General features: G+C 41.1%; 50 protein-coding genes (2 of these 50 cut by a window edge). 10 read left to right on the top strand and 40 right to left on the bottom strand.

The features are described from left to right. On the top strand, nucleotides 1-872 hold the 3' portion of the coding sequence (locus FTV43_RS06390) for a maleylacetate reductase (RefSeq protein WP_179995136.1). 196 nt of this gene lie to the left of the window's left edge; 872 of the gene's 1,068 nt are visible here — the last part of the coding sequence; its start codon lies beyond the left edge, outside the window; its stop codon occupies nucleotides 870-872. A 74-nt stretch (nucleotides 873-946) separates the two neighbouring features. On the opposite strand, the gene FTV43_RS06385 is transcribed toward FTV43_RS06390, so the two are convergent. The 16 genes from FTV43_RS06385 to FTV43_RS06310 all read right to left on the bottom strand — a co-directional run bounded on the left by FTV43_RS06385 (nucleotide 947) and on the right by FTV43_RS06310 (nucleotide 21,243). Then, entirely contained in the window at nucleotides 947-2,941 is a 1,995-nt protein-coding gene (locus FTV43_RS06385; protein WP_004973116.1) for a triacylglycerol lipase, read from the bottom strand. Nucleotides 2,942-3,069: 128 nt separating this feature from the next. Then, nucleotides 3,070-3,972 carry an ABUW_2363 family tetratricopeptide repeat lipoprotein gene (locus tag FTV43_RS06380; protein ID WP_154320674.1) on the bottom strand — a complete coding sequence of 301 codons (903 nt, stop codon included), beginning with the start codon at nucleotides 3,970-3,972 and terminating at the stop codon, nucleotides 3,070-3,072. A gap of 174 nt (nucleotides 3,973-4,146) precedes the next feature. Then, nucleotides 4,147-4,944 (bottom strand): serine O-acetyltransferase, encoded by a 798-nt coding sequence (gene cysE / locus FTV43_RS06375; protein ID WP_004973118.1) that lies wholly within the window; start codon nucleotides 4,942-4,944, stop codon nucleotides 4,147-4,149. Next, on the bottom strand, nucleotides 4,937-5,785 hold the full coding sequence (locus FTV43_RS06370; RefSeq protein ID WP_004973119.1) for an RNA methyltransferase: 849 nt from the start codon (nucleotides 5,783-5,785) through the stop codon (nucleotides 4,937-4,939). Before FTV43_RS06370 ends, cysE begins: the two co-directional genes overlap by 8 nt. Nucleotides 5,786-5,813: 28 nt before the next feature. Further along, nucleotides 5,814-9,377, bottom strand: coding sequence for a DNA polymerase III subunit alpha (dnaE, locus tag FTV43_RS06365; protein WP_179995135.1), 3,564 nt, complete (start codon nucleotides 9,375-9,377; stop codon nucleotides 5,814-5,816). Nucleotides 9,378-9,621: 244 nt separating this feature from the next. After that, nucleotides 9,622-10,317, bottom strand: a complete 696-nt coding sequence (locus FTV43_RS06360; RefSeq protein ID WP_004973122.1) for a methionine ABC transporter permease — start codon at nucleotides 10,315-10,317, stop codon at nucleotides 9,622-9,624. Continuing rightward, nucleotides 10,314-11,339, bottom strand: coding sequence for a methionine ABC transporter ATP-binding protein (locus tag FTV43_RS06355; protein ID WP_004973123.1), 1,026 nt, complete (start codon nucleotides 11,337-11,339; stop codon nucleotides 10,314-10,316). Before FTV43_RS06355 ends, FTV43_RS06360 begins: the two co-directional genes overlap by 4 nt. A 74-nt stretch (nucleotides 11,340-11,413) precedes the next feature. Then, complete coding sequence (locus tag FTV43_RS06350; protein WP_179995134.1) at nucleotides 11,414-12,286, bottom strand: MetQ/NlpA family ABC transporter substrate-binding protein; 873 nt, start codon at nucleotides 12,284-12,286, stop codon at nucleotides 11,414-11,416. Nucleotides 12,287-13,071: 785 nt separating this feature from the next. Further along, nucleotides 13,072-14,355, bottom strand: a complete 1,284-nt coding sequence (purD, locus tag FTV43_RS06345; protein ID WP_179995133.1) for a phosphoribosylamine--glycine ligase — start codon at nucleotides 14,353-14,355, stop codon at nucleotides 13,072-13,074. 117 nt (nucleotides 14,356-14,472) lie between these two features. Then, nucleotides 14,473-16,047, bottom strand: a complete 1,575-nt coding sequence (gene purH / locus FTV43_RS06340; protein ID WP_179995132.1) for a bifunctional phosphoribosylaminoimidazolecarboxamide formyltransferase/IMP cyclohydrolase — start codon at nucleotides 16,045-16,047, stop codon at nucleotides 14,473-14,475. A 92-nt stretch (nucleotides 16,048-16,139) separates the two neighbouring features. Continuing rightward, on the bottom strand, nucleotides 16,140-16,409 hold the full coding sequence (fis, locus tag FTV43_RS06335; RefSeq protein ID WP_001086304.1) for a DNA-binding transcriptional regulator Fis: 270 nt from the start codon (nucleotides 16,407-16,409) through the stop codon (nucleotides 16,140-16,142). Between the two features lie 388 nt (nucleotides 16,410-16,797). Then, the gene (locus FTV43_RS06330; protein WP_004973129.1) at nucleotides 16,798-17,652 is read right to left on the bottom strand and encodes a DUF3426 domain-containing protein; all 855 of its coding nucleotides are present in this window, start codon (nucleotides 17,650-17,652) and stop codon (nucleotides 16,798-16,800) included. Nucleotides 17,653-17,668: 16 nt separating this feature from the next. After that, on the bottom strand, nucleotides 17,669-18,571 hold the full coding sequence (gene prmA, locus FTV43_RS06325; protein WP_179995131.1) for a 50S ribosomal protein L11 methyltransferase: 903 nt from the start codon (nucleotides 18,569-18,571) through the stop codon (nucleotides 17,669-17,671). Nucleotides 18,572-18,825: 254 nt separating this feature from the next. Then, nucleotides 18,826-19,707, bottom strand: coding sequence for a bile acid:sodium symporter family protein (locus FTV43_RS06320; protein ID WP_179995130.1), 882 nt, complete (start codon nucleotides 19,705-19,707; stop codon nucleotides 18,826-18,828). Between the two features lie 83 nt (nucleotides 19,708-19,790). Then, a complete protein-coding gene (locus tag FTV43_RS06315; RefSeq protein ID WP_004973134.1) occupies nucleotides 19,791-20,702 on the bottom strand; it encodes a bile acid:sodium symporter family protein in 912 nt (303 codons plus the stop codon). A gap of 184 nt (nucleotides 20,703-20,886) precedes the next feature. Then, nucleotides 20,887-21,243: a hypothetical protein gene (locus tag FTV43_RS06310; protein WP_004973135.1), complete on the bottom strand. Its 357-nt coding sequence runs from the start codon at nucleotides 21,241-21,243 to the stop codon at nucleotides 20,887-20,889. Between the two features lie 242 nt (nucleotides 21,244-21,485). Here FTV43_RS06310 and mnmG point away from each other — a divergent pair, with 242 nt between their 5' ends. Further along, complete coding sequence (gene mnmG / locus FTV43_RS06305) at nucleotides 21,486-23,366, top strand: tRNA uridine-5-carboxymethylaminomethyl(34) synthesis enzyme MnmG (RefSeq protein ID WP_179995129.1); 1,881 nt, start codon at nucleotides 21,486-21,488, stop codon at nucleotides 23,364-23,366. A gap of 347 nt (nucleotides 23,367-23,713) precedes the next feature. Here mnmG and FTV43_RS15900 read toward each other — a convergent pair whose 3' ends face one another. After that, nucleotides 23,714-24,712, bottom strand: coding sequence for a YafY family protein (locus FTV43_RS15900; protein ID WP_004973137.1), 999 nt, complete (start codon nucleotides 24,710-24,712; stop codon nucleotides 23,714-23,716). A gap of 398 nt (nucleotides 24,713-25,110) precedes the next feature. On the opposite strand from FTV43_RS15900, the gene FTV43_RS06295 reads away from it, so the two are divergent. Continuing rightward, entirely contained in the window at nucleotides 25,111-25,710 is a 600-nt protein-coding gene (locus FTV43_RS06295) for a hypothetical protein (RefSeq protein ID WP_004973138.1), read from the top strand. A 167-nt stretch (nucleotides 25,711-25,877) separates the two neighbouring features. Here FTV43_RS06295 and FTV43_RS06290 read toward each other — a convergent pair whose 3' ends face one another. The 5 genes from FTV43_RS06290 to alr form a co-directional block, all read right to left on the bottom strand. Next, complete coding sequence (locus FTV43_RS06290) at nucleotides 25,878-27,056, bottom strand: acetyl-CoA C-acetyltransferase (RefSeq protein ID WP_004973139.1); 1,179 nt, start codon at nucleotides 27,054-27,056, stop codon at nucleotides 25,878-25,880. 82 nt (nucleotides 27,057-27,138) lie between these two features. Further along, nucleotides 27,139-28,911 carry a class I poly(R)-hydroxyalkanoic acid synthase gene (locus FTV43_RS06285; RefSeq protein ID WP_179995128.1) on the bottom strand — a complete coding sequence of 591 codons (1,773 nt, stop codon included), beginning with the start codon at nucleotides 28,909-28,911 and terminating at the stop codon, nucleotides 27,139-27,141. A 125-nt stretch (nucleotides 28,912-29,036) separates the two neighbouring features. Then, the gene (locus FTV43_RS06280) at nucleotides 29,037-29,381 is read right to left on the bottom strand and encodes a phasin family protein (RefSeq protein ID WP_131260811.1); all 345 of its coding nucleotides are present in this window, start codon (nucleotides 29,379-29,381) and stop codon (nucleotides 29,037-29,039) included. Between the two features lie 51 nt (nucleotides 29,382-29,432). Then, a complete protein-coding gene (locus FTV43_RS06275) occupies nucleotides 29,433-30,179 on the bottom strand; it encodes a beta-ketoacyl-ACP reductase (protein WP_179995127.1) in 747 nt (248 codons plus the stop codon). 530 nt (nucleotides 30,180-30,709) lie between these two features. Continuing rightward, nucleotides 30,710-31,786, bottom strand: coding sequence for an alanine racemase (gene alr / locus FTV43_RS06270; RefSeq protein ID WP_179995126.1), 1,077 nt, complete (start codon nucleotides 31,784-31,786; stop codon nucleotides 30,710-30,712). A gap of 466 nt (nucleotides 31,787-32,252) precedes the next feature. Here alr and FTV43_RS06265 point away from each other — a divergent pair, with 466 nt between their 5' ends. Then, entirely contained in the window at nucleotides 32,253-32,819 is a 567-nt protein-coding gene (locus FTV43_RS06265) for a hypothetical protein (protein ID WP_026438364.1), read from the top strand. A gap of 21 nt (nucleotides 32,820-32,840) precedes the next feature. On the opposite strand, the gene dnaB is transcribed toward FTV43_RS06265, so the two are convergent. From dnaB to ppsA, 11 genes are all read right to left on the bottom strand, one after another. Beyond that, entirely contained in the window at nucleotides 32,841-34,286 is a 1,446-nt protein-coding gene (gene dnaB, locus FTV43_RS06260) for a replicative DNA helicase (RefSeq protein ID WP_004973149.1), read from the bottom strand. A 232-nt stretch (nucleotides 34,287-34,518) separates the two neighbouring features. Continuing rightward, entirely contained in the window at nucleotides 34,519-34,965 is a 447-nt protein-coding gene (rplI, locus tag FTV43_RS06255; RefSeq protein WP_004973150.1) for a 50S ribosomal protein L9, read from the bottom strand. A gap of 9 nt (nucleotides 34,966-34,974) precedes the next feature. Beyond that, nucleotides 34,975-35,202, bottom strand: coding sequence for a 30S ribosomal protein S18 (gene rpsR / locus FTV43_RS06250; RefSeq protein WP_004719336.1), 228 nt, complete (start codon nucleotides 35,200-35,202; stop codon nucleotides 34,975-34,977). Nucleotides 35,203-35,213: 11 nt separating this feature from the next. Further along, on the bottom strand, nucleotides 35,214-35,603 hold the full coding sequence (gene rpsF / locus FTV43_RS06245) for a 30S ribosomal protein S6 (protein WP_004973153.1): 390 nt from the start codon (nucleotides 35,601-35,603) through the stop codon (nucleotides 35,214-35,216). A 354-nt stretch (nucleotides 35,604-35,957) separates the two neighbouring features. Continuing rightward, nucleotides 35,958-36,836, bottom strand: a complete 879-nt coding sequence (gene cyoE, locus FTV43_RS06240; RefSeq protein ID WP_004973155.1) for a heme o synthase — start codon at nucleotides 36,834-36,836, stop codon at nucleotides 35,958-35,960. Between the two features lie 10 nt (nucleotides 36,837-36,846). After that, the gene (locus tag FTV43_RS06235; RefSeq protein ID WP_004973158.1) at nucleotides 36,847-37,173 is read right to left on the bottom strand and encodes a cytochrome o ubiquinol oxidase subunit IV; all 327 of its coding nucleotides are present in this window, start codon (nucleotides 37,171-37,173) and stop codon (nucleotides 36,847-36,849) included. Next, on the bottom strand, nucleotides 37,173-37,790 hold the full coding sequence (cyoC, locus tag FTV43_RS06230) for a cytochrome o ubiquinol oxidase subunit III (protein WP_179995125.1): 618 nt from the start codon (nucleotides 37,788-37,790) through the stop codon (nucleotides 37,173-37,175). The genes FTV43_RS06235 and cyoC overlap by 1 nt, the downstream gene beginning before the upstream one ends. A gap of 3 nt (nucleotides 37,791-37,793) precedes the next feature. Further along, the gene (gene cyoB / locus FTV43_RS06225) at nucleotides 37,794-39,782 is read right to left on the bottom strand and encodes a cytochrome o ubiquinol oxidase subunit I (RefSeq protein WP_179995124.1); all 1,989 of its coding nucleotides are present in this window, start codon (nucleotides 39,780-39,782) and stop codon (nucleotides 37,794-37,796) included. A 3-nt stretch (nucleotides 39,783-39,785) separates the two neighbouring features. Then, nucleotides 39,786-40,859 (bottom strand): ubiquinol oxidase subunit II, encoded by a 1,074-nt coding sequence (gene cyoA, locus FTV43_RS06220; protein ID WP_004973169.1) that lies wholly within the window; start codon nucleotides 40,857-40,859, stop codon nucleotides 39,786-39,788. Nucleotides 40,860-41,161: 302 nt separating this feature from the next. Further along, entirely contained in the window at nucleotides 41,162-41,959 is a 798-nt protein-coding gene (locus tag FTV43_RS06215) for an RDD family protein (protein WP_004973172.1), read from the bottom strand. Nucleotides 41,960-42,033: 74 nt separating this feature from the next. Then, nucleotides 42,034-44,412, bottom strand: a complete 2,379-nt coding sequence (ppsA, locus tag FTV43_RS06210) for a phosphoenolpyruvate synthase (protein ID WP_004973175.1) — start codon at nucleotides 44,410-44,412, stop codon at nucleotides 42,034-42,036. A 155-nt stretch (nucleotides 44,413-44,567) separates the two neighbouring features. Between ppsA and FTV43_RS06205 the strand changes: the two genes are divergently transcribed. Next, nucleotides 44,568-45,404, top strand: a complete 837-nt coding sequence (locus FTV43_RS06205) for a pyruvate, water dikinase regulatory protein (protein WP_004973178.1) — start codon at nucleotides 44,568-44,570, stop codon at nucleotides 45,402-45,404. A 114-nt stretch (nucleotides 45,405-45,518) separates the two neighbouring features. Here FTV43_RS06205 and FTV43_RS06200 read toward each other — a convergent pair whose 3' ends face one another. The 4 genes from FTV43_RS06200 to FTV43_RS06185 form a co-directional block, all read right to left on the bottom strand. Then, complete coding sequence (locus FTV43_RS06200; RefSeq protein ID WP_004973179.1) at nucleotides 45,519-46,073, bottom strand: hypothetical protein; 555 nt, start codon at nucleotides 46,071-46,073, stop codon at nucleotides 45,519-45,521. Between the two features lie 244 nt (nucleotides 46,074-46,317). Beyond that, nucleotides 46,318-47,322 (bottom strand): LLM class flavin-dependent oxidoreductase, encoded by a 1,005-nt coding sequence (locus FTV43_RS06195; protein ID WP_004973182.1) that lies wholly within the window; start codon nucleotides 47,320-47,322, stop codon nucleotides 46,318-46,320. A 223-nt stretch (nucleotides 47,323-47,545) separates the two neighbouring features. Further along, entirely contained in the window at nucleotides 47,546-48,070 is a 525-nt protein-coding gene (locus FTV43_RS06190; protein ID WP_104852121.1) for a hypothetical protein, read from the bottom strand. Between the two features lie 245 nt (nucleotides 48,071-48,315). Beyond that, on the bottom strand, nucleotides 48,316-48,741 hold the full coding sequence (locus FTV43_RS06185; protein ID WP_004973189.1) for a glycine zipper 2TM domain-containing protein: 426 nt from the start codon (nucleotides 48,739-48,741) through the stop codon (nucleotides 48,316-48,318). 386 nt (nucleotides 48,742-49,127) lie between these two features. Here FTV43_RS06185 and prfA point away from each other — a divergent pair, with 386 nt between their 5' ends. Then, on the top strand, nucleotides 49,128-50,216 hold the full coding sequence (gene prfA / locus FTV43_RS06180) for a peptide chain release factor 1 (RefSeq protein WP_004973192.1): 1,089 nt from the start codon (nucleotides 49,128-49,130) through the stop codon (nucleotides 50,214-50,216). After that, nucleotides 50,216-51,046 (top strand): peptide chain release factor N(5)-glutamine methyltransferase, encoded by an 831-nt coding sequence (prmC, locus tag FTV43_RS06175; protein ID WP_131260809.1) that lies wholly within the window; start codon nucleotides 50,216-50,218, stop codon nucleotides 51,044-51,046. Before prfA ends, prmC begins: the two co-directional genes overlap by 1 nt. 114 nt (nucleotides 51,047-51,160) lie before the next feature. On the opposite strand, the gene FTV43_RS06170 is transcribed toward prmC, so the two are convergent. The 3 genes from FTV43_RS06170 to FTV43_RS06160 all read right to left on the bottom strand — a co-directional run bounded on the left by FTV43_RS06170 (nucleotide 51,161) and on the right by FTV43_RS06160 (nucleotide 53,912). Continuing rightward, nucleotides 51,161-52,072, bottom strand: coding sequence for a bestrophin family protein (locus tag FTV43_RS06170; protein ID WP_004973196.1), 912 nt, complete (start codon nucleotides 52,070-52,072; stop codon nucleotides 51,161-51,163). A 203-nt stretch (nucleotides 52,073-52,275) separates the two neighbouring features. Then, nucleotides 52,276-52,626 (bottom strand): hypothetical protein, encoded by a 351-nt coding sequence (locus FTV43_RS06165; RefSeq protein ID WP_004973198.1) that lies wholly within the window; start codon nucleotides 52,624-52,626, stop codon nucleotides 52,276-52,278. Nucleotides 52,627-52,886: 260 nt separating this feature from the next. Beyond that, nucleotides 52,887-53,912, bottom strand: coding sequence for an AraC family transcriptional regulator (locus tag FTV43_RS06160; protein ID WP_179995123.1), 1,026 nt, complete (start codon nucleotides 53,910-53,912; stop codon nucleotides 52,887-52,889). Between the two features lie 142 nt (nucleotides 53,913-54,054). On the opposite strand from FTV43_RS06160, the gene FTV43_RS06155 reads away from it, so the two are divergent. The 3 genes from FTV43_RS06155 to FTV43_RS06145 all read left to right on the top strand — a co-directional run. Further along, complete coding sequence (locus tag FTV43_RS06155) at nucleotides 54,055-54,825, top strand: 3-hydroxyacyl-CoA dehydrogenase (RefSeq protein WP_179995122.1); 771 nt, start codon at nucleotides 54,055-54,057, stop codon at nucleotides 54,823-54,825. 148 nt (nucleotides 54,826-54,973) lie between these two features. Further along, nucleotides 54,974-56,110, top strand: coding sequence for an acyl-CoA dehydrogenase family protein (locus FTV43_RS06150; protein ID WP_178318659.1), 1,137 nt, complete (start codon nucleotides 54,974-54,976; stop codon nucleotides 56,108-56,110). A gap of 276 nt (nucleotides 56,111-56,386) precedes the next feature. Further along, nucleotides 56,387-57,671 carry the 5' portion of an AMP-binding protein gene (locus FTV43_RS06145; RefSeq protein WP_004973204.1) on the top strand. 362 nt of this gene lie beyond the right edge of the window, so only the first 1,285 of its 1,647 coding nucleotides appear in the window; it begins with the start codon at nucleotides 56,387-56,389; the stop codon falls past the right edge of the window.

Raw genomic sequence — 57,671 nt, 5'->3', positions numbered from 1 at the left:
TGATGCATGTGCCAAAAGAGGTTGCAGATCAGGCCATTCAAGATGTGCAGCGTTTAGGAGTAGATTGCTGTTTGGCATTAGGCGGTGGCTCTGCGATTGGTTTAGCCAAAGCGATTGCCTTAGAAACTCATTTGCCGATTATTGCAATTCCGACCACTTATGCAGGTAGTGAAATGACAGCGGTGTATGGCATCACCGAAAACCAGCTGAAAACCACAGGCAAAGCAGCTCAAGTTTTGCCTAAAGTAGTGATTTATGATCCTGAATTGACACTCAACTTACCCACTGAAATTTCGGCATGTTCGGGCATGAATGCGATGGCACATGCAGTTGAGGCATTATATGCACAGGATAAAAATCCCATTGTAAGTTTAATGGCGCTAGAGGCGATTACTCAACTGGCACAGGCTTTACCTGAAATTGTGCAAGCGCCTCATAATATGCAGGCACGTGAACACGCTTTATATGGTGCATGGTTGGCTGGTGTGTGTTTGGGTTCGGTGGGGATGGCAATTCATCATAAAATTTGCCATAGCTTAGGTGGACGTTATCAGTTGCCACATGCGCAAACCCACGCCATTGTGTTGGCGTATTCAGTGTATTACAACCGACATGCAGATATTGCTGCAATGAATCAACTGGCAGCGGCTTTAAATGTGTCAGATCGGGAACAGTTGGGCTTGGCGATTTATCAGCTTAACCAAGGATTGAATATTCCAATGGCACTTAAAGATTTAGGATTACCCGAAACAGCACCTGCCCAAGTGGCACGTATTATCTGCGATAGTCCATATTATAATCCACGCGAATATGACTATGCCGAATTAGAGGCCTTATTGACCAAAGCTTATTGGGGACAAGCATCAATCTAATACTGCTGAGAAATAGCATGATAGATAAAAAACCGAAGCCACTTAGACTTCGGTTTTTTATTTGCCGTGACGGATTACGGTTTATACAAGCCTAAATCTTGCAAATGTAATCTAAGAATACGTCGCAGTTCCAATACAGCTTCTGGCGTTTCCTGAATGGAATGTCCGCCTTTAATAATTTTTTCTGAAACAGCGCCATCTAAGTGGGCACTGTTGTAATGCACCACATCGTCATTCATTAACAGATGCTCAGTGCTGTCGGTATTATTGCCAATAATACTGTGATATTTAAATCCTTTGACAGGCAAAATATCTTCAGTTAATTCCGTAAATTTGGAATTTTTACTTAAATCACTCGGTCCATTTTGAATGACGCCATGCCCAATTTCTTTGGTTAGATTTTTTAAATCGACTTCATGTTGCTGCAAGGTATCCGCAAACGCGCTTAAAAATGCAGTCGGTAAGCGAATGACTTTACGTGCTGCAAGGGTGAACCAGCGGTCTGCAAACTCTGTACCTTTATGCGGTGCAGCCAAGAATATTGCACGGTTAAAATTGGTGATGGGTTTAAGGCGCAAACGTGCTTGCAACAAAGGATCAGATTTAAAGCGTTCCAGACGTCGGTTTTTAAGCATTTGCATGGCAGGTTGAGTTAAATCAGTATCGCTGACCAACAAACGTGCCAAAATACCACCCATGCTGTGTCCAATTACTACAGCATCTTTTTTGGCTGCAGCAGAAGGACTGACCTGTTTAAAGCCTTGTTGAAGCAAGGCATAAATTTGGAAACGGCTTTCTAAAATTGGCATATTGGTCGAGTAAAACACTTGCCAGACTTGAAAGTTTTCCCGCAATACAGGATCGCCCATAATATCGTTGGTTAAGCGAATCCACGCTTCGGGGCTACTGGCCAAACCATGAATGAGTACAATGACTTTTTTATTCGGATTATACGGCTCAAGTAAGTACAAATGCGGCATACTGAGTCGTTCTTCACGATCAATTAAGGATAAATAAGCCGATTTACCTAAATTATTTTGCGCTAGCCACAAGCCATAAGGTGCAGAAAAGTTAGCTGCAAGCGGGTAGTTCTTTTGTGCAATTTGGGCAGATTCATATTTATACGGATCATAAGCCTTGAGCTTAAAATGCGGCCGATTCAAAATATCTTCAATGGAATTGGCGCTATGTGGTTCTGCAGTGATTGTCGCGGCTAAATAGCGAGCTTGGTGAATATTTGGATTTTTTCCTGCAGGATAATCATATTTTAGCGGATCAATAATATATTTGCTTTTGCTCAGATCATCGTTTGGATTTTCAGGCAATACCACCAGAAATTCAGACCCAAAACCATCACGGCGCGTGACCGAGCGCAAACCCGAAAAGTTCAGGTTATAGGTTGACATCAACTGCTGAATTTTTTGTTGTTTCAGCTGCGGGTAGTACTCAAAATCAATGTCATAAATGCTGTTGCCAACACGAATTTGTTGTTGCAATTCATCGTGTTTATAGCGCAGCGCATAGCTGCTGACCAATTTGGCAATCGCCTGATTATAAAAATCCCGAATTTGGACTTGTCTGTTATCAAAAAGACGGTCTTGCGGCGCACGTTTGGTTTTAAACATGTAGGCGTAACTATAACGAATACTTTGATCGAGCATGTGCAATTGCTGATCTAAACATTGTTCATAATTGGCCTGATGAATTTTTTGTTGTTCTTCCGATCTTTTACTGTTCAGAATACTGATTTTACAGGACGATGAATTTTCCAGTTCAATCGCTTTCGCTAAATATAATTCACTGGCGGTTGAGAGCAGTTGTTCATCCTGAATTTGTGGGATTTGCTTGAGTGCACTCACACATTCTTCAGGTTTTTCGGCACAAATATTGGCTTCACGTCCTGTCATCGACAAGACATTTAAACTGGCTTCACTCAGTTTTTTGCGCGATAAAATACTATCACGTTCATTGGCAATACTAACTTTTAACGCCTGATTTTTAACACTGACCACCTGACAACCAGACAGCAGTGTTGTACTGAGCAATGCAGCAATCACAATTTTATTCATGGAAAGTCTGGCTTAATTTTTAAGATTTTTTTCCATCATACGTTTTTTTAAAGCTTTTTCAATTGCGTAGAAAGCAAAATAGACCGTCGAAACGGTCTATTTTTAGGTATTTTTGTATCGATTTTTTATTAAGTGCGTGGTGCGATCACTTGCCACACATTCCAGCGACCTTGCTTTTCAATTTCAGCAATCAAACGGTCAGCCACTTCGGCTTCTTGCGGGTATTTGATTTTATAGTTTTTCAAAGTTTGTACTGCATTTTTCTTTTGTTCCATGGCAATATAATTGTTTGCCGCAGACAAATAAGCTTCCTGCACACCTGCTTTCATGGCTTTGTCTAAATAAGGAATGGCTTCACGATGACCGCCACCTTCAGACAGACCGAAACCAAACCAGAAATTCGCTTCGGCATCTTCCTGATTAATTTTTAAGATACGCTGCGCATAGTTAAGTGAGCGTGTGGTGTAAACAGAGCCTAAGTCTAGATTACGTGCCATAACACTGGCTTTAAATGCACGCATCAAAATATCAAAAGAGGCATTTTCATTGGCTGCCAAAGTGTCTAATTGTTGAGTCAATTCTTTGAGCTTTGCCTCGAAACCACGACGTTCCTGACGTTCGCTAAAACGTGGTGGATAGTGACGTGCTTTGCCTTCGACCAATTGTAAGAAGTCATCAATTTCGGTGATGTCAATTTCGTTTTCACCTGCCAAAACTGCAAACTTCAAGCTACGGGCATTGTTATTGACCGTAGGTACAATCAATTTGTTTTGATCTAAGGTAATGCTTTTGCTTGGATCATTTGGGTTAGTAACCACCATTTTAGTCACAGGCTGTGCTGCTGCTTTTTGTAGGTTAATTTCAAATGGTGGTGGGGCATCATAATTAAATGGATTTAAGGCATAGAATGGTGCACTTAATTCAGGTTCGGTAAATACGATAGGTGGTTTTACTTCTTGTTTTGGTGGTGCAACACAGGCGCTAACGAGCGTTGCGGCTAGAATACTGAGTGCCAAAGGCTTAAGGGTCATGGTGTTCTTCCGTTCAATTTATTTTAAAAGTGAGAGGTGATTGTGTCGGATTAAAATATTGCATGTCGGTCAGTCTAAGAAATCTGTTCCGAACATGCAATACAATTGAGGGGGCTTAGTTACACAGTGATACGAAGTTTTTTTAAGTATGTAGGATTGATCAAATAAACAGCCCTATTTACTTTGTGCTTCACACTCACGTCTAACATCTTCAATTATTTTTAATTCTTCTGCACTATAAGGTTGTTCATTTTGCTGTGGGTTTTTAAAGCTTGGGTCAAGTAAAGAGAGACGCTGACATAATAAATTCATACGTTTTTCATTTTGTTCCAAGCGATCTAGTAATACTCGCATGCCGTCCAATACTGGGTCAGATTGGTCCTGCGTTGCTGCATAAGGTTGGAAACCAATACTGGCAGCATAATCACGACGACGTGCTTCCTGATCATCGGCAGGTTTATTTTTCATAATAAAGCGCGCAGGGTTACCCACAGCAGTTGCGCCTTCAGGTACTTCTTTGGTCACAACCGCATTAGAGCCAACTTTGGCATTTTTATGTACGGTGAATGGGCCTAGAATTTTCGCGCCTGCACCGACTACTACGCCATCTTCCAAAGTTGGATGACGTTTGCCTTTATTCCACGTTGTGCCGCCTAAAGTCACGCCATGATATAAGGTGACATCATCACCAATTTCAGCAGTTTCACCAATCACCACGCCCATGCCATGGTCAATAAAAAAGCGACGACCAATTTTTGCACCGGGATGAATTTCAATTCCTGTAGCAAAACGGCTAAATGACGAGAGTAGACGTGCCGACCCCTTGCAGTCTTTGTTCCATAATTCATGCGCCACACGATGCATAATTAAAGCGTGAATTCCTGGATAAGTGGTCAAGACTTCAAGTGTATTTCGAGCAGCAGGATCGCGCGCGAAGACAGCTTGAATGTCTTCTTTGAGCTGTTTAAGCATTAGTTTGATCCTCGTCCTGTGTTGATGTAGATTTTTTCCATGAACCGTTATTCATTGCTTGTACGCGGCTAAAAATACCGCGAAGTAAATGGTATTCCATACGATCTAATTGTATACGTCCGAAAAGCCGACGCAAGCGCAAAGGCAATAATCGTGGATTTTTTGGATCCATAAATTCAATTTCTGCCAGCATTTTTTCTAAATGTGGATAGAACTGTTGCATTTGTTCATGGTTGACCAAAGGTTCATCCCATTGCATCGCTTCAGAATCTGTCACTTGCATCGTCGCTGCAGGATCGGCAATTTTTCCGACAATATCGATGGCAGCCATACGCATTTCATAGCAAATCACTTGAATGGCTTGAGCAACATTGAGCACACCATATTCTTCATTGACAGGAATCGTCACGTGATAATTCGCCAAAGCCAGCTCTTCATTGGTTAAACCACGATCTTCACGTCCAAAAATAATGGCAACATTTTGCCCATGCTGTGCCACAGCATTTAACGACTTTTCTGCCGCAGGGCGTGCATCTAAGAGTGGCCATGGAATAGTACGACTACGTGCACTGGTGCCAAAGACCAAATGGCAGTCGGCAATTGCATCTTCGAGCTGTTCAACCACTTCAATCTGTTCAATTAAATCGGTTGCACCTGCCGCCAAAGCATCAATATCTGGATGCGGATAGGTTTTTGGATCAACCAAAACCAATTTACATAGCCCCATGGTTTTCATGGCGCGTAAGGCGCTACCGATGTTGGCAGGCAGGGTGGTATTCACCATGACAATACGCACGTGGGAGAGGTGTGCGGCAACAGCTGCATTGTCGGTTTGACTCATAACAAATCCAGATGGGTTAAATTTTTAATTAAGAATATTGATCAACTTCGGTATGGTATAAATCCATAGCATCATCCATGCTCATATCAGCAGGTGGTGGAGCAATCGATGCAGGTTTCGCCACATCGACAGCTTTCGCGGCTTTGGATTTCACTTGATATTCGATATGCAGGCTTTCTTTACCAAAATAGTCACGCAATTTGACCAAGGCTTCATCTAAGGGTGCGATTTTCCACTGAATGCCCAAATGTAATTCTGCAGTGGCATAAGCATAGTCAAGGTGCAATAAAACAGGAATATGCGTGCATAAATCCACATTACAATAAGGCAGCAACATATTTTGTAAGTCTTGACTCAAGGTCTTGCTTAAATGTTCTGCATGCAAGTGAATTTGAATACTATTGGCGCGTTTTTGACGAATTTCATTCAAGCTAAACGCTTTGGTTAAGCGTCCCATTGGGCGGTCAAAACCTTCACGTTCGTAAATTTCGCCTTCAATCACCACCACTTTTTCAGTTTGTACAATATCTTTAAAGCGTTGGAAGCGCTCATGGTTGGCAGATACTTCAATACGTGCCGTACCATCATCTAAAGTGACCACCATCCGATTTGGGAAGTTGGCGACATCCACCACCAAGCCTGCAAAGACGGTGGTCACGCCACGACGGGTTGGCGTCAGTTCATTAATTTTACTTGGAATAAAGGCTTTTAATTCATTGCGATAGACATCAATCGGGTGACCAGTGAGGTAAAGTCCAAGTGTGTCTTTTTCACCTTTAAGTCGGACTTCATCTGACCATGGTTTTACAGGTTTGGCAGGCTTACGTTGTACTTCTTCAACTTCACCAAATAAATCCATGATGCCTGTTTCACGGTTGGAACGTGCTTGTTCCGCCGCTTGTACCGCTTCTGGCAATTGTGCCATTAAACTTGAGCGTTCGATGCCTAAACAGTCTAATGCACCCGCACGAATTAAGGCTTCAAGGGTTCGTTTGTTGATTTTTTTCAAATCAATACGATGACAGAAGTCAAATAAATCGCGGTATGGACCTTCTTTTTGGCGAGAATCAATCACCGATTGCATGGCTTGTTCGCCCACGCCTTTAATTGCGCCAAGTCCGTAGACAATGGTGCGTTCATCGCTGGCGTGGAAATGATACAAAGACATATTTACCGAAGGTGGTAAAACTTCCAGACCATTGTGGCGACAGTCATCAATCAGGAACACCACGTTATCGGTGTTTTGCATTTCCGACGACATGACCGCAGCCAAGAATTCGGCAGGGTAATGTGCTTTCAGCCATGCCGTCTGATAGGCAACGAGGGCATAAGCAGCCGCGTGGGATTTGTTAAAACCGTAGCCTGCGAACTTTTCCATATAGTCGAAAATATGGTTGGCTGTGGCGGCATCAATGTCTTTTTTCGCAGCACCTTCAATAAAGATTTGGCGCTGTTTCACCATTTCTTCAGGTTTTTTCTTACCCATAGCACGACGTAGTAAGTCCGCACCACCGAGGGTATAGCCTGCACAATACTGTGCCGCCTGCATTACCTGTTCCTGATAAACCATAATGCCGTAGGTTGGTTCAAGCACACCTTCTAGCAAAGGATGCAGATACTCAAACTCGCCACCGTGCATACGGTGAATAAAGTCTGGAATGAGATCCATCGGGCCAGGACGATACAAGGACACGAAGGCAATAATTTCCTCAAATTTGCTTGGGCGTGCTTCTTTCAGCATCTTTTTCATGCCCACGGATTCAAACTGGAATACCGCTGTGGTGTTGGCATTGGCAAAGACTAAATAGGCGTCTTTATCGTCCAATGGAATATGGGCAATATCTAGCGGTGTATCGGCTTGGATGCGTTTATTGATATTTTGTACTGCATCTTCAATAACCGTCAGGTTACGTAAACCCAAGAAGTCAAATTTGACCAAACCTGCCGATTCAACATCGTCTTTATCGTATTGTGCAACACGGGCGGTTCCATCAGCATCGCACATAACCGCAGAAAAGTCGGTGATTTTGGTTGGTGCAATGACCACACCACCTGCGTGTTTGCCTGTGTTGCGGGTAATGCCTTCAAGTTTTAAAGCCATTTCCCAAATTTCTGAAGCATCGTCATAGTCTGGGTTAGATGGATTGGTCACCACATCTTTCAGCTGTGGTTCGGCTTCAATTGATTCTTCCAAACTAAGCCCTAAAGGTTTAGTTGGAATCAGTTTAGAAATACGGTCTGCCAAACCATAAGACTTGCCCAAAACCCGTGCGACATCTCGAATCGCACCTTTGGCGGCCATAGTACCGAAAGTGGCAATTTGTGATACCGCATCACGTCCATAGGTGCGTGCCACATAATCAATGACTTTATCGCGTCCTGCAATACAGAAATCGACGTCAAAGTCGGGCATGGATACACGTTCTGGGTTTAAGAAACGCTCAAAGAGTAGTTCATAACGCAATGGGTCTAAGTCGGTAATTTTTAAGCTATAGGCGACCAATGAACCCGCGCCCGAACCACGACCCGGCCCAACAGGTACACCATTATTTTTAGACCATTGAATAAAGTCCATGACGATGAGGAAGTAACCCGGGAAGCCCATCGAATTAATAATATTAATTTCGTATTCAATTCGCTCATCATAAGGTTTGCGAATCTCTGCCCAGTCTTCATCGCGCTGCGCGACAGGATAGAGCACATTTAGACGTTCTTCTAAACCTTGTTTGGATAGGTGTGCGAAGTAGGTATCAATGGTGTGTCCTTCTGGAATTGGATAATCTGGAAGGAAATATTTACCCAATTGCAGCGTGACGTTACAGCGTTTGGCAATGTGATAGCTGTTTTCAATAGCACTTGGAATGTCGGAAAATAATTCCGTCATTTCTACAGCGGTTTTAAAATATTGCTCAGGACTGTAAGTTTTAGGACGACGGTTATCTCCTAAAACATAACCTTCGGCAATGCAGACTCGCGCTTCATGCGCTTCATAATCTTCACGGCGGACAAAGTGCACATCATTATGTGCCACCACACCAATATTATATTTTTTAGCTAATTTAACTGCTTCGGCAATAAAAGCATCTTCATCGGGACGATCTGTACGGGTCAGTGCCAAATAAACCCGATTACCAAATTTTTCGATCCATTCTTCCAGCAACGGTTCGGCTTTTTGCGGATTGGACGTGATCAGCATTTTGCCGACATCACTTTGAATGCCGAGTAACAGAATTAGGTCATCGGCTTGTTCTAAAATCCATGCTTTATTGACGCAAGGGATGTTGAGTTGCTGACCTCCAATATAGCCACGCGACACCAATTCGGTCAGGTTACGCCAGCCGTGATTGTTCATCGACAATAAAGTCACGCGATGATCGGCATCATTTAAACGCAGCACTGAACCTAAAATTGGTTTGATGCCTTGCCCCAAACATTTGCCATAAAATTTTACGGCAGCGTGTAGGTTAGAGAGATCGGTCAATGCCAAAGCAGGCATTTCTTCATTGACTGCAGCTTGAATCAAGTCAGGTATGCGTACAATCGACTCGGTAATCGAAAATTCTGTATGTATACCTAAATGAACAAAGCGCATGAATCAGTCCCTTAAAAAATCACGGGTTAGTTTAGCATGCTCTGCTCAAGACAAAACATGCTGCAAAGTTTTTCCTACGGTTTTCGATGATCTTGACCGTATATCAAAATTTCAGTTTTTTGGATGTTGATATGGCGTGAATCACGTATGCATGGAGAAGGAGTGTGGTTTTAACCCCTTACACACTCATACGAGTAGCAAGGAGTTAAATGGTGAATCTATTTCTGATGTGTAGATGAAAGATTTATCTGAGTTTAGATAACCAATCGCCTAAACTTTGCACCAATTGCACTAAAATTAATAAGACCACCACGGTTAGCATCACGACACTACTATCAAAGCGTTGATAACCATAAGAAATAGCAAGGTCACCAATGCCGCCTGCACCGACTGCGCCTGCCATAGCAGTTGCGCCAATTAAGCTAATGGTGGCTGTGGTTAGGTTCAAAATGAGTGAGCTACGTGCTTCAGGTAAAATAAATTTGAAGATAATCTGTAAGGGTGTAGCACCCATTGCCTGTGCAGATTCGACAATCCCTTCATTGACTTCAAGCAGTGAAGTTTCTACCAAACGACCAATATACGGGCCGACATAAATGGTCAGTGGAACAATGGCTGCCCAAGTTCCGATGGATGTACCCACTAACAATTTAGTCAGCGGAATCACCGCAATCAATAAAATAATAAAGGGTAGGGAGCGTAGTGCGTTTACAATCGGGTTAAGCCCGTGATAAATCACACGGTTTGGCAAAATACCTGTCGGACGAGTCACTACAAGGGTAATGCCCTGAATAAAGCCCCAGATACAACCAAACAACATGGCAAAGAACACCATGTGAAAGGTCTCTTGTAAGGCTGTAACAAACTGGTCAATAGATAAAGAGCTTTTCCAGAAAGGCGCAGTTACTGAGGTCAGCCACTGTACAATTAAATCTCTCATGCTTGTACTCCTGACTGTTCAACTTCAACACCATTGGCTTGCAGAAATTCAAGTGCTTGTTGAATGACGCTTGCATCACCGAGCAATTGTATAAACATTTGCCCAATCACAGCGCCATCAATTTCGGTCATATTGGCAAATAAAATATTCAGGCTGATATCAAACTGTTTAATGACGGCTTGAATTACGGTTTCCTGAGCTGATTTACCTAAAAACTTCAGACAATAAATGCTGTGCTGATTTTGATTTTCCAGATTATTCAAAATATTGATAGGCAATTGCTGCTGCAACACGGTTTGAATAAAGCTTTTGGTGGTCGGATGTTGCGGTTGACTAAATATTTCTAGGGTTGAACCTGTTTCAATGACTTTGCCTTGTTCCATCACCGCCACATAATCACAAACCGATTCAATCACATCCATTTCATGTGTGACCATTACAATGGTAATGCCTTGTTCGCGGTTAATTTTTTTCAGTAATTCCAGCACAGATTTGGTGGTTTGTGGATCAAGTGCTGAAGTTGCTTCATCGCAGAGTAAAATTTTAGGATGATTGGCTAGCGCACGCGCAATACCGACACGTTGTTTTTGTCCGCCTGAAAGTTCATCAGGGTAGGCGTCTTTTTTATGTTTTAAATCAATAAACTCAAGTAATTCATTTAAACGCTTTTCGCGTTCGGCTTTGTTCCAGCCTAACAGTTTCATCGGCATTTCAATATTGGCAGCCACAGTTTTGGTCTGCAATAAATTGAAGTGCTGAAAAATCATTCCAATATGGGCACGTTCTTGACGTAATTCGCGGGCATTGAGTGCAGTAAAATCTTTTTGATGAATGATGACTTGCCCAGCATTTGGACGCTCCAACAAATTGATCAAGCGGATTAACGTACTTTTACCTGCACCACTATAGCCAATAATGCCAAAAATACTACCTGTTGGAATTTGTAGGTTAATTTGATCCAACGCACGCAGTGTTTGACCTTTGAGCTGATAGTGCTTTGAAATGTTTTTAAATTCAATCATATCGTCAAGAAATGTCCATAAATGAAAAAACAGGCAAAGTTCGCTTTGCCTGTTTTGTTTAACGCATTATATTACTATTTTGCTGCTTCAGTGAAATAGCTGACAGGTTTATTTACCGCAACTTTTGTTCCGCCAAAGTGCTGATCAATATACTGCTTCACTGCTTCGGTATGATACAACGCACCTACTTTTTGCAAGATTGGGGCATTTTGACGATCTGCAGCAGTCGCGAGAATATTGACATTCATTTTTGTGCTTTGGTCAATTGGTTCGTAATAAATTGAATCTTTCAGTACGTTCAAACCACCTTCCATAGCAAGGGTGTTGCCCAAGACAATTGCATCGACTTCATCTTTTACACGTACAGCCGTTGCCATTTGAATTGGTTTGATTTGAATTTGCTTAGCATTTTCTACGATGTCTGCAGGCGTGCCTTGAACATTGTCAAAACCATCTTTCAGTTTAACCAAACCAGCCGATTGAAGTAATAACAGTGCACGTGATTCATTGGCACCATCATTTGGAATAGCAATGGTTGCACCTGTTTTGAACTCATCCAACTTTTTCACTTTGCTTGAGTAAATACCCATTGGCTCTAAGTAAGTTGTCGCTACTGGTGCAATTTGATCTTTATTGTTGGCATTAAATGCCACCATATAGGCATAAGATTGGAATGCGTTAAGATCAATTTCTTTATTTGCTACCGCCGTGTTCATTGACACGTAATCGGTGAAGTTTTTCACTTCAAGTTGAATACCTGCTGCTTTGGTTTCAGGTAAGTCGGCAATAAAACGCCAAATATCTGCATCTGAACCAGTCGATGCCATAGTGACAGTGTGTAGAGCAGAAGAATCTTTTTGTGCCGCGTCAGTCGCAGGCGCTTCTTGTTTGCCACAGCCAGCCAAGCCAACTGAAAGACCAAGTACAAGACCAAGGAGCTTTTTCATGAATATATCCCGAGCAAGTTTAAGCCGTGCCTAAAGTTGCCAATGATTGAGAAGAATCAAATCAGCACGATGGATGGAATCGCATGATGATGATTTTGTATGTTTCTCAAATATGTTGTAGGTATTGTTTGAGTACTGAAAAAGTCAGCCCACAGCTCAATCAATAATTTTGAGATGGATGGGCAATTCACTTTTTCAAAAGATGCACCATCATAACAATAAAAAATAATTCTATATAGTGCTGTGTATGTTATGCATATCACTGTTTTTACAACAGAAAGCGAATAAGTCAAAATAAGTTCTTATAAATAAATATATTCTGTAAAGATTAAGGATTTGAACAAGTGTTTAAATATTTAGGTGCTTTAAAATTTATTCTGCAATCGATAGTAAAAAACGAGATATGAAATTGTCGGTATGAAATCGGCTTAGTTACAAGAATCAGAACATGGCTGTAAATACATAAAAGAAGTTATGAATGATTTTTCCAACGATAATATATCGCCCATATATAAGGCAAACAGAGTAACAATGAACCTATCCCTATAAAAACATAAGCCAAATATATTAATCCTGCAAAAATAAAAAGTATTTGCAATGTAAACTCAACGAATATTGAAATTAAAAATTCTTTGAAGCTTTTTATTTTTTGCATGTTTATTGATCTAAAGTATTTTATAAACGTAGATCATCACAATGTACATGGGTTACAACCTGATAAACAAAAAGCTCGTACAGTGACGAGCTTTTTTATGGACTTAAATTTTTAGGCTAAACTAAAAATTTTAAGCATTTTCACGAGCAATGGCACGATAGCCAATATCTTTACGATATTGCACACCATCAAAGGTAACTTTTTCGCACAGTTCAAGGGCTTTAGCTTGCGCTTCGCCAATGGTATTACCGAGCGCAGTTACACACAGTACACGACCACCATTGGTCACAATCTCACCATCGGCATTGCTTGCTGTACCTGCGTGGAATACTTTCGCATCTGCCATTTGTGTTTCTAAACCAGAAATCACATCACCTTTGCCTGAAGTTTCAGGGTAACCCGCAGTCGCCAATACAATCCCGACAGTTTTGCGTTCATCCCAGTCTGCTTCGGCAGGTAAGTTGCCAGCAATACCTGCTTCAACCAAATCTACCAAAGATGACTTTAAGCGCATCATAATTGGTTGTGTTTCTGGGTCACCAAAACGGCAGTTAAACTCGATCACTTTTGGTTGACCTTTGTCGTCAATCATTAAGCCTGCGTATAAGAAACCTGTATAAACATGACCGTCTTTTTTCATACCTTCAACAGTAGGACGCATCACTTCATTCATGGTTTTTTCAAATACGTCTGCAGTCACGACAGGGGCAGGAGAGTATGCACCCATACCACCAGTATTTGGACCTTGGTCGCCTTCAAAAATACGCTTGTGGTCTTGTGAAGTTGCCATAGGAAGGATGTTGTCGCCATCAATCATACAAATGAAAGACGCTTCTTCACCATCCAAGAACTGCTCGATCACAACACGTGAACCTGCATCACCAAACTTGTTGCCTGCCAACATGTCGTCAATGGCATCAAAAGCTTCTTGATTGGTCATCGCCACGATCACGCCTTTACCTGCTGCAAGGCCATCGGCCTTGATGACAATTGGCGCACCGTTTTGTTCTACATAAGCTTTGGCAGCATCTACTTCGGTGAATACGTCATAGAATGCAGTTGGAATGTTATGACGTTTTAGGAAGTGTTTAGCAAAGGCTTTAGAACCTTCAAGTTGTGCCGCAAATTGAGTTGGACCCCAAATTTTTAAGCCTGCTTCACGGCAAGCGTCCACTACACCATTTACCAATGGCGCTTCAGGGCCAACAATAATTAAATCTACTGCATTATTTTTGGCAAATTCGATAATGGCAGGGTTATTTTGAATGTCTAACGCCACATTTTCGCATTTGTTTTCAGTTGCAGTCCCTGCGTTGCCAGGGGCAACAAAGACTTTAGCAACTTTTTCATCTTGTGCGATTTTCCATGCCAATGCATGTTCACGACCGCCACTACCTAAAACTAAAATGTTCATTTATTAAAATCCTTAAAAATTAATCCCCCTTGTATAAGGGGAACTCCCATCCTTCTACAATAATATAGAAAACCCTCCTTTATAAATAAAGGAGGGCTAGGGAGGATCGTCTAAAAATTAGTGACGGAAATGACGCATACCTGTGAATACCATTGCGATACCAGCTTCATCTGCTGCTGCAATAGTTTCTTCGTCACGCATTGAACCACCTGGTTGAATGATGCATTTGATACCCGCTTTAGCAGCGTTATCAATACCATCACGGAATGGGAAGAACGCATCAGATGCCATAACAGCACCTTCAACCACTAAACCTGCATGTTCTGCTTTAATTGCAGCAATACGTGCAGAGTTTACACGGCTCATTTGACCTGCGCCTACACCAATTGTTTGACGGTTTTTCGCATAAACAATTGCATTTGATTTCACGTATTTTGCAACTTTCCAAGCAAAGATCATGTCATCAATTTCTTGTTCAGTTGGCGCACGTTTGGTCACGACTTTTAAGTCATCTTTAGTGATCATGCCCAAGTCTTGGTCTTGAACCAATAAACCGCCGTTAACACGTTTGTAATCCATTTGCGGTGCACGAGCATCAATTGCAGGAAGCTCACCACAAACAAGTACACGTACGTTTTTCTTCGCGCCAGTCACTTCAAGTACGCCATCTGCAATACTTGGCGCAATGATGACTTCAACGAATTGACGGTCTACAATCGCTTGTGCAGTTGCAACATCTAACTCACGGTTAAATGCAATGATGCCACCAAAAGCAGATTCTGGATCCGTAGCATAAGCAAGATCATAAGCAGCTTGAATACCCTCTAAAGACACAGCAACACCACATGGGTTTGCGTGTTTTACGATTACACAAGCAGGTTTTGCAAATGATTTCACACATTCAAGTGCAGCATCAGTATCTGCAATGTTGTTATACGATAATTCTTTGCCTTGTAACTGTTTTGCAGTTGAAACAGAAGCTTCAGTTGCAGCAGGGTCTACATAGAATGCGGCAGACTGATGTGGGTTTTCACCGTAACGCAAATCTTGAGCTTTGTTTAATTGCGTGTTGAACGTACGTGCAAACTGATCTGCAGTGCCTTCTTCTTTACCTAAACGTGCACCCAAGTAAGATGCGATCATGCCATCATATTGTGCAGTGTGTTCAAACGCTTTAACGGCTAAATCAAAACGAGTTTCGTAAGATAAAGCACCGCTGTTTTTCATTTCTGTAATGACAGTCGCATAGTCAGATGCATTAACCACAATACCCACAGATGCATGGTTTTTCGCTGCAGCACGAACCATAGTTGGACCACCAATGTCAATGTTCTCAATTGCATCAGCAAGTGAACAGTTTGGTTTAGCAACCGTTGCTGCAAATGGGTAAAGGTTAACAACAACGAGGTCGATGGCATCAATATTGTGTTCTGCCATAACCGCTTCGTCTAGACCACGACGAGCCAAAATACCACCATGAATTTTTGGGTGTAACGTTTTTACACGACCATCCATCATTTCTGGGAAACCAGTATGCTCTGACACTTCTACAACAGCAATGTTGTTGTCTTTAAGCAACTTATAAGTACCGCCAGTAGATAAAATTTCTACCCCAAGTGCAGCAAGGTCTTGTGCAAATTCAACAATGCCTGTTTTGTCAGAAACAGAGATTAAAGCGCGTTTAATAGTCATGATCTTCGTCACAGTTTTCAATTACAGATTAAAACAAAGTAGCAAAATGCAGGTAAAAAAAATGCCTGCGGAGGCCGCAAGCATTTTATCACTTATTCACTCATTAAACCGTGAGCTTTTAACTTTTTACGTAAAGTACCACGGTTTAGTCCAAGAATTTCAGCAGCGCGTGTTTGGTTACCGCGAGTGTATTCAAGAACAACAGATAAAAGAGGTTTCTCCATTTCTGCTAACACCATGTCATACACTTGTGAAGGTTGTTCACCTTGTAGTTGTGCAAAATAATGGCGAACTGCGCGATCTACGTGAATACGTAAAGCAACATCAGATTGTGCAGTAAAAATAGGAGATTTGCTATTCATGCGAATTAATCCGAAAATCAGATATCACTGGGATAAAGTGATATATCAATGTGGTCTATAAATTAAATGAACTCCGTTTTAGATCCTAAAACGGGAAGTTCTAAAACTGGAACATTTAGCTTGCCACAACTCTAGGCATTGGTCGAAATTTAAGCGTAACAATACATTAATAATTGTTACAGACCAAAATCAAAACAAAAAATCTACTCTGTACGCGATATATAAAAATAAAGCGCATTAGACAGATCTATATTTGTTGTGAATCTTGCGAGGAGTTTGCAGCACAAAGCTTTCGTGGCGCGTATGATACCATTGTATGAGAAAAAGTGAGCAAGAAAACTGCAATTTTTTTAATTTTTTCGCTATTTTTTCACTATTTTTTTGTGAATTAAGGCTTGATAATTTCTAAAGTATAGGCATCGAAGTCGTTTCGTGATATTGGAACTAAAATGTCAAACTTAAATGGACTGTTTTTAGGAATACGTTGAATGCTCGAAAGACTTTCGACCAAATACTCCTGTGGGGAATAGATGTAAGTCGATAATGTTTGTTGTTTTTCTTTTAAAGTGACTTTGATATTAGGCAAAGCCAAGCTTTTATCATAGTAATTGATCAGCTCACCCGTAAATTGTGTATTCATACGATCTACACGTTTAACCTTCACGCGATTTGCTGAAATTAAGCTATAGCGTTCTTCTAAACTGCTACAGTTAAAAAATTGACAGACTTGGGTAAACACAGAATTCAGTGCAGGGCTGCTGTTTAAAAACTTTGGGTTAAACCACAAAATTTGGAAGATCAACAAGCCAATCAATAAAAGATTAATAATTCCCCAAAGTAAGTAGTAACCATTGCCATGCTTTTTTTCACTTTCAAGATCAGGCGCAGACAACTTCATGGCAGGAATGTTGCCAATCGGTTCAGTACTGAAATAATTGAGGTTATTCAGATAGGTTTTCAGATCAATATTGGAATGTTCAACTTTACGCTGAAAAATATCTAAAATATGTTGCGGTTGCGCAAGTTCAGCAGTTGCCTGCATAAAACTGCGGTTTTGAATGTGATGTAATTGTGATGTGACTGAGTTTTTATTTTGAGGAAAGGCAAATACCAAATGCGAAAGAGCATTAAAGGTATTGTCGCATTTAGGACAACAAACCATCCCTTGCGCAACGGTCAGCTGCGCAACGGATACTTTATAAACAGTTTGGCATTCAGGGCACTTGGTTTGCTTGTCACTCATAACTCAAAAATTACAGTTAGTGGGGATGGCGTTTCCCAGAAATTCGACACCAGTTTTCTTCACGTTTTTCGACTTGTACTATATCAAAAAATTCAGAATAAACACTAGAAACTTCAGCAACTTGCTCTTCAATTACACCTGCAAGTGCGAACTCGCCCTCAGATTTAATTAAAGTTGCAAACTCTGGCGCAAGCATCATCAATGGGCCTGCCAAAATATTGGCAACTAAAATGTCTGCTTTTTCATTACCGATGGTTTCATTGAACTCTTCTGGAAGTCCCACATATAAGTTTTTAAGTACACCGTTGAGTTCTGCATTTTGTTTGGTCGCTAAAACTGCTTGCGGGTCAATATCAGTCGCATAGACTTTTTTTGCACCGAGCAACAAAGCCGCTACTCCTAAAATACCTGAACCACAACCGTAGTCGATCACGACTTTATCTTTTACATTGGTTTTACCTAACCATTGCAGGCACAGGAACGTACTGGCATGGTTACCTGTACCAAAAGCCAAACCTGGGTCAAGTTTAATATTGACTGCATCTGCCTCAGGTGGTTCTAACCATTCAGGTACAATCCATAATTTCTCTGCAATCTGGATTGGCTCGTAGTAATCCATCCATGAGCGTTCCCAAACCTGATCTTCCAAAAATTCACTGCGTAAAGGGGCATCTGGCATTTGCGCACGAATAAAGGTTTCTAAGGCTGCAACATCAATTTCTTCACCTTCGTCTTGTGCATAAATACCTGTCACAATGACTTTGTTCCAAAGTGGTGTTTCACCTGGCAGTGGCTCAAGTAAGTCCTGATTTTCCGCATCATCTAAGGTTACGCTGACTGCACCCAATGAACTGAGCAGGGTTTCAGTAAAATCGACTTGCGCTTGATCAACAGTAATATGTATTTGTAACCACTTCACGGAGATAACCTAAAATTTAATGCGAAAGCGCTATTGTAACTGAACTGCTGCAGACGCTGTTATTTTTTATTCGGATTGCGAAAGGGAAAACTCTATACGATTGGAAGTTTCAAATTCGCTTTATGCTTATAGTCGAATAATGTGACAAAAATATAACTCTAAAAAATATAAGTTAAGAATTTGTTTGAACCATCATCGCTCAATCATCCCCAAAACAGTCAAATTGCTGGATTGGGGATGATTGAGAGACTTGTTTAGGATGCAGATTGCTCCGATGCAGGTGTCGGCACAAATTTATTTAGTAATGTGCCTAAAATTGCGGCAAAAATATACATGAAAATAGAATAAACCGCAGCAGGCATGGCAATGGTTGAGCTTGACATAACGGTTAGGGCGATAGTCATTGCAAGGGTACTGTTGTGAATGCCAATTTCAAAGGCGCAGGCTCGGGCTTGTTGGCTATTTACGCCAAAGAAACGCGGGACAAAATAACCAATCAATAAACTGCAGGCACAGAACAGGGCAGTGGCAAGTCCTACATCTGCCAAATAAAGCATGATGTTGTTTCGCTCTTTGGCAATTGCGCCAATAATAATCACAATTAGAAAAACCACAGCAAAAATACGCACAGGTTTGTTTAAGCGGTCTGCCGTTTGAGGGCTAAAATGGCGTACTAACATCCCTAAAGTGACAGGGATAATAATAATTAAAAACACCTGCAATACTTTGGCAAATTGTAAGCCAACTTGTTGCCCATCCTGAATAAAATGCTGAATGGCAAAGTTGACAATCAGGGGCAAGGTAAATGCTGCAATCACGGAATTCACGGCAGTGAGGGTGATGTTTAGTGCAATATCACCTTTATATAAGTAGCTAAATAAGTTGGCTGTTGGCCCACCTGGAGATGCTGCTAGTAGCATGAGTCCGACTGCAAGCAGTGGTGGTAAATTCAGCAGTTTACAAATAAAGAATGCAATTGCTGTCAGGACGACCAATTGACAAAATAAAGCAATAAACACTGCTTTGGGGTGTTTGCTCACCCGTTTAAAGTCGTTAGGAGTGAGTTCTAAGCCAAGTCCAGCCATGACCACGGCCAAAGCCAGCGGCAAAAATATTGTGATTAATCCTGAATCCATAAACACTCCTTTGTTTTTACATCTACAATAATTTATTTGATATTTAACTGTTTGTTTAATATGTAGTTAATTTTGCTCACGTTTTAAATTGTATTTTTATTGTGGTTTAAACTCTGCTCCTGTTTGTGTTGATGGGCAAGTTTGGCCGATTGTCTAGCTAACATACTCCCTAAAATAAAGCTGAACATATACATAAAAATGGTGTAAATCGCAGAAGGAATGGCAATTTCAGTGCTTTGCAAAACCGATAGCGCAACGGTTAAAGAAACAGCAGTGTTATGAATGCCAATTTCAAAACAACAAGAGCGTGCTTGTTGATCAGGCACACCCGCCAAATACGGCACAAGATAACCAATAAGTAAACTTAAAAAGCAAAAAAGCGCTGTGGCGATACCAATCGCACTGAAATAGTCAAAGACATTGGCGCGTTCGCGGAAAAGCGCATAAAAGAATAAAGCGAAAATGAAATAAATGGACATCAAACGCATAGGTTTGCCCAACTGTAATGCAATTTGTGGCATTGCATTACGCACCGCCATTCCTACACAAACAGGCACAATAATCAGTAAAAAAACCTGTGCCATTTTTTCAATTGGCATGCCAATTTGTTGTTGATCGGTCATAAAATACAGAAAAGACAAATTAACAATAAAAGGCAGCGTAAAGGTCGCCATCACAGAGTTCATTGCGGTTAGGGTAATATTTAGGGCAACGTCACCTTTATAAACATAGCTAAATAAGTTCGCAGTAGGCCCCCCTGGTGAGGCAGCAAGCAGCATTAAGCCAATTGCCAAGAGCGGTGGCAATTCTAAAAATAAACAAATTGAAAATGCTAAAACAGGCAAAATGACCAATTGTGAAAAAAGCGTTAAAAAAATGACTTTAGGAAATTGATTGACCCGAATAAAGTCTTTAGGCGTGAGTTGTAAGCCTAAGCCCATCATCATCACAGCTAAGGTCAGTGGTAGAAAAAAGGTAAAAAAGCCTGAATCCATAGCACATCCTTTATTTTTTTCTTATGGGTATAATTTTCCCTCTCTTTGCAGTGTAATTGTTTTTTGAGCTTGTGCAATAAACAAAGCAGTCACTTCTTATAAATGACTGCTTTGGTGTTATTTTCATGCTTTCAGTTTGAATGAATACCCGATCTGTTCATGAAAATATAGATTAACTGATTGATCACATTGCAGCAGGGCGTGGTGGCGTAAAGCCTAAGGCACATTTGCCTTTTAACTCAGTACCATTGACTGTAATGACGGTGCTTTGCGCATCTGCCATACAAGAACGGTATAATTCAGGCTCATTGCCTTGTAATTGCACTGCTTTAGATGAACTAAAGAATTGTGGTTCACAGGTACCATTCCAGATAATCCCACGATAAGCAAAGCTTACAGGTGCGCCCTGAGTTTTACCTTTACAGACTTGCTGGAATTTTTGCGCGTTATAGACGGTTTCTACTTTATCATTTGCCTGCACTGCAAATGGACTGAAAAATAAGCCACAAAGCATAGAGGACAGCAAAATTTTCTTATTCATGATGTTTCCCTTTGTTTCTCATATCTGTGTTATTAGGATAAAAAATAGACAAATTAAAACAACGGTGATCTGGTTAATTTTTAGGTCTAAATGTTTTTATGTACAGTAAAAATGCAAATTTGGATTACAAAATATTAATTTTGTAGCGCGGTTAAGCCAATAAAATCGACTGAATCTGTCAACTTATGCCACAAGTTTTGCTATAATATTCCGTCTTTATTTTTTATCTCTCATTGACCATTATGCACTATCCTAAAGTTTACGATGTCATTGTTATTGGTGGCGGTCACGCAGGCACCGAAGCGGCGCTTGCAGCAGCACGTATGGGTCGTCAAACCTTACTCTTAACTCATAACATTGAGACTTTAGGGCAGATGAGCTGTAACCCTGCAATTGGCGGGATTGGTAAGTCGCATTTGGTACGTGAGATTGATGCCTTAGGCGGTGCAATGGCATTGGCTGCCGATAAAAGCGGGATTCAATTCCGTATTTTAAACTCGCGTAAAGGTGCTGCGGTTCGTGCAACACGTGCGCAGGCAGACCGTGTTCGTTTTAAAGCTGCGATTCGTGCCACTTTAGAAAACCAAGCCAATTTAGATATTTTCCAACAAGCAGCCGATGACCTGATTGTAGAAGGCGATACTGTAAAAGGTGTAGTCACTCAAATGGGGATTCGTTTTGATGCGAAAACCGTGGTATTGACCACAGGTACATTCTTGGGTGGTGTGATTCACATCGGTTTAGAAAAATCGAGCGGTGGTCGTGCAGGCGATCCTCCATCAATTGCTTTGGCGGCACGTTTACGTGAATTAAATTTGCCTGTAGGGCGTTTAAAAACAGGTACGCCACCACGTATTGATGCACGCTCAGTCGATTTTTCGGTCATGATTCCGCAGCCAGGTGATTTCCCATCACCAACCATGTCATTCATGGGTGATGTGTCGATGCACCCTGAACAAGTGAACTGCTATATCACCCATACCAATGAACGTACTCACGAAATTATTCGTGGTGGTTTAGATCGTTCACCGATGTATACAGGTGTGATTGAAGGTGTTGGCCCACGTTACTGCCCATCGATTGAAGATAAAATTCACCGTTTTTCTGATAAAGACTCGCATCAGGTATTTTTGGAGCCTGAAGGTTTAGATACACATGAATTGTATCCAAACGGGATTTCAACCTCTTTGCCGTTTGATGTGCAGTTCGAGTTAGTTCGTTCAATTCGTGGTATGGAAAATGCGCATATTTTGCGTCCGGGCTATGCAATTGAATATGATTACTTCAATCCACAAGCCTTGAAATTCACTTTGGAAACCAAAGCCATTAATAACTTGTATTTTGCAGGTCAAATTAATGGTACGACTGGTTATGAAGAAGCGGGTGCGCAAGGTGTGTTAGCTGGTTTGAATGCGGCACGTCGCGCTTGGGATCAGGAACAATGGACACCAAAACGTGACGAAGCTTATATTGGTGTATTGGTTGATGATTTGATCACGCTAGGTACTAAAGAACCGTACCGCATGTTTACCTCACGTGCGGAATACCGTTTGATGTTGCGTGAAGATAATGCCGATCAGCGTTTGACGCCAATTGGTCGTGAGCTTGGTTTGGTGGATGACACTCGTTGGGCGGCTTACTGTGAAAAAATGGAAGCAGTAGAACGTGAAACAGGGCGTTTACAGCATTTGTGGGCTGCACCAAACAACCCAATGGGCAAAAAATTTGTTGAAATGACAGGTGCAGATTTATCTAAAGAATGTTCTGCGATTGATCTGTTAAAACGTCCAAATATCAGTTTTGCGCAAATTGCAGAATTAACAGGCTCAGAAGTTTCTGGACAAGTGGGCGATCAAATTGAAATTGCAGTGAAATATGCAGGTTATATCAACCGTCAGCATGAAGATGTCGCACAATTAAAACGCTTGGAAGAAACCAAAATCCCTGCCGATTTTGATTATGATGCAGTGTCAGGTTTATCGCGTGAAATCACGCTAAAATTGAAGCATGTTTTGCCTGAAACTTTGGCACAAGCCAGTCGTATTCCAGGTGTGACACCTGCCGCAGTTCAATTGGTGATGATCACCATTCGTAAAAATGCACAGTCACGTAAATCTGCTTAAGGTTTGATGGATTGATGAAGAAGCCCACAATTTAAATTGCGGGCTTTTTTATGCGCCAAAGTAAATCAGATGCTAAGCAAAGAAGAAGTTGCGTATAAGAATAAATCTGATTTCGACTGCATATCTTATGATTTCACAGCTAGATCAGGAGCATTTAAAGTGACACTTATCAACATAGATAGGAGCAAAATATGACTTTAAAAAGCATTCGTTATAGTACAGCTGAACTGGCATGCCCACGCTGAACGATGCCGAGTCAATTTTAATTTTAACTTCAATCAGCAATCACAATAATTTGATTTAAAAGAGAACGATAATGCTATCGCCCCAATATATTTGGGGCTTTTTTATTCCTGAGTTTGATGCACCGCATTGGCAACTTCTACAGGTTCAATCTGAATTAGCTTTTTACCAAAACTACGCAACCACCAAACCAATTGTGAGGTAAACGGCACAGTGGCAGTCACCAACACATTACCATTTTCCAGTGTTTCCATAGTTTGATCTTTGCTTAATTGGCTTTCATCGAAGTATATGGCATCAGCTTTTTGCATGGTAAGTTTGAGCTGAATATTTTCAGTAGCTTTACTGAAATCGACTCTAAAACCTAATTCGCCAGATTCAATATAGGCATCAATATCAAAATTAACAGGATGCAAGGCGCGTGAATCTAAAACTTTGGCTGCTTTAAAACGATGCAGGGCAAAGGTTTGAATGTCGGTTTTGTCAAATCGAGTACAGATTAAATAAATCACCGCACCTTTTTGCACCAAAGCCAAAGGATTCAGCACATAAGTTTTTTCTTCGCCTGAATTGCTGCGTGATTGATAAATACATTCCAGTTGTTTGTCTTGGAGTAAGCCTTCATAAATCGCCTGTTGTGCATTGCGGTCTACGACTGGTGGAATTAACGGTTGTGTTGCAGGCACAATTCGCACACGATTAATCCATTGGCGGACATTGTTTTGGGTCGATAGACTGCGTCGTGCCAAATCAAACCATGGGTTCATTTCTTCAATCAAACTTGGCGGCAGCAGATGTTTTAAATGTTCCTCGACCATCATAAACGTTACCGCTTGAGAGCTGGTCATGTGCGGTAAACTTTGAATCGGTGCATCTGAACGCCAGCGCCAACCTTGTGGCACGGTACCATTACTTTCAATTGGAAAGCGCTGAGAAATTTGATTTAAGTCACGTTGAATCGTACGCAAACTAATGTCGATACCTTCACGTTGCAGGACATCGTGTAATTCACGTGTGCCCATCCATTTACCTGTAGAAAGGCGCGATAAAATTTGCCATTGGCGATATAAACTATTCGATGTTTCTTTTTCTTGTATAGACATATTCAATATTTACTAGGTCAATTCATACGGATGAAAACTTGTTCTTCCACACAATAAGAAAACTCGGAATGATTAGCAAGTTTTTTACTGAAAAAGGGCAGCATATCACTGCAGATTTTGCAGTAAATATCACAAAATTTGGACAGGCAAAGTTAATCAAATAATAGAAACGAATCAAAAGCCATGACTTCAAACCATACTTGGATCAATTAGAAAAGCAAGACCTAACAGTTATATTTAAGTGAAAACCCGTCATTGTTTTGTATGGTAGATACAGGTTTATGTAAATAAAAGCGGTCTGAGTGGATGAGTGCTGTAGGTTAATTGGGCAAGGCGATTGAGGTGCTTTATCGCGATGAATTATCAACAGACCTTAGAGTTAGGAGGATGAAACAACCGTGAATTTATCTAGCAGCGATGCGCGAGAAATTTTTTGGTTAGCCCGTTATTTAACCCGTATTCAATATGTATGTCAGCAATTTCCATTTAAACAAAATGATGCTGCTTTGACTTATGCACATGCCTTTTGTTTGCCTGCATTTGATGCAGCTTCTTTAAATGAATTGATTTTAAACGAAGAACAGCCTGCTTCATTTGCGATGCAGTTTGAGCAAACACGGACAAAAATTCAAAACTTGGCACAGGTGTTTTCTAAAGCTACTTATGTTGAATTACAGCAATGTATTCAAAATGCGTGCGATAACGCGAGTTATATTTGTGATGTGGTACAAGACTGCGAAGCACTATTAGATGCAGAACCACAGCAGATATATTTATTTTTCCAATTGGGGCAAAAAATTGAACAATTAGACCGACAAATTCGGTTAAAACAATCGACTGAAAAGACTTTGTCGCAATTGGAAATGATTGTGCAATGCCTAAAAGATTTAGGTTGGACGTCGTTTGTAGACGCATGGCAACAGCTGAAACAGCAACCCGATACCATGCATTTTTATCACTTTAGTGATCATATTCAGCACTTACTTTCGGTGGATTAAGCAGAACTTGTCATGTCAAATTAATCGACAACAATATTATTTTAAGCTCTGTGTAGTTAAAAAAATAGTGGAAGCCGAAGCTCCCATTATGTCTTAACTTATTACTGGCTTTGAACAGCTATCAAATTCAATAGCTTTGACTCGTGCAGTACTTTCGGCTCGGTTACTTAGTCGCGTTCAACCGCAAGTGCAACACCCATACCACCGCCGACGCAAAGCGTTGCGATGCCTTTTTTTGCATCACGGCGTTGCATTTCGTGTAGTAACGTCACAAGGATACGGCAACCAGAAGCACCAATCGGGTGACCGAGGGCAATTGCACCGCCATTCACGTTTACTTTATCTAAGTCTAAGCCTAGTTCTTTGGCAACGCCTAAAGCCTGAGCGGCAAAGGCTTCGTTAGCTTCAATCAAATCAACTTGATCTAAGCTCCAGCCTGCTTTATTCAGGGTTTTCTTTACCGCTTCAACAGGGCCAAGACCCATAATTTCAGGCTCAATACCCGACATTGCATAGGCTTTAATACGTGCTAAAGGTTGTAGACCTAAGGCTGCAGCTTTGTCTGCACTCATCATCAACACTGCTGCTGCACCATCGTTAATACCAGAAGCATTGCCTGCGGTTACGCTGCCATCTTTTTTGAACGCAGGGCGTAATTTATTCAGGCTTTCAAGCGTAGTATTGGCTTTGATGTATTCATCTTCAGCAAATACAATTGGGTCGCCTTTACGCTGTGGAATGCTTACAGCCGCAATTTCATCTTTAAATTTACCAGCCGCTTGTGCTGCAGCCGCGCGTTGTTGTGAAGTCAGTGCCAATTGGTCTTGTTCTTCACGGTTTAAACCAAGTTTTTCTACAATATTTTCTGCAGTAATACCCATGTGATATTGGTTATAGGCATCGGTTAAACCATCAGCCACCATACTGTCGATCAACTGGGCATTCCCCATTTTTTGACAGTTTCGCAATTGCATATAGTGTGCGCTTTGTGACATTGATTCTTGACCACCAGCAACCACAATTTCTGCTTCATCACACTGAATCGCTTGTGCAGCCAAATGTACGGCACGTAAACCTGAACCACACACCACGTTAAGCGTTGATGCAGGTACTTGCACAGGAATACCTGCAGCAATTGCGGCTTGGCGTGCAGGGTTTTGTCCTACACCTGTAGTGAGTACGTTGCCCATAATCACCTGATCGACTTGTTCAGGCTGTACTTTGGCACTGTCTAATACCGCACGAATTGCTGTTTGCCCCAATTGTGGTGCAGATAAAGAAGCGAGGCTACCTAAAAAACTACCAATTGCAGTACGTTTTGCAGCAACAATGACAACATCTTTCATTTTATATCCTTAAATCTTATGTTCACGTTTCTGTGGATGCACATGATATATAGCATGTGCATTACTGATGTTATATGACTGATTAAAATAAATTTACCAAAACATAGCGACCTGGTGCTGCTTCTATTGTTGGATATTGTGCATTACCTAAGGCACGGGCAGGGGATTGTTGGCCTGCATACGGTGTAACCCAAGCCTGCCAGCGTAGCCACCAAGACTCAGGATGATACTCTGCACCATCTAGCCATTGCTTGGTATTTTCAAACTTGGCAGAGTTGGTATAGCAGCCGTATTTATTACGACTTGGCGGATTCACAATGCCTGCCACGTGTCCAGATTCACCAAGTACCAGTGTAGATTCACCGCCTAAGTAATCTGCACCACGGAAGCTTGTATCCCAAAGTGCGATATGATCTTCCTGCGTTGCAATAAAGAAGCTTGGTGTTTTGACACGAGAAAGGTTGAGTCCAACACCGTTTACTTTCACTGCGTTTGGTGAAATCAATTCATTATTCAAATACAAATTACGCAATAAGAAATTATGAATTTTGGCAGGAATATTGGTGCCGTCGCTGTTCCAATACAAAATATCGAAATCTGAAGGCTCTTTGCCTTTTAAATAGTTCTCGATGTAGTAGTTCCAGTACAGGGTATTTTCACGTAACAAACTGAACGTAACTGCCAATTGGCGACCATCAAAATAACCGAATTGATTATTTAAGGTTTCTAAACCATTAATCACAGGTTCATTAATAAATACGCCTAAGCTGCCTGGGTTTTCAAAGTCGATAATGGTTGCCATATACGTGGCAGATTTCACATGACTTTTCAGGCGTTTTGCCACGTAATAAGCCTGCGTTGCAGCAAGTAAAGTACCACCAATACAATAGCCGATACAGTTGGCTTCTTTTTCTCCTGTAATTTCTTCAATAACACGCAAAGCTTCAACCGCACCTGCGGTGATCAGATCAGCGAAAGTGAGTTCTTTTTGTTCAGCATTTGGGTTACGCCAAGACATTAAAAAGACCGTATGACCTTGCTGACGTAACCAGTTCACCAATGAGTTTTGTTCGCGTAAATCCAGCACATAATATTTATTAATAAATGGCGGCACGATTAGAATCGGGGTTTGATATACATTTTCTGTCGTTGCTTCATATTGCAACAACTGGAAAATTTCATTTTCAAAGACCACTGCGCCTGGTGTATAGGCTAAATCTTTACCCAAGCTAAAAGAGTCACTATTGACTATGCGAATAGATAAATATTTTCCGCTATTGACCACATCATCATGGAAAATTTGCATACCACGGACAAGGTTTTCGCCTTGTTCGGTAATGGTTTGCTGAATCACTTCAGGGTTAGTCCAAAGAAAATTGCTTGGTGATAAAGCATTAATCATTTGACGGGTAAAAAAGTGAATGCGGTAACGCACTTTGTCTGGAATGCCTTCTACGACATCCACCATATTTTGTACCAGTTGGCTAAACAGCAAATAAGACTGCGATAACAGGTCAAAATTGGGTTGTTCTTGCCATAATGGGCTGTTAAAACGACGATCACCACTTTCAGGTTGAATGAATGGTTCGATGTCTTTTGCCACACTGCGCATCATCACATTTTGGTAGATTTGCATTTGACCTTGCCACCAGCTCCATTGCATTTCCATCAAGCGTGCTGGATTTTTAGACAAAGCTTCAAAGAACATAGACATATCTTCTTTGTTGAGCTGTGTTAAGGCGTCATTAATAGGGCTTTGCCCATAATAAAATTCTTGTAGTTTTTTCCAGATATCATCGTGGCTAGAGAAAAATTGTAATATATTTTCTTTGAATTGAAATGAGTTCTGTTTCATTTCATCGCTCCATGGCACATGGCTTTTAGCAATCAAATTGAGTGCAAGGCTGAAACTAAAACGGGGAAATTTTCACACTTCCCCGTAACATTCGTCCTGATAACGCATGGTTTTCAGAGCAGTGTTTATTTGTTATTTGGCATTGAATCGCTGACTAACTTTTCAAATTCAGCTTTGAATTCTGAAGTCAGTGTTGCTAATTTTTTGCCATCTTCAATCATTTGCTGACTGAGTTTGTTCATGGTTTCTAATTGCTTGGTGGTGCAGTTCACCATGCTTTGCATGTCTTTCACTTCGCTATTGGCAAACATTTGTGCTAAACCAATGTTGGCATAGTTGCGTGCTGCTTCTAATTGTAAGTTGGTTAAGTCAGCAAAATTTTTTGCAACTAAACTGTTGAATTTGGTGTACGGTTCAAACACGTTTTTGTATTGAGCATTCATGTTTGAAAATAAGTCGCCGTATAGCATGGGTGTCACTCCAGTAAATAAACTTGTAGATTAAAATGAGGTGTTACACGCTTAGTGCATGTATAAGCCGCCGTTGATTGATAAGGTTTCGCCTGTTACGTATGCAGCATGATCACTCACTAAATACATAACTGCTGCCGCAATTTCGGTAGGGGCGGCAAGACGTTGCAGAGGAATTTGTGCTTCAATGCTTTTAATTAGTTCTTCGCGCATGGCTGTGACCATCGGGGTTGCGGTATAACCTGGTGCAACGACGTTCACGCAGATATTTGAACGTGCGCCTTCTTGCGCCAAAGCTTTGCTAAAGCCGATGATGCCTGCCTTAGTTGCAGAGTAGTTGGCTTGACCAAATTGACCTTTTAAACCGTTCACCGAACTAATGTTCACAATGCGACCAGACTTTTGTTCTAACATTTTGTTAAATACAGGCTGAGTCACGGTAAAAAGTGTTTTTAGGTTCGTATCAATTACTTGTGACCATTGTTCATACGACATTTTTTTGAACGTTGCATCGCGTGTAATCCCCGCATTGTTGACCAACACATCAACACGACCTTCAGCATCAATCGCTTCTTGAATGGCTGCTGTAGCCGCTTCATGCTCATTTAAGTTGGTTAAAACAAAGCGCACATCGCTTTCTGTAAAGCCTTTGCTTTCAAGCCATTGTTTTTCGCGATCTTCTTCTCTTGGTACAACCGTTGCAATAATTTTATAGCCTGCTGTAACCAGTTGATGGCAAATCTCACTGCCAATACCACCTAATGCACCCGTCACTAAAGCTACTTTTTGTTCAGACATATTCTTTTCCTAAGCAGAATAAGGTTATAAAAATTAAGGAGTTTTTCCTCTTTATTCTTGTTTAGAAATTAAGCGTTTTATATTTCAAAGAGGCTGCAGTTTGATGATGCTTTGAAGTCAAAAGTACACAAATATTGGTAATAGATTATTTTCTTATCATGTGGATGCTTTTATAAATGGCTTAAATAGTCGTGAAGTCATTGATTCATCGTAGCGCGCAGCACAAACTTCTGAGAACTAGTGAAATGTGATTAATCCATGAATTTGAAGCGATGTGGCAGTTTAAAGACAGTGCGCGAGCATATTGTTTTTTCTTGAGATTTTGAGTGTGATTTTCAGCTAAATATTTGGATGACTGTAAAGCGCTAAATGCAAATGTGGATGACCACAAATTTTTATCAATATGAATGGAAATAAAGTGAATTTAAGAAAATAAAAAGCGAAAAGAAAAATATAAGAAAGAAAAAGAGAATGGCTTAGACGATTGCATGCAGCAAAACTGCTACATGCAACAGATCGAAAAAAGAAAGTTAAATGCTGGTTGCCTTGCGCTGTGGGCGAGGGCTTAAACGACACAACAACTCATAGCCAATCGTACCATTGGCTGTGGCAACATCATCGACTAAACGGTGTTTGCCCCATAGTTCAACTTGTGTGCCTAATTCAACGTCTAAACCTGTTACATCAATGGCAATCATATCCATAGACACACGACCAAGCACAGGCGTTAATTTTGCACCAATCGCAACAAAATTTGGCTGAACAAATGTACGTGGATAACCATCGCCATAGCCAATTGAAACAATCGCAATTTGCATGGCTTGTTCTGCAGTAAAGGTTGAACCGTAGCCGACGTGTTCGCCTGCATCAATTTCATTTAGTGCGATCACTTCTGCGCTTAAATTCATCACAGGCTTTAAGTCGAGTGTATGCACATTATGTGCGGCAAAAGGCGTTGCACCGTAAAGCATAATGCCTGGGCGTACATAATCAAAATGCAATTCGGGATAACGATAGATTGCAGCAGAGTTGCAGCAAGAAGCAAGAATAGGGCTGCAATTGTCTTTGACATGCAAAAATTGCGCGACTTGTTGATCATTCAAAGCATGGTCGCCATCGGCATTGGCAAAATGCATGGTCAACACACAGGTAAAACCTTCGGCTTTGAGCATGTGAATCACATCAATAATTTCAGGAACTTTAAAACCTAAACGATTCATGCCGCTGTTGAGTTTGACCCAGACTTTTAAGCCTTGTGCGATATAATCAGCTTTATGTTGTAGTAGCCAATCGAGCTGTGCTTGATGATGCACTACACATTCCAATTTGTGTGCCAACACACTTTGCATTTCATCGGCAGAAAAAACACCTTCAATCAGGGTGATGGGCTGCGTATATCCCAATTCACGAATTTCTAAGGCTTCTTCAACGCAAGCGACACCAAAGGCATCGCTGTCTTTTAAAGCTGCTAAGCAGTCTTTTACACCATGTCCGTAAGCATTGGCCTTGACCATGCTAACAATTTTTGCTGTTGGGGCAAGTTGTTTGACACGGTTTAAATTATATTGCAGTGCCTGACTGTCAATATAAACTGTTGCTTGGCGCACCCTAAATACTCCTTGGGAATGACAATTGGTAATTTGTGTTAGATACACTGTGGAGTGATAAATAAATACTAAAAATAGTTCTATTTAAAAATATTCACTATTGTAGACCTATCAACCTCAAATAGACATGAACATTTAAGTTTTTGATCATAAATTAATTTAAGATCGAAAAATCTATTAGGTTATTGATTGCAAATAATTTGTAAAAGTTTCAGACTTTATTTTTCATATAAAACTATACGTTCTAAAAGCTATTATGGTGTTAGATGCTCTCACTCAGGAAATTCTAAACTGTACGAGTTATGGCAAGATTCAGATGATTGTGGAGAGTGGGTTCGTAATTTAAATGAACTCAAAGAGAGATTAAACAATGCATTTTAAACTTGGATATGTTGAATAAATAATGAAAATATTTTGTTATCTGGGATGGAGTACTTTATTTTTTTGTCAGTCAGTTATGGCTTGTATGCCACATTCACCCAATGACGTTTTTATTGCCCGTTACCAAGGTTCACTGGCAGTACAGGAGAGTTCAGACTTCATTTTTGAACTCAGTTCAGGTCAATTTATTTTTCGCTCAATACTAGATGAGGTTAAATATAAAAAGCCTACTCAATGGTACAGTGGATTTTCAGGTAAAAGTACAGCTAAAAACCAATTAATTATTGGTTTAGCTTATGCACCAGATGGTGCTAAACCCCAGCAATATCAAGTAGTTTCATTTGCAACATTAAACTGTAAGAATGACCAGCTTGTTTTATCTAAACCGATTGTCCCATTTTTAGCTTGGAATAAGCAGACCTCAAATTGTTCTACAGTCGATAGATCAGAGGTTGGGATTTTAGATGGTTTTATAGACTATGATCAGACACATTATTTGGCGCAACTGCAACAAAAGTATCCGACATGCAAGCAATTAAATAAAGCATTTCCATCACTTGAAATGGAAGAAAATAGTCAAGATTATAATTTACTCTCAAGTTGGAAACTATGGTGGGCAAAGTTAATAAGTCAGATTAAAACATGGTTTTAATAAAAAAGAGCAATGCAAGCATTACTCTTCATCATCATACTGAGCATAATACTCAGGAGATAAGTTACTAAAACGCGTATATTGCCCTTCAAAAGCAAGACGTACCGTACCAATTGGGCCGTTACGCTGTTTACCAATAATAATTTCGGCAGTACCTGCTTCTTTAGATTCTTTATTGTAAACTTCGTCGCGGTAAATAAACATGATTAAATCCGCATCCTGCTCAATTGCACCAGATTCACGCAAGTCAGACATCACAGGGCGTTTATTAGGTCGGTTCTCTAATGAGCGGTTGAGCTGTGACAAAGCAATCACAGGGCAGTTCATCTCTTTGGCCAAGGCTTTTAAGCTACGTGAAATTTCTGAGATTTCGCCGACACGGTTATCGCCCATGCCTGGGACTTTCATTAACTGCAAATAATCGACCATGATACAGCCAATTTTACCGCCATGTTGTTTGGCAATGCGTCGCGCACGTGCACGTACTTCCGTAGGCGGCAGGGCAGATGAGTCATCAATATACAAATGCTTTTCTTGCAGTTGTAAAATCGTGCCTGTGACTTTTGACCATTCATCGCCACTGAGTTTACCTGAACGTAAATTCCCTTGATGCACTTTGCCGTATGCAGAAATTAAACGCATTGCGATTGAGTCTGCAGGCATTTCCATAGAGTAGACAAGGGCAGGCAAATCATTGTTAAACAAAACACTTTCGACCAAGTTCATGGCAAAGGTGGTTTTACCCATAGATGGACGCGCAGCGACAATAATCAAGTCACCTGCTTGCATGCCCGAAGTTTTATTATCTAACTCCACAAAGCCTGTGGTTAAGCCTGTGATGTTACCTTCCATTTTAGAAAGTTCATCAAGTTTGTCGAATACATCGGCAACCACGCTCGAAATGGCTTTTGGGCCTTGTGCTTTGGCATTGTTATTATGTTGTTCGGCAATTTGGAAAATATTGGTTTCGGCCAAGTCTAAAATTTCACTTACGCTACGACCTTTGGTGTCATAGGCATTTTGTAAAATTTCAGAACTGACTTTAATCATGTTTCTGAGGGTCGAGAATTCTTTAATTTTCGTGGCATAGGTTTCTAGGTTATAAAAACTAGAAGGCGAGTCTGCCATGAGCTGCATTAAGTATTCTTCCCCGCCTGCAGCTTCAAGTAAATTTTGTTTAATCAGCCAGTCATTCACCAATACGGCATCATAAGGTGAGTTTTCTTTAGACAAAGAATCAATGGCGCGGAAAATATATTTGTGGCGTGTCGCGTAAAAATCAGATTCTTGTAGCACATCACCCACTTGTTCAAAAGATTCGGCCACAGTCATTAACGCAGCCAAAACAGCTTGTTCGATGGCTAAGTTATGCGGTGGGGTACGAAACTCTTTAAGCGGGCTGTTCTCATTTGGTTTTAGATCAGACTTTGCAGTATGTTGCTTTGCGCTAGCAGTCGCCTGTGACATATAAATCCCTGATTTTTAAAACAGTAAATGCTGAATAATGCACGGGGATAGAATTTGAAACTCATATTCTTTCCACTTCCCGATGATACGCCCTCTAGAAAAAAAAGCGAGTAGATTTTGGCGAAGGATAAGTCAAAGCGTGCAGGACGATTTAGGAAAATTGTACTAATCGTATATTCTAAAGACAAAAAAAGAGCATGCGATTAGGCATGCTCTTTTCTTTTGCAGCAAATTACTCAGATACGATAGTAACGAGAACTTCAGCAACAACATCATGGTGCAATTGGATTGCGATGTTGAATTCACCAGTGTGACGAAGCGCACCGTTTGGTAAACGAACTTCTGCACGGTCAACTTCAAGACCAGCATTCGTTAACGCGTCAGCGATGTCACGAGTACCGATAGAACCGAAAAGTTTACCTTCATCACCAGCTTTAGCAGTGATTACGATGTTAACTTCGTTCAATTGGTCAGCACGTGCTTGAGCAGCAGCTAAAATTTCAGCTTCTTGCTTCTCAAGTTCAGCACGACGAGCTTCAAATGCAGCAGTGTTTGCTTCAGTTGCAGCAACTGCTTTACCTTGAGGGATCAAGTAGTTACGGCCGTAACCAGCTTTAACTGAAACTTTATCGCCTAATTTACCAAGGTTCTTAATGCGTTGTAATAAGATAATATCCACAGCTCAACCTCACTTATGATTGTCAGTGTAAGGGATCAACGCTAAGTAGCGAGCTTGTTTAATAGCAAGCGCTAATTGACGTTGGTAACGAGCTTTAGTACCTGTAATACGGCTAGGAACAATCTTGCCATTTTCAGTGATGTACTGTTTTAGTGTATCGATATCTTTGTAGTCGATGTACGTAACGTTCTCAGCTGTAAAGCGGCAGAACTTGCGACGACGGTAAAAACGTGCCATTGATGTTCTCCTTAAGCTTCAGCAGAGTCTTGGTTAGCGTGTTGTGCTTCTTCACGTTGAGCTTTACGCGCACGTTTTTCTTCAGCACTCTTAGCCAATAATGACTCTTCAGTGATAGCGTTTTCACGACGGATGATCAAGCTACGAAGGATCGCGTCGTTATAACGGAACAATTCTTCTAACTCGTCAAGCGTAGTTTGACCACATTCAACGTTCATAAGAATGTAGTGCGCTTTGTGAATTTTGTTAATTGGGTAAGCCAATTGACGACGGCCCCAATCTTCTAAACGGTGAATTTGACCTTCAGCTTCTTTGATGTGAGTTAGGTAACGTTCTACCATACCCACAACTTGATCGCTTTGGTCTGGGTGTACCAAAAGTACGATTTCGTAGTGACGCATTGTCAGCTCCTTACGGTTTATGCAGCCCCTGACTAAATTGAGCCAGAAGCAAGGAGTCACAACCGAAGTTGTGTCGCAAAATTGCGAAGCGTGAATTTTAGAGCTTTTACCAAGTAAATTCAAGGCTTGGTCTAAGAAAAGATCGGCTTGGGTAAAAAGGGAATGTAATATTTTGCATCTATGATTGGAATTTAAATTTTATGCTTGGTATTTGTATGTCACTAACTTTTAGAGTGTTTAATGCAAAAATTATTAAGGACGAATAATTCAAAGACAGATAAATTGTTATTATTTAAATATTGAAGTGTGGAGAGGGTAGGCACTCCATTAAAAGATAGAGCTAAACTCTATCTTTTAAAAAAGTATAATTTGCGTGCTTGGTGCGGTTGCTGTAAAGCTAAAACATAAACTCACAACAGTAATTAAAATAACCGAAAATAGGAAAAAGCGTTTTGCCCATAATTGATCATTTTCTGCTTTGAAGCCAATGACGCCAATATAGAACCAATAAATACAAAGTGCATTCAAAATAACCAGATATAGCCAGTTTGCATAACCAAATACAAACAGTCCATTCATGGCAACGGTAAATAACACCACATAAATTAGTGATTCAATTTTCGTTCGTAAAATTGAACGAGCAACTGGCAAAATTGGAATCCCCGCATTTTTGTAATCATCAAAACGGTAAATTGCAATCGCCCAAGAGTGGGGCATTTGCCAAAGTGCATAACCTAAAAAGATAAGTAGTGCAGCTAAGTCAAATTGATTTGCAACAGCGGTATAACCAATGACAGGTGGGCTTGCGCCTGAAATACTGCCAATAATGGTTTGATGAATTGTTGTGCGTTTGGTCCATAGACTGTAAAAGCCGACATAAACCACGAAACCAATCAGTGCAAAAAGAAAAGCGTATGCGTTAACTCCAAACCATAAAATGCTAAAACCAATTATGCCCAATACCACTGAATAAATCAGCGCAATAGGAACAGAAACAGTTTTTTTCACTAAAGCACGGTTTTGTGTGCGTTGCATTTTTTGGTCGATGTCTTGGTCAATAATATTGTTGACCACACATCCTGAGGCGACAACAAGCGTTGTACCAAGCAGAGTAAGCAGTAGGAGAAGGAAATCTACAGAACCTTGGGCAGCTACAAAGTAGCCACCCAAAGTGGTAATAAAATTACCAAAGAGAATTCCTGGCTTTGTCAGGAATAAATACTTTTTCAGCATGACAACCAGTTTAGATCATCATGTTGTAGTGTAGGTAGTTCATGATCCATACAGAACCAACCAAAAGGATGGCGATGGTCAGAATGGTATACACGAATGCAATCACGTTCCAACGTTGCTCTGAAGAAGAATTCATATGCAAGAAATAAATTAATTGAATAAGAATCTGAGCAACTGCTGTAATCGAAATAACAGTAATCAAAATACCACGGCCAAAACCACCTGCCATAACCATACCAAAAGGAATAATGGTAAGGATAACAGAAAGGATAAAGCCAATCGTATATTGCTTAGTGTTACCGTGTGATGCACCAGCAGAGTTGTGATCGTGACTCATTAGAGAACTCCCATCAAGTAAACTACGCTGAATACACAGATCCAAACGATGTCAAGGAAGTGCCAGAACAAGCTTAGGCAAGCTAAACGACGCATGTTCGGAATAGTCAAACCATATTTCTTGATTTGAACCATTAACACGATCATCCAAACTAAACCTGAAGTTACGTGAATACCGTGCGTACCAACCAAAGTAAAGAACGCAGATAAGAACGCACTCGCACTTGGACCATGTCCAGCGTGAACTAAATGGTTGAACTCATAAAGTTCCATACCAATAAAGATCGCACCGAAAACCCAAGTCACGCCTAACCAAGTTAGAACTTTGGCAACATCTTTCTTGTAAGCAGCTAAAACAGCAAAACCGAAAGTTACAGAAGAAATCAACAGGGCAAAAGTTTCTGTTAAAACAAAGCCTAATGACTCGCCAAACAAATCTTTAGCTGTTGGAGTGCCTACTGGAACGTGGCTACTTAATACAGCGAACGCGATGAAGAGTGTACCGAAAAGTACAAGGTCACTCATCAAGTAGGTCCAGAAACCAAAGACGGTGATATCTGTATCATCGTGGTGATGATCATCATGTCCGTGGTTGTCGTGATGAAGTACTTCAGCCATGTCTTAGTCCTTCTTCAAGTGTTTTTCAAGGAGCGCATAACGTTCGTTTTCAATACGCTCAACTTCAGCAGCAGGAACATAATAGTCCACTTTCTTCGTGAAAGAGCTCACGATGAAGCTGATGATTGCAGCGATAAAGGTAACGAATACTAACCACCAAATATGCCAGATTAACGCGAAGCCCATTACTGTAATAAACATTGCAATAATGAAACCAGCTGCACGGTTGGTTGGCATGTGGATGTCTTCATACTTCGTTGGACGCGCGTATGCAACACCATTTTCTTTGTCAGTCCAGAAAGTATCAATACCATTGATCTTTGGAAGGTGAGCAAAGTTATAGAACGGTGCTGGAGAAGAAGTCGCCCATTCAAGCGTACGACCATCCCATGGATCGCCTGTAAGGTCTAAACGTTGGTTGCGTTGTAAGAAACCAACCACGATCTGCATAACGAAGCAGAATAGACCAATAGCAATTAACACAGAACCGAAGAATGCAATTGCCAAGTATGGATCCCATTCAGGGTTGTCATAAGTATTCAAACGACGTGTCATACCCATGAAACCAAGGATATACAACGGCATGAATGCAAAGTAAAAACCGAAGAACCAGAACCAGAATGCTGCTTTACCCCAAGTCTCATTCAGTCTCCAACCAAACATTTTTGGCCAGTAATAAATGATACCTGCGAACATCGCGAATACCACACCACCAATAATTACGTTATGGAAGTGCGCAATGAGGAATAAAGAGTTGTGTACAAGGAAGTCCGCTGGTGGAACTGCCATTAATACACCTGTTAAACCACCGATACCGAAAGTCACAAGGAAGCCAAGTGTCCAAAGCATTGGGGTGGTGTAGGTAATACGTCCCTTGTACATGGTGAATAACCAAGAGAAGATTTTCACACCAGTAGGAATCGCAATAATCATGGTCATGATACCGAAGAACGCGTTAACGTTGGCACCTGCACCCATGGTAAAGAAGTGGTGAACCCATACAACAAGTGATAACACACCAATTGCAACAGTTGCGTACACCATTGATTTGTAACCGAACAATGTTTTGCGAGCAAAAGTCGCAGTTACTTCTGAGTAAATACCAAATGCTGGTAATACTAAGATATATACTTCAGGGTGACCCCATGTCCAAATCAAGTTTACATACAACATTGGGCTACCACCCATGTCGTTCGTAAAGAAGTGGAAACCGAAGTAACGGTCAAGCGTTAACATCGCAATTGTCGCAGTTAAAACTGGGAATGTTGCAATGATAAGTACCGCAGTAACTAATGCTGTCCAAGTGAAAACAGGCATGTCCATAAGTTTCATGCCAGGCGCACGCATTTTGATGATGGTAACGAAGAAGTTAACACCAGTAAGAAGCGTACCTAGACCAGAAACCTGAAGTGCCCAAATATAGTAGTCAACACCAACACCTGGAGAATATTCGATACCAGATAGAGGAGGATAAGCCATCCAACCTGTAGCAGCGAATTCACCTAATGCAAGTGAAACCATCATTAAACCTGCAGCACCAGCGAATAACCAGAAGCTTAAAGAGTTTAATAACGGGAAGGCTACGTCACGAGCACCAATCTGTAATGGTACAGAGATGTTCATTAAGCCAACAACAAGACCCATTGCCACGAAGAAGATCATGATCACACCGTGTGCGGTGAAAATCTGGTCATAGTGTTCTGGGTGTAAATAGCCTTCACCACCACCTTTCGCAAGGAACTGTTGAAGACGCATCATGATCGCATCTGCGAAGCCACGAAGTAACATGACTACAGATACAAAGATATACATGATACCAATTTTTTTATGGTCTACAGATGTGAACCATTCGTTCCACAAGTAGCCCCATTTTTTGAAGTAGGTAATACCAGCAATCGCTGCAAGACCACCTAAGATCATCGCTGCAACAGTTACCAATACGATTGGATCGTAAGGAATTGCATCTGGACCTAACTTACCTAATAAGCTCATGTCTTATTCCCCTTGAGAAGCAGTCGCATGTTCAACTGCTACATGAGTTTCAGAAGCAGGCGCTTCACCAGCCACTACAGGAGCTGAATGGTCAGCACCATGGTAGTTACTCATATAGTTATTGATCACTGATTCAAACAAGCCTTGCTCAACAGAAGAGTAATAAGTCACAGGATGTGGCTGAGTCTTATATGGACCTTCTTTTAAAGCCGTTGCAGCAAGTTTTTTCTCTAATTCAGTTTTGGCGTTACGAACCATTGCATCAATTTGTTTCTGTGAACGGTTACCGTCACGTAAAGAAGCAAATTCAGCTTGATCTAAAACTGTTTTTTGAACAGCTTGAGGATTGATAGTCGTACCTTGACCTGCTTTAACAGCTGTTACCCATTGCTCAAAATCAGCTTGAGTTACAGAGTGAGCTTTAAAGCGCATTTGCGAGAAACCATAACCTGAGTAGTTAGATGAGAAACCACGGAATTCGCCCGTGTTGTCTGCTAAAACGTTCAAGTGAGTTTGCATACCCGCCATTGCATAAATCTGACCAGATAATGCAGGGATAAAGAACGAGTTCATTGTGAAGTTAGATGTTAAACGTAAGCTTACAGGCGTTTGCTCTGGGAAGCGTAATTCGTTAACAGTAGCAATGTTCTGTTCTGGGTAGATGAAGATCCATTTAAATTGTTCAGCAATAACTTGAACAGTTAAAGGAGCTTTTTCGGATTCTAGCGGACGGTAAGGGTCGTACTTGTGGGAACCCCACCAAGTTAACCAAGCTAAAATACAAATAATAATAACAGGTATACCCCATACTACAATTTCAATTGCAGTAGAGTGTGACCATGTTGGTTGATAGTCTGCGTCTTTATTCGATGCGCGATATTTCCAACCGAACCACAATGCCATAATTGCAGATGGAATAACCACCAATAGCATTAGGTAAATCGCAGTCATCATCAGGTTACTTTGACCTGCTGCAACTGGACCTTTTGAGTTCAGAAGTACTAAATCACCGCCACACCCAGTTAAGAGTGCAGCCATCGTAGATAAAGACAATACAGCTAAAATCGTTTGTCTCATTTTACAACCTCGGTGAAGAGTCCCATTCCCTAATTTAATATGGGATAGCGATTAAAGTGTCGCATGATTAAAAAGACATCAAAAAAGATGAAAAAGTCTTCTTAATCATCGGACACCGCTACGTTGTAGGGCATTATGCCTGATATCGACAAACTAAGCTACACATAAAGCGGCTTTAAGTGGAGGGAATGAAAACCAATTTTTATACTCAGAATTATTTGTGTTAATTTTAATTTATTTATATTTATCAATATTATAAGAAAAAAGGGATGATCAATCATCCCTGAATAAATAAAATCAAATTATTGCTTTACGACTTTGGTTTTGGCGAGTTTATCGTGCAAAGCCTGTCGTTTTGCACCAAATGCAAAGCCATAATCTAAAATTGTGATGAAGGGCATAAACATCATATTCAAAATAATGAAAATGATAGAGCGAATAGTAAACACACGCATTAGGCTGACTTTTTCATCGGTTTCAGCATCGACAATCTTAATTTTAGTCAGACGTTTGCCAATACTTTGTCCAGTTTTAGCCAGCAGGAAGGCTTGTATGCCCAGCATAATCAATAAATAAATTGCCACCGCTTGCCAAGCTTGCATTGGAATGAGCTGAAAGAGTTCAGTTTGCAATTGCATGGCTTGATCAGACGTTGTCGCTGCCTGCATTTTTTGTTGTAAACCAGACAATTGTTCAAACTGGTCCGCATTTAAGAAAAAAGAGGGAAGTGCTGCTGCAGGCAACCATAACAACATGTCTATAATTTTGGCTAAAGCACGTTGGTTAATGCTCGCCAATTCATTTTTTGTTGCCTGTGTTCTGGAGTTTGACGATGCTGAGCTTGGTCGTGATGTGTTTGTAGCCGTGTAATCTGTATTTTGAAAAGGTGAATGTTCAGGGGCAGGTGGTGTGCTGACGTAGCCTTGTGGTTCATATACAAGTTTACCTTGGGTGAGTTCACCTAAAGCTTTCCATTCGCTCATGCCTTGGTGCCAAGCCAAATCTGTCAGCAACACTTGTTGGCTGGCGAGCATTTGGTTGAGCTGCTCTAAGGTGTATGGCCCAGCTTGTTGATTATTTCGTGCCAAGTAAATTTGCATAAATATAAAATCTCAAAAAATGAATTTGAAAAAAAACCCACGCAGGTGCATGGGTTTTCTTTTAACACGTTTTACTACGCTTGTTGAGCTTTTTCTTCAGAAAGGAAGAACCAAGTGTCTAAAACTGAGTCTGGGTTTAAAGATACAGATTCAATACCTTGTTCCATTAACCAACGTGCAAGGTCAGGGTGATCTGAAGGGCCTTGACCACAGATACCGACATATTTACCTGCTTTACGGCATGCGTGAATTGCCATAGAAAGTAATGCTTTCACTGCAGGGTCACGTTCATCGAACAGGTGAGAAACAATGCCTGAGTCACGGTCTAAACCAAGTGTTAACTGAGTTAAGTCATTTGAGCCGATAGAGAAACCATCGAAGTGCTCAAGGAATTGTTCAGCCAACAATGCGTTGGTTGGTAATTCACACATCATGATCACTTTCAGACCATTTTCACCACGTTTTAAACCATTCAGCGCAAGCAATTCGATCACACGTTTTGCTTCAGCAACGGTACGTACAAATGGAATCATAATTTGTACGTTGGTTAAGCCCATTTCGTCACGTACTTTTTTCAAGGCACGACATTCAAGCTCGAAGCAGTCACGGAAATTGTCAGACACATAACGACTTGCACCACGGAAGCCCAACATTGGGTTTTCTTCTTCTGGCTCATATAACTTACCACCAATTAAGTTTGCGTATTCGTTTGATTTGAAGTCAGACATACGCACAATCACTGGTTTGTCAGCGAATGCAGCAGCAAGGGTAGAAATACCTTCAACCAATTTTTCTACATAGAATTCGATTGGCGATGAATAGCCCGCAGTACGCGCCATAACTGCTGCACGTGTTTCACGTGGTAAGCTGTCAATATTAAGCAATGCTTTAGGATGCACACCAATCATACGGTTGATGATGAATTCTAAACGTGCAAGACCAATCCCTTCGTTTGGAATTTGAGCAAAGTCAAATGCGCGGTCTGGGTTACCAACGTTCATCATGATTTTGAACGGAAGTTTAGGCATAGATTCGATTGAGTTCTTTTGAACTTCAAAATCTAAAGCACCTTCATAAATGAAACCTGTGTCGCCTTCGGCGCAAGAAACTGTAACTTCCTGACCATCAGTCAAAACTTCAGTTGCATTACCACAACCTACAATTGCAGGTACGCCTAATTCACGGGCAATAATTGCAGCGTGACAAGTACGACCACCGCGGTTAGTGACAATTGCAGCAGCACGTTTCATCACTGGTTCCCAGTCTGGATCAGTCATGTCTGAAACAAGAACGTCACCTTCCTGAACTTTGTCCATTTCTTTAATAGACGTTACAACGCGGACTCTACCAGAACCGATACGCTGACCAATTGAACGACCTTCACAAATGACCGTACCTTTTTGTTTCAATAGGTAGCGTTCCATAGTACCGACGTTTTCACGGCTTTTTACAGTTTCAGGACGTGCTTGAACGATGTAGATTTGACCGTCATCACCATCTTTTGCCCATTCAATATCCATAGGCGCTTGATAATGTTCTTCAATAATTAACGCTTGTTTCGCTAATTCTTGTAGTTCGTGATCATTTAAAGAGAACTGTTGGCGATCTTGTTTTTCAACATCGACCACAACTACAGATTTACCAGCCGCGCCTTCTTCACCATAAATCATTTTTTGGTGTTTAGAGCCAAGGTTACGACGTAAAACTGAGTGTTTGCCTGCTTTTAATAAAGGCTTAGAAATATAGAATTCATCTGGGTTAACTGCACCCTGAACCACCATTTCACCCAAACCATAAGAAGCAGTAATGAATACAGCATCACGGAAACCAGATTCTGTATCTAGGGTAAACATTACACCAGCAGCGCCAGTTTCTGAACGTACCATACGTTGTACGCCTGCAGACAAAGCAACGACATCGTGGTCAAAGTTTTGGTGTACACGGTAAGAAATCGCGCGGTCGTTGTACAAAGATGCAAAAACTTCTTTAATGGCAATTAATACGTTGTCAATGCCACGGATGTTTAGGAATGTTTCTTGCTGACCTGCGAAAGATGCGTCTGGTAGATCTTCTGCAGTTGCAGATGAACGAACGGCAACCGCGATGTTTGGGTTGCCGTTAGAGAGTGCTTCAAAAGCAACTCGGATTTCTTGTTCTAGTGATGCAGTAAGCGGAGTGTCGACAATCCATTGACGAATTTTTGCACCAGTTTCAGCAAGCGCATTCACGTCATCTACATTGAGTGTTTTTAGCTCTGCTTGAATTTTAGCGTTTAGGCCACTTTGCTCGAGAAATTCACGATAAGCAGCAGCTGTTGTTGCAAAGCCACCTGGTACCGATACACCAGCATTAGATAAGTGGCTGATCATTTCGCCCAAAGATGAGTTTTTCCCACCCACGAGCTCAACATCGTGTTTCCCTAATTTTTCCAGACCAATTACGCGCGCTTCCAAAGTTGTTACTCCACTTTTGCAGTATTAATCACTATCTTGTCATGAAATTATAATAAATCTACTTAGCAATTTGGTTTTACTAAGCGACAGTCATGTAAGATCGGTTTACTATAAAGATTATATAGCACTAAGACAAATGTTTAAGGAGAATTTTAATGTCAGATGGTAAACAAATTAAGCGGAGTGTTTTTTTTATTTCCGATGGAACTGCAATTACGGCTGAAACCCTTGGACATTCACTCTTAGCGCAATTTCCAAATGTGGACTTTGATATTCATATTCATCCTTATATTACGTCTGAAGAAGCGGCTATGAATGTGGTGGCAGAGATTAATGCCCGAGCACAAATTGATGGTCAATTACCTTTGGTGTTTGATACCTTGGTTGACCAATATGTGCGTGACATTATCAACACTGCCAAAGCAATTAATTTAGATGTATTTGAAGGCTTAATTAGTAAGCTTTCTGAAGAGTTAGGAACACCACCAACCACTTTGGTCGGGCAGACGCATGCCGTAACAGATTCTGAATCTTACAAGGCACGTATTGATGCGGTGCATTTTGCCTTAGATAACGATGATGGCGCACGTACACGCCATTACGACAAGGCCGATCTGATTCTGATTGGGGTGTCGCGTTCGGGTAAAACGCCAACTTCCATCTACCTTTCTTTACAGTTCGGGATTCGTGTGGCGAACTATCCATTGACTGAAGAAGACCTCGATGACAACCGTTTGCCAGCCGTATTAAAGCCGCATAAACATAAGTTATTTGGCTTGATGATTGATGCTGAACGCCTTGTGGCAATTCGTACTGAACGTAAAGCCAATAGCCGTTATGCAAGTTTTAATCAATGCCAAATGGAATTGCGTGCGATTGAAGGTATTTATATTTCAGAAGGGATTAAATATTTAAATGTTTCAGAAATGTCGATTGAAGAAATTTCAACACGTGTTTTACAAATGACAGGTTTAAAACGTCGTATTGGTTAATGAAACTATATGTATTAAAAGAGCCAAAATTTTATTTTGGCTCTTTTTTATTGGATTTAAATAGAATAAAAATCAAGCTACTATTTATTTAAATGATAATGCTTTTAGTGTGACTTAAAATGTAGTGATAATGGTATCAATTGGATGTTCTTGTCCATCAATACTATGCACGCTATGTGCACAGACTTTGACAATTGGCCAAGTAATCAAATGGCAATTTTCGCGTTGTAAAGCTGAATAATAATGATCAGATTTAAAATAGCGTTGATGTGTATCTGCAATGTTTGGTGTGAGTTGACGTTTAAGCCACGTGTCTTTGACTTGAGCATCTAAAAAGCGTAAAGCCAAAATATTTTTGACGCGGTTATTAAACAAACGTCGATTTTTAAACACCAAAGGATGGCTAATTAGGCGATGGATGCCACGTTCTGTACTTGGCAGGACAAAATGCGGTGCAATTTGAAAGACTTGAACAGATGTTGCTTGCTGACAAATTCTATCGAGTTGTGCCACGCTGTCCTGATTTGCACCAATAACTGCAACGCGTAAACCTGTGAAGTCATGCTGTTTGATTTCAGTTGCAGGAATGCATTCGCCTTGGAATTCTTGAAAATCTGCCAAGCAGTTTTGAAAAGCGTGTCTATGTACGTCGTGTTTAGGACTGACCATGCTGAATCTCTTGATATATTCATTTTATAAATTAGAACATTTACTCTATTTTGTTGGGGCAGTACTGTTTGGTAAAGTCTTTTGTGCAGGCGAGCCAGTCATTCCTAAAGATTGAAAATTAATTCAACTGAGATTACTGAGATTTAAGCGAAAGAGAACAAGAAAACGGATTTAAGTTATTTATTTTAAATGTTTTTAATTGATGAAACCTTGTAGCTCAATAGAACTACAAGGTCGGAGCTAATTAAGTATCTAACTTCATTTGCATGAGCAAATCAAAGTTATGTAAGCGTTTTTCTGTGTCATAGATGTCACAGGTAAAAATAAACTCATCGACATCATACTTCGCCAATAAGTTTTCCAATCCTGCTTTGACAGTCGCCTTTGAGCCAATTTGCGCCATGGCATAAAAACTATCAACTGACATTTTTTCTGCAGGTGACCATAAGCCATCCATACTTTCGACTGGAGCTTTGAGTTTTAGGCTTTGTCCACGCATTAAACCTAAAACACGCTGATAGGCACTAGTCGCCAAAAATTCTGCTTCTTGGTCGGTATCTGCAACCACTGTTGGCACACCCATAGACACATAAGGCCGCTCTAAATATTCTGAAGGCTCAAAATTGTCACGATATAACTGAATGGCTTGAGCAAGCATACGCGGGGCGAAGTGTGAGGCAAATGAGTAGGGTAGTCCTAATTTTGCAGCAAGTTGTGCGCTAAATAAACTTGAACCAAGCAACCATACAGGAACGTGTGTCCCTTGTCCTGGCGTAGCAACAATACGTTGTTGTGGTTCAGCATCTTTAAAGTAATGCAAAATTTCTAAAACATCTTGCGGAAATTGATCTTCAGTTTCCTGTCGCCCACGACGCAGCGCACGCATGGTCACTTGATCTGTGCCTGGTGCGCGACCTAAACCGAGTTCAATACGGTTAGGATATAAAGTCGCTAAAGTTCCAAACTGTTCAGCGACCACTAACGGTGCGTGGTTGGGGAGCATAATACCGCCAGAACCGAGTTTAATTTTTTGCGTATTTGCTAATAAATAACCCAAAAGAACTGCGGTTGCTGAGCTGGCAATGCCATCCATATTATGATGTTCCGCCAACCACAAACGGTCATAGCCGAGTTGTTCTGCGTGTCGTGCTAATTCAAGTGCATGATGCAGTGAAAACTGTACTGATTGATCATCACGTACAGGTGCGAGTTCAAGAATGGCAAATTTTGTGTCTTGCAGGGAACGCATCATTTATTCCAGCTTGATTAAAGAGAGTTTTATCATACGATGCTGCACTGATTTTGTATATCGAAAATTTTCGATATATGGGCGAGTCATGAGATATTGCCATTTAACAACGCGCGACATTCATCCAAAAAGCACGCTTTATAAAAAAACATTTATCCAAGCAAGTAGTCAGCAAACAAAAAGCACCCGAAGGTGCTGAAGAAGTTAGAAGTATCGTGAGAAATTAACGACGTTTACCATTTTTATAGTGACCTAAATGTAAGCCATTGTCTTTGCGGTAACGGTCATTATAACGGTAGTCATTGTAGCGATAGCCACGGCTATCATAGCGGCGGTCATAACGATCATCGTAGCGTTTGTTGTCATAGCGGTCATCTCGACGGTCTTCGCTAACTTTTTGACCTAATACTGCACCACCTGCAGAACCGAGTCCTGCACCGACATAGCCACCATTGTTGCCTGCCATATTGCGACCAACGCTATATCCACCTGCACCGCCCAAGGCAGCACCAATCATGGCACCGTTACGGTCACGTTTATTGGCAGAAGCTGCAGCACCGCCCGCACCACCAATGGCTGAACCAATCATCGCGCCTGTTTGTCCACCCATTTGTTGACCAATTGCTGCTCCGACAGCACCACCCAAGGCAGAACTTACGGCAACACGTGTATCGTTTGCATGCGCAGTACTCATAAGCAAGGCAGAACTTGCGATAACGCTACCCAATAAAATACGATTAAGTTTCATGCGGATGCTCCAAATATTGATTAATATGTTTTGTAATGAAGATATAGAAACAGATGGCAAAGATCGTGAAGGGCAATGAGGTAAATCTGCAAAGTTTGGTAAAGACTTTGTAATTGCACTGCTAAATTTCTTCATATTGATTATGGTCGTTTTTTTGAACTGATATATGAAGAAAAATTAATCCTATAAAAAAGCATCAAACCTGTGTTGATGCTTTTTTGCTGCTCTATGCCTATCGTTCAAGATTAACGACGGTTGCGTTTTTTCTTCCATTTACGTTCTTGATAGCGGTCATATTCTTTATCTTTCGAGATTTTATTGCCGAGTGCTGCACCACCTGCTGCACCTAAAGCTGAACCAATATAACCACCATTGGTACCGCCCATATTTTTACCTACGGTATAACCCGCACCACCACCCAAAGCACCACCAATTGCAGATTCAGTACGATGACGCTTATCACTCGCCACGGCTGCACCACCAGCACCGCCTAAGGCAGCGCCTAGTGTTGCACCCGTAGTACCACCCATATTTTTACCAATAGCTGTACCTGCAACACTGCCTAAAGCACTGGCTGCGGCAACGCGCGTAGTATTGTCTGCATAAACGTTGGCACTGAGCATTGAAGCTGTGGCTAAAGCTGCTGTCATTAACATTGCATTAAGTTTCATGTTGAACTCCATGTCCATTTACAGGACTTATTTATGATCAATTTTGATGGGCTCAATTTAACAAAGCGCCGCTTTTAAAATGTGGAGAGTGCAGACGAGATTGGTGTTCTTTGGTGTGGGCTTTGTATGAGTTTGATTAAAATTGCTAAAAAAATGTCCAAATGCGGATGCTAATTGCGGTACTTGGTGAGTTGTACATTCACCGCAATGCACAGCATCATCAAGCAGAAATACTGCTAGAACATCTGCAGATAGGCATTTCAAACATCGTACAGACTTAATAATTATGTTATTTGGGTGGTAGAATCGGTAAACTATGCGCAATTTTTTATTTCGCTGTGCTGCGTGTTGCATGTAACAGCCTTTGCATTGAGATTTTTTAAACAATGAAAGAATCGTTACGTTTACGATTAGATCAGCTTTCTGACCGCCATGAAGAATTGACTGCTTTGTTGGCAGATGTTGAAGTGATTTCAGATAACAAGCGTTTTCGTCAATTATCACGCGAACACAGTGATTTAGACGAAATTACGGCAGTGTGGTCACAATACACACAAGCTGAAGCCGATATTGAAACAGCCGAAGCAATGTTGTCTGATCCTGATTTTAAGGAAATGGCGCAAGAAGAAATTAAAGACAATAAAGCCCTAATTCAGCAACTTGAAGCTGATTTAAATATTTTAATGATTCCAAAAGACCCGAATGATGCTAACTCGGCTTATTTGGAGATTCGTGCAGGGACTGGGGGCGATGAAGCTGCGATTTTTTCGGGTGACTTATTCCGCATGTATAGCAAATATGCAGAGAGTCAGGGCTGGAGAATCGAAATTTTATCTGAAAATGAAGGTGAACACGGCGGATATAAAGAAGTCATTTGCTTGGTGAATGGCGAAGGCGTGTATGGTCGTTTGAAGTTTGAAAGTGGCGCACATCGTGTGCAACGTGTTCCTGCGACTGAATCGCAAGGTCGTGTGCATACATCAGCGTGTACTGTGGCAATTTTACCTGAAGTAGATGTAGACACCACGGTAGATATTAACCCTGCCGATTTGCGTATCGATACCTATCGTGCTTCGGGTGCGGGTGGTCAGCACGTTAACAAAACCGACTCTGCAGTGCGTATAACCCACATTCCGACGGGTACTGTGGTGGAATGTCAGGAAGAGCGTTCACAGCATAAAAACAAAGCGAAAGCGATGGCGTTGTTGGCATCACGTTTGGAAAATGCCAAACGTGCTGCAGCAGATGCAGCAACTTCAGAAATGCGTCGTGATTTGGTGGGTTCGGGTGACCGTTCTGAGCGTATTCGTACCTATAACTATCCGCAAGGACGTATGACAGATCATCGTATTAACCTGACTTTATATAAGTTGGATGCGGTGATGGAAGGTGATTTAACTGAACTACTAGATAGTCTGCATCGTGAATATCAGGCAGATCAGTTGGCGATGCTTGCTCAGCAAAACGGTGGTTAATGAATATTGCACAAGCCTTGGCGCTACGTGGTGAAGTCGATAGCTATGAGCGTCAAGAAAATATTTGGTTGTTAGAGCATTTTTTAGGACTCAGTGCGCTTGAATTAAAATATCGTGCAGATCAGGAATTGAGTGCCGCGCAAGAGCAGATGTATGTGCAGGCTTTGGCACGTATAGCAGCAGGCGAGCCTTTGGCGTATATCACAGGTTCACAGCCATTTTGGACACTGGATTTAAAAGTCACGCACGATACTTTGGTGCCACGTCCTGATACCGAGGTTTTGGTCGAAACTGTGTTGGCTTTGTCATTACAACGTGATGCTGTAATTGTCGATTTAGGCACAGGTACAGGGGCGATTGCTTTGGCTTTAGCATCTGAACGTCCAGATTGGCAGGTAACCGCAACCGATATTTACCTGCCAACGCTTGCAGTTGCTCAAGAAAATGCAAGCAAGCATGCTTTAAATCAGGTGCAATTTGCCTGTGGTGCATGGTTTGAGGCATTGGGTTCAGCAGCCGAGCCACGTTTTGATTTAATTGTATCTAATCCGCCGTATATAGATGCTAATGATGCACACATGTCTGCTTTGGCAGCAGAGCCTGAACGTGCATTGGTGGCAGCAGATCAGGGTTTGGCAGATATTCTGCAGATTATTTCGCAGGGTAAGCACTGGCTGAAAGCAAATGGATGGATTGCACTAGAGCATGGCTATGACCAAGCTTTAGCAGTGCAAGCGATTTTTGCAGAACACGGTTTTTCTGACATTCGTACAGTCAAAGATTATGCAGGCAATGATCGGGTGACTTTAGCACAATGGCTTGCTGGCTGATGTGTTATATCAGTTAAAAATCTTGTGAGATCTATTTATCAGCTTGCAAACATAGACGAATGATTAGCAAAGTTTAAGTGCAAGGCCAATTTATGAGCCTCAACTCAACTGATGTCAGCTTAGGTTGCCTTTCACTGCCAAAATTGCAGGTGGCAGTTCTTCGCCAAGTGAACTCAGCATTTCCCGTTCAATTAATCGCACCATGGAGTTGAGCGGTAAATCATTGTCTTGCAGGCCAAAAGGTTCTTCAAGTTGTTCGCTGAGAGCATCTAAACCTAAGAATAAATAGGCAATTAAACCCACCAAAATTGGTGTCCAGATTCCTAAACTTGCTTCTAAACTAAAAGGCAGAATAAAGCAGAAGCAATACACAGTGCGGTGCAACAAGACTGAATAAGAAAAAGGCAAGGGTGTGCTGAGAATTCGATCGCAACCTGCTTGCACATTACCCAATTCAACAATATGTTGATTCAAGCCTTGATAAATAATATCGGAAATTTCACCTGTTTTCAGTGCGCTGACTAACTCTTTTTGAATGCTTTCTAAAATAAACTGTGCGGCATTAATATGCGGAAATAATGCTTCATAATCTGCAGATGTGAGGTTGACTTTGTTTTGATAAAAATCGATAGGTTGGTTTTGATTGCGTAAACGGTTACGCAATAAATTACTAAACAACATGACCCGATACATCAAGACCCGACGCTGTTGATCTGGCAGTACGTATGAGTCACGTGAAATATGCCGTGATGTTGCAATTAACGTCCCCCACAATTTTCGACCTTCCCACCAACGTTCATAACTGGCGTTATTTCTAAAACTAAGGAAGATAGACAAAATAATACCGAAAATGGTAAAGCCAATGGCAGGTACGCTAGGGACTTGAAAAAAGTGGTGAGAAGACAAATACACTAAGACCGTAGAAAGGAAGACCACAATTGCAAGTGCAGGTAAGACCGTGGGTAAAATTGTCCCATACCATGCAAACAGTAGGGTAAAACTGTTGTTTTTATTGCGAATAATCATCTTGATGCATCCTTGAAGCTGTCCTTAGTGTTTCATAGACAAACAACGCTTGGCAAGATGATAGCTAGCTTTTGATTCAAAAAGCAGCAAGCGGCTTAAAGTCAATTTTTCTTATTTATTATTGCAACAGCCAATAAAAAAGTGATGCCATGAAGACATCACTTTTTAAATACTTTCAGCAAATGAATACCCGAAGTTTTAGTTTACATCGGGTAATCTTGCAAACAGTCAGGAATTTCAACTTGTGCCAAACTGTCTGTTTCTAAAGCTAAACATAGTGCAACAATTTTAGCGGTATCGCACAGGTGTTCATCTTTGAGAGCCAAACCTGCTTGTAAAGATTGTAAATCTTCTTGGCAAATATCTAGGGCTTGCGCTGCTTCAAGTGCATCTTCACGTTTGAAAAACGCAGACATGACATTACGTAACTGCTCTTCTGAGGTATTTAGAATACTTTGATTGAGTAATTCATCTAATTGTTCAGAAGCTTGGTTGAGGGAGTGAGAGAAATTTTGAACTAGATTGTGTTCAAGTACATCCATCATCTTAAGCATGGGGAAACCTCCAAAGATGCTCGTACATTTAATATTACAGGGGGAGTATGACAGCCGAATTGCATAAAATTTATGCTTTAAATTGATTGAAAAGTAAACTAAATTTAATACTTTGACAATGCAGTGCCGATGAACGTCCAGTTCACTGCTCAACCTTGAAATCACAGCGATGAGTTTTCTTTTATAATTAAGTTGTTTGTAAAATACACAAAATAGTGGCTGAGTAGTAGGTGATAAGTCACGCAATTATGAGCTTTCAATTATGAGCTTTCGGTATATTGTCGATATGCACCAGGATTGACCCCAGTCCATTTTTTAAAGGCACGATGAAAAGCGCTAGGATCATGGAAATTTAATTGATCGCTAATTTCCTGAAGTGATTGTTGGGTTTTGCTCAACAATTCAATTGCCGTATCTCGACGGATTTCATTTTTTAATTGCTGATAGCTGGTGCCTTCCTGCTTTAAACGCCGTTGGAACGTCGCTTCAGACATATTGAAATGTTGGGTTAATTCGTTCAGTTCTAACCACTCACTCGGCGGCAATCGCATTAATTGTTTACGGATTTTATGACTCAGCGCATGTGGGTTTTTATAACGCACCAAAAGGTTAAAAGGTGTTTGTTTTAAAAAGCGTTTCCAACTTTTTTTATCCTGCTTGATTTTTAAATCAAGATGTTTTGCCTCAAAATAAATCTTATGCGCTGTACACGCATATTCAATTTCATCACAGAAACGGACACGATAATCAGCATCATCCTGCGGGGCAGCACATTTGAGTTGCATGTTTAAAATAGCGATACGTTGTCCTGTCAGCCAGCACATCAAGCCATGAATCAGCATTAAATAAGTGGCATAACTAAACATCGGTTTCACTTGATCTTTATCGTGAATGGTTAAGATTGCATATTCACCATCTACGTTTAATTCACCTGAAAAATCATCCAGTATTAAATTAAAGAAATTTAAAATGTCCTGTAATGCGGCCTTTAAATGCTCTGCTTGGTACACCCATTTAGACAAGAGTTGATAACTGCCACGACGCATAGCATGGCTGTCCATGCCAAAAAATTCATCGTTCATGGCATCTGCCAGTGCAATCCACAATTGACCATATTGCTGAATTGACACCCTCGCTTTGTTGGAATGTAACAGCTCTGCAGGAATACCCGCCGTCTGCAAAATCGCATGCGTATCCATGCCGCGTTGCTGTGCAGTATGCAAAGCTTCATGGACTAAAGCAATTGAAATTGTACCTTTGCTGTAAGTGAGCTGAGTTGCATTCATGGGATGGCGTGGTATTCCATTTACAAGTTGAGTGTTCAAATACATCATAGTCGATGCAGGGTTTGGAAATTGTACTCTAGCTTGAGTGTGATTAATCTGTTTCTTAAGTTGTATCAACCTGAAAATTTATAAGGAAAATAAAATGAAAATTCAAGGAAAAGTCTGTGTGGTCACGGGTGGTGCATCGGGTTTAGGCGCTGCGACTGCACAACATTTAGTTGCGCAAGGTGCAAAAGTTATTTTGGTTGATATGAATCAAGAACTTGGGCAGCAGCTTCAACAGCAATTGGGCGAAAATGCAGACTTCGTAGCTGTAGACGTGACCGATGAAAACCAAGTACAGCAGCTTTTTAACCATATTGAGCAAAAATACGGACAGTTAAATGGCTTGGTGAATTGTGCAGGCATTGCACCGTCTGCCAAAGTCTTGGGACGTGGTGGTTTGCATGATTTGGCAATGTTCCAAAAAGTGCTGAATATTAATGTCACGGGCAGTTTTAATATGATCCGTTTTGCGGCACAACTGATGGCGAAATATGACTTAGCCGCCGATGAAGAAGAGCGTGGTGTGATTGTGAATACTGCTTCGGTTGCAGCATTTGATGGGCAGATTGGACAAAGTGCGTATTCTGCATCGAAAGGTGCAATTGTGGGGATGACGCTGCCTTTGGCACGTGAATTGGCACGTGAAGCCATTCGGGTGATGACGATTGCCCCCGGTATTATGGAAACCCCGATGCTGAAAGCATTTCCACAGCATGTGCAAGATGCTTTAGGGCAAATGGTGCCATTTCCACCACGTTTGGCAAAGCCTGAAGAATTTGCGCAATTGGTGGGTCATATTTTTGAAAATGGTTATTTAAACGGTGAAGTGATTCGTTTGGATGGCGCAATTCGTATGCAACCGAAATAAGTTATGACGATGATATCTCCATAAAATAGCCTAAGCAAAAATTCAAGTATTGAAAAACTGGATACTAAAAAACCGTTGCAATACAGCACAAGGATGTTGCGCGCATTTCTGACAAAAACAACATCTACCATATACACAGAGGGTCACCATGATTTTAAGCCATGAACAAAAAATGATTCAGGATATGCTGCGCAGTTATGCACAGGAAAAGCTTAAGCCAACTGCAGCAGCACGTGATAAAACTGCTGAATTCCCTGCAAAGGAGTTAAAAGAACTGGGTGAGCTAGGTGCTTTGGGCATGACCGTTGCAGAAGAATGGGGCGGTGCAGGTTTAGATTATGTATCTCTCGTTTTAGCCTTAGAAGAAATTGCTGCGGGTGATGGTGCAGTTTCAACGATTGTGAGTGTGCAAAACTCATTGCCATGCGGAATTACACAACGCTACGGCACAGAGGCGCAAAAACAAAAATATTTAACTAAACTGGCAACAGGCGAATGGTTAGGCTGCTTTTGTTTAACTGAACCACAAGTCGGCTCTGATGCCAGCGCGATTGAATGTAAAGCTGAAAAAGATGGCGAGGATTGGGTTTTAAATGGCACCAAGCAGTTTATCACCACAGGCAAATATGCAGATGTTGCTTTAGTTTTTGCTGTAACGGACAAAACTGCGGGTAAAAAAGGCATTTCCTGCTTTTTAGTCCCGACGAACACACCAGGTTATATCGTGGCACGTTTAGAAGACAAAATGGGACAGCACTGTTCCGATACCGCCACCATCGTGTTGGAAAACTGCCGTATTCCTGCAGAAAACCTATTGGGGCAAGAAGGTGAAGGCTACAAAATTGCACTCTCTAATTTAGAGTCGGGGCGTATTGGTATTGCCGCGCAATCGGTGGGTATGGCGCGAGCAGCTTTAGATGCAGCCGTGGACTATGCCAATGAGCGTAAAGCTTTTGGAGTTGAAATTGTGCAACATCAGGCAGTCGCGTTTCGCTTGGCAGATATGGCAACACAGATTGAAGCTGCACGACAGCTTATTCTACATGCCGCAAGCCTCAAAGATGCAGGCTTACCGTGTTTAAAAGAAGCATCTATGGCCAAGCTTTTTGCTTCAACCATGGCAGAGCGTGTGTGTTCAGATGCGATTCAAATACATGGGGGCTATGGCTATGTATCTGATTTCCCAGTTGAACGTATTTACCGCGATGTGCGCGTTAGCCAAATTTATGAAGGTGCATCCGATATTCAGCGTTTGGTGATTGCACGTGAAGTGACTAAGCGTTAAAGCTGAGTATCTAAAACTTTAGTCGGTGTCCAAAGCTTGCAAGGTTATTGCAGGATGTGGAAATTGAGAAAATGTTCAAATCATGTTTAGCTAACTTGATTGAAAAATACGCGAAGATCATGTCGTGATTGCGTTGCATGATTGACTTCAACACAGCAAACCTAATTTAAATTTTAAAGAGCGATTCAATCCTAACTTGTAAAAACGGTTAAAACAATAACGCATATTGCTGCAAATGAATTGCAGTGTCATCAGTTTAAGACGGAGCTTAAAAGAATGAAAACTTTGCAAGAGGCATATCAACAGTTTGATATTGAGCAACTGATTCAAACCCAATTGGCAGGAACGCCAACGGCACTTAATGCCTATGAAGAATGTTGCGGACGCTATACGGGTACTCAACAAACTGCCTTAATTTGGGAAGGCAAACACGGTCAAACTGCATCGTGGACATTTGATCAACTGGCAGAAGCATCTGGAAAATTGGCAAATTATTTTACTCAACTGGGCTTAAAAGCAGGTGATTGTATTGCAGGATTATTGCCGCGTACGCCTGAATTGTTAATTACGGTTTTTGCCACATGGCGCATTGGGGCAGTGTATCAGCCTTTATTTACAGCCTTTGAATCTAAAGCGATTGAGCACCGTATTCAAACTGCAAAGACGCAGCTCATTGTGACCAATACTGAGCAGCGTCCAAAACTAAATGCCTTGTCTAATGTGAAAATTTTAACTGTGGACGCAGCAAATCAAGCTCAAAACCATGATACAGATTTTTGGCAAGTTCTAAGCACTCAAGACACTTACTTTGAAACCGTGTATCGCAGTTTTCAAGATGATTTTCTGATGATGTTTACATCAGGCACTACGGGTTTAGCTAAATCTGTACCTGTGCCTTTAAAAGCCATTGTGGCATTTAAAGGTTATATGCAGCATGCAGTCGATTTAAGAGCAGAAGATTCATTTTGGAATTTAGCCGACCCTGGTTGGGCTTATGGCTTGTATTACGGTATTACAGGGCCACTGAGTTTGGGGCATAGCATTATTATGGATGAACGTCCATTTAGTGTTGATCATGCACTGGAAATTATCCGTAAATATCAGGTGAGTAATTTAACAGGTTCACCAACCGCATTTAGAATGTTCTTTGGTTTTAAAGAAAAGTTTGATGGTGATATTCAACGACATCTGCGTGTGGTTAGCAGTGCAGGCGAGCCGCTCACACCAGAAGTGATTCATTGGTTTAAGCATGATTTACAAGTCAATATTTATGATCAATATGGACAAACCGAATTGGGGATGGTGATTGCCAATCATCATGCACTGGAACATCAGAAAAAAGTAGGTTCTGCGGGTTATGCTATTCCCGGACATCGTTTCGCGGTTTTAAATGCACAGCATCAGGAAGTCGCTCACGGCGAAATTGGCACACTTGCACTGGATGAATCACAATCGCCTTTAATGTGGTTCAAAGGTTACGATGGGGATGACCGTAAATCATTTGTGGGACAGTATTATTTAACGGGTGATACGGTACGTTTAAATGAATTTGGTGGGATTG

Source organism: Acinetobacter sp. YH16053 (assembly GCF_013417035.1).
Lineage (GTDB): Bacteria > Pseudomonadota > Gammaproteobacteria > Pseudomonadales > Moraxellaceae > Acinetobacter > Acinetobacter towneri.
The sequence above is the reverse complement of the archived record's forward strand: the minus strand, read 5'-3'. Positions and strand labels throughout refer to the sequence as shown.

What these genes read in the sequence shown, in the direction of transcription:
- FTV43_RS06385 (WP_004973116.1), bottom strand. Translation starts at nt 2,941, where the DNA reads ATGAATAAAATTGTGATTGCTGCATTGCTCAGTACAACACTGCTGTCT.
- FTV43_RS06380 (WP_154320674.1), bottom strand. Translation starts at nt 3,972, where the DNA reads ATGACCCTTAAGCCTTTGGCACTCAGTATTCTAGCCGCAACGCTCGTT.
- cysE (WP_004973118.1), bottom strand. Translation starts at nt 4,944, where the DNA reads ATGCTTAAACAGCTCAAAGAAGACATTCAAGCTGTCTTCGCGCGCGAT.
- FTV43_RS06370 (WP_004973119.1), bottom strand. Translation starts at nt 5,785, where the DNA reads ATGAGTCAAACCGACAATGCAGCTGTTGCCGCACACCTCTCCCACGTG.
- dnaE (WP_179995135.1), bottom strand. Translation starts at nt 9,377, where the DNA reads ATGCGCTTTGTTCATTTAGGTATACATACAGAATTTTCGATTACCGAG.
- FTV43_RS06360 (WP_004973122.1), bottom strand. Translation starts at nt 10,317, where the DNA reads ATGAGAGATTTAATTGTACAGTGGCTGACCTCAGTAACTGCGCCTTTC.
- FTV43_RS06355 (WP_004973123.1), bottom strand. Translation starts at nt 11,339, where the DNA reads ATGATTGAATTTAAAAACATTTCAAAGCACTATCAGCTCAAAGGTCAA.
- FTV43_RS06350 (WP_179995134.1), bottom strand. Translation starts at nt 12,286, where the DNA reads ATGAAAAAGCTCCTTGGTCTTGTACTTGGTCTTTCAGTTGGCTTGGCT.
- purD (WP_179995133.1), bottom strand. Translation starts at nt 14,355, where the DNA reads ATGAACATTTTAGTTTTAGGTAGTGGCGGTCGTGAACATGCATTGGCA.
- purH (WP_179995132.1), bottom strand. Translation starts at nt 16,047, where the DNA reads ATGACTATTAAACGCGCTTTAATCTCTGTTTCTGACAAAACAGGCATT.
- fis (WP_001086304.1), bottom strand. Translation starts at nt 16,409, where the DNA reads ATGAATAGCAAATCTCCTATTTTTACTGCACAATCTGATGTTGCTTTA.
- FTV43_RS06330 (WP_004973129.1), bottom strand. Translation starts at nt 17,652, where the DNA reads ATGAGTGACAAGCAAACCAAGTGCCCTGAATGCCAAACTGTTTATAAA.
- FTV43_RS06320 (WP_179995130.1), bottom strand. Translation starts at nt 19,707, where the DNA reads ATGGATTCAGGATTAATCACAATATTTTTGCCGCTGGCTTTGGCCGTG.
- FTV43_RS06315 (WP_004973134.1), bottom strand. Translation starts at nt 20,702, where the DNA reads ATGGATTCAGGCTTTTTTACCTTTTTTCTACCACTGACCTTAGCTGTG.
- FTV43_RS06310 (WP_004973135.1), bottom strand. Translation starts at nt 21,243, where the DNA reads ATGAATAAGAAAATTTTGCTGTCCTCTATGCTTTGTGGCTTATTTTTC.
- mnmG (WP_179995129.1), top strand. Translation starts at nt 21,486, where the DNA reads ATGCACTATCCTAAAGTTTACGATGTCATTGTTATTGGTGGCGGTCAC.
- FTV43_RS15900 (WP_004973137.1), bottom strand. Translation starts at nt 24,712, where the DNA reads ATGTCTATACAAGAAAAAGAAACATCGAATAGTTTATATCGCCAATGG.
- FTV43_RS06290 (WP_004973139.1), bottom strand. Translation starts at nt 27,056, where the DNA reads ATGAAAGATGTTGTCATTGTTGCTGCAAAACGTACTGCAATTGGTAGT.
- FTV43_RS06285 (WP_179995128.1), bottom strand. Translation starts at nt 28,911, where the DNA reads ATGAAACAGAACTCATTTCAATTCAAAGAAAATATATTACAATTTTTC.
- FTV43_RS06280 (WP_131260811.1), bottom strand. Translation starts at nt 29,381, where the DNA reads ATGCTATACGGCGACTTATTTTCAAACATGAATGCTCAATACAAAAAC.
- FTV43_RS06275 (WP_179995127.1), bottom strand. Translation starts at nt 30,179, where the DNA reads ATGTCTGAACAAAAAGTAGCTTTAGTGACGGGTGCATTAGGTGGTATT.
- FTV43_RS06265 (WP_026438364.1), top strand. Translation starts at nt 32,253, where the DNA reads ATGCCACATTCACCCAATGACGTTTTTATTGCCCGTTACCAAGGTTCA.
- dnaB (WP_004973149.1), bottom strand. Translation starts at nt 34,286, where the DNA reads ATGTCACAGGCGACTGCTAGCGCAAAGCAACATACTGCAAAGTCTGAT.
- rpsR (WP_004719336.1), bottom strand. Translation starts at nt 35,202, where the DNA reads ATGGCACGTTTTTACCGTCGTCGCAAGTTCTGCCGCTTTACAGCTGAG.
- rpsF (WP_004973153.1), bottom strand. Translation starts at nt 35,603, where the DNA reads ATGCGTCACTACGAAATCGTACTTTTGGTACACCCAGACCAAAGCGAT.
- cyoE (WP_004973155.1), bottom strand. Translation starts at nt 36,836, where the DNA reads ATGCTGAAAAAGTATTTATTCCTGACAAAGCCAGGAATTCTCTTTGGT.
- FTV43_RS06235 (WP_004973158.1), bottom strand. Translation starts at nt 37,173, where the DNA reads ATGAGTCACGATCACAACTCTGCTGGTGCATCACACGGTAACACTAAG.
- cyoC (WP_179995125.1), bottom strand. Translation starts at nt 37,790, where the DNA reads ATGGCTGAAGTACTTCATCACGACAACCACGGACATGATGATCATCAC.
- cyoB (WP_179995124.1), bottom strand. Translation starts at nt 39,782, where the DNA reads ATGAGCTTATTAGGTAAGTTAGGTCCAGATGCAATTCCTTACGATCCA.
- cyoA (WP_004973169.1), bottom strand. Translation starts at nt 40,859, where the DNA reads ATGAGACAAACGATTTTAGCTGTATTGTCTTTATCTACGATGGCTGCA.
- FTV43_RS06215 (WP_004973172.1), bottom strand. Translation starts at nt 41,959, where the DNA reads ATGCAAATTTACTTGGCACGAAATAATCAACAAGCTGGGCCATACACC.
- FTV43_RS06205 (WP_004973178.1), top strand. Translation starts at nt 44,568, where the DNA reads ATGTCAGATGGTAAACAAATTAAGCGGAGTGTTTTTTTTATTTCCGAT.
- FTV43_RS06200 (WP_004973179.1), bottom strand. Translation starts at nt 46,073, where the DNA reads ATGGTCAGTCCTAAACACGACGTACATAGACACGCTTTTCAAAACTGC.
- FTV43_RS06195 (WP_004973182.1), bottom strand. Translation starts at nt 47,322, where the DNA reads ATGCGTTCCCTGCAAGACACAAAATTTGCCATTCTTGAACTCGCACCT.
- FTV43_RS06190 (WP_104852121.1), bottom strand. Translation starts at nt 48,070, where the DNA reads ATGAAACTTAATCGTATTTTATTGGGTAGCGTTATCGCAAGTTCTGCC.
- FTV43_RS06185 (WP_004973189.1), bottom strand. Translation starts at nt 48,741, where the DNA reads ATGAAACTTAATGCAATGTTAATGACAGCAGCTTTAGCCACAGCTTCA.
- prfA (WP_004973192.1), top strand. Translation starts at nt 49,128, where the DNA reads ATGAAAGAATCGTTACGTTTACGATTAGATCAGCTTTCTGACCGCCAT.
- prmC (WP_131260809.1), top strand. Translation starts at nt 50,216, where the DNA reads ATGAATATTGCACAAGCCTTGGCGCTACGTGGTGAAGTCGATAGCTAT.
- FTV43_RS06170 (WP_004973196.1), bottom strand. Translation starts at nt 52,072, where the DNA reads ATGATTATTCGCAATAAAAACAACAGTTTTACCCTACTGTTTGCATGG.
- FTV43_RS06165 (WP_004973198.1), bottom strand. Translation starts at nt 52,626, where the DNA reads ATGCTTAAGATGATGGATGTACTTGAACACAATCTAGTTCAAAATTTC.
- FTV43_RS06160 (WP_179995123.1), bottom strand. Translation starts at nt 53,912, where the DNA reads ATGAATGCAACTCAGCTCACTTACAGCAAAGGTACAATTTCAATTGCT.
- FTV43_RS06155 (WP_179995122.1), top strand. Translation starts at nt 54,055, where the DNA reads ATGAAAATTCAAGGAAAAGTCTGTGTGGTCACGGGTGGTGCATCGGGT.
- FTV43_RS06150 (WP_178318659.1), top strand. Translation starts at nt 54,974, where the DNA reads ATGATTTTAAGCCATGAACAAAAAATGATTCAGGATATGCTGCGCAGT.